The organism is Parabacteroides sp. AF14-59 (assembly GCF_003479515.1).
Lineage (GTDB): Bacteria > Bacteroidota > Bacteroidia > Bacteroidales > Tannerellaceae > Parabacteroides > Parabacteroides faecis.
Window position 1 is genome coordinate 57672 of the sequence record NZ_QUHH01000027.1, and the last position, 41681, is coordinate 99352.

31 protein-coding genes (1 of these 31 only partly in view) are annotated in these 41681 nt (G+C 42.9%); 18 read left to right on the forward strand and 13 right to left on the reverse strand.

Going from position 1 to position 41681, the window contains the following annotated elements; all coding sequences use genetic code 11:
- Positions 1–1674, reverse strand: the 5' portion of a protein-coding gene (locus tag DWW23_RS21910; RefSeq protein ID WP_122356194.1) for an ATP-binding protein. Its footprint begins 621 nt before the window's first position; only the first 1674 of its 2295 coding nucleotides appear in the window; its start codon is at positions 1672–1674; the stop codon falls past the left edge of the window.
- A 311-nt stretch (positions 1675–1985) separates the two neighbouring features.
- Between DWW23_RS21910 and pheT the strand changes: the two genes are divergently transcribed.
- The 3 genes from pheT (at position 1986) to DWW23_RS21925 (ending at position 6219) form a co-directional block, all read left to right on the forward strand.
- The gene (gene pheT / locus DWW23_RS21915; RefSeq protein ID WP_122356196.1) at positions 1986–4448 is read left to right on the forward strand and encodes a phenylalanine--tRNA ligase subunit beta; all 2463 of its coding nucleotides are present in this window, start codon (positions 1986–1988) and stop codon (positions 4446–4448) included.
- Positions 4449–4483: 35 nt separating this feature from the next.
- Complete coding sequence (locus DWW23_RS21920; protein ID WP_122356198.1) at positions 4484–5218, forward strand: YebC/PmpR family DNA-binding transcriptional regulator; 735 nt, start codon at positions 4484–4486, stop codon at positions 5216–5218.
- 260 nt (positions 5219–5478) lie between these two features.
- Positions 5479–6219, forward strand: a complete 741-nt coding sequence (locus DWW23_RS21925) for a hypothetical protein (protein ID WP_122356200.1) — start codon at positions 5479–5481, stop codon at positions 6217–6219.
- A gap of 19 nt (positions 6220–6238) precedes the next feature.
- Here DWW23_RS21925 and DWW23_RS21930 read toward each other — a convergent pair whose 3' ends face one another.
- The 3 genes from DWW23_RS21930 to DWW23_RS21940 form a co-directional block, all read right to left on the reverse strand.
- Entirely contained in the window at positions 6239–7285 is a 1047-nt protein-coding gene (locus DWW23_RS21930; RefSeq protein ID WP_122356256.1) for a 6-bladed beta-propeller, read from the reverse strand.
- 107 nt (positions 7286–7392) lie between these two features.
- Positions 7393–8157 (reverse strand): peroxide stress protein YaaA, encoded by a 765-nt coding sequence (gene yaaA, locus DWW23_RS21935; protein WP_122356202.1) that lies wholly within the window; start codon positions 8155–8157, stop codon positions 7393–7395.
- 16 nt (positions 8158–8173) lie between these two features.
- Positions 8174–9370, reverse strand: coding sequence for a peroxiredoxin (locus DWW23_RS21940; protein WP_122356204.1), 1197 nt, complete (start codon positions 9368–9370; stop codon positions 8174–8176).
- A gap of 1034 nt (positions 9371–10404) precedes the next feature.
- On the opposite strand from DWW23_RS21940, the gene DWW23_RS21945 reads away from it, so the two are divergent.
- The 3 genes from DWW23_RS21945 (at position 10405) to DWW23_RS21955 (ending at position 14232) form a co-directional block, all read left to right on the forward strand.
- The gene (locus DWW23_RS21945; RefSeq protein ID WP_147382640.1) at positions 10405–12456 is read left to right on the forward strand and encodes a hypothetical protein; all 2052 of its coding nucleotides are present in this window, start codon (positions 10405–10407) and stop codon (positions 12454–12456) included.
- Between the two features lie 181 nt (positions 12457–12637).
- Positions 12638–13702, forward strand: a complete 1065-nt coding sequence (locus tag DWW23_RS21950; protein ID WP_122356208.1) for a YhcG family protein — start codon at positions 12638–12640, stop codon at positions 13700–13702.
- A 14-nt stretch (positions 13703–13716) separates the two neighbouring features.
- The gene (locus DWW23_RS21955; RefSeq protein WP_122356210.1) at positions 13717–14232 is read left to right on the forward strand and encodes a phospholipase D-like domain-containing protein; all 516 of its coding nucleotides are present in this window, start codon (positions 13717–13719) and stop codon (positions 14230–14232) included.
- A gap of 54 nt (positions 14233–14286) precedes the next feature.
- Here the strand turns inward: DWW23_RS21955 and DWW23_RS21960 are convergent, their stop codons facing one another.
- Complete coding sequence (locus tag DWW23_RS21960; RefSeq protein ID WP_122356212.1) at positions 14287–14661, reverse strand: lipocalin family protein; 375 nt, start codon at positions 14659–14661, stop codon at positions 14287–14289.
- A gap of 150 nt (positions 14662–14811) precedes the next feature.
- On the opposite strand from DWW23_RS21960, the gene DWW23_RS21965 reads away from it, so the two are divergent.
- Positions 14812–15597 (forward strand): ADP-ribosylglycohydrolase family protein, encoded by a 786-nt coding sequence (locus DWW23_RS21965; RefSeq protein WP_122356214.1) that lies wholly within the window; start codon positions 14812–14814, stop codon positions 15595–15597.
- On the opposite strand, the gene DWW23_RS21970 is transcribed toward DWW23_RS21965, so the two are convergent.
- From DWW23_RS21970 to DWW23_RS21985, 4 genes are all read right to left on the reverse strand, one after another.
- Positions 15577–15969: a 4-fold beta flower protein gene (locus DWW23_RS21970; protein WP_122356216.1), complete on the reverse strand. Its 393-nt coding sequence runs from the start codon at positions 15967–15969 to the stop codon at positions 15577–15579. The two genes, DWW23_RS21965 and DWW23_RS21970, sit on opposite strands and share 21 nt — an antisense overlap.
- Positions 15970–16064: 95 nt before the next feature.
- Positions 16065–16847 carry a hypothetical protein gene (locus DWW23_RS21975; protein WP_122356218.1) on the reverse strand — a complete coding sequence of 261 codons (783 nt, stop codon included), beginning with the start codon at positions 16845–16847 and terminating at the stop codon, positions 16065–16067.
- Between the two features lie 208 nt (positions 16848–17055).
- Positions 17056–17646 carry a hypothetical protein gene (locus DWW23_RS21980; protein ID WP_122356220.1) on the reverse strand — a complete coding sequence of 197 codons (591 nt, stop codon included), beginning with the start codon at positions 17644–17646 and terminating at the stop codon, positions 17056–17058.
- A gap of 6 nt (positions 17647–17652) precedes the next feature.
- On the reverse strand, positions 17653–18159 hold the full coding sequence (locus DWW23_RS21985) for an RNA polymerase sigma factor (RefSeq protein ID WP_122356222.1): 507 nt from the start codon (positions 18157–18159) through the stop codon (positions 17653–17655).
- 103 nt (positions 18160–18262) lie between these two features.
- Here DWW23_RS21985 and DWW23_RS21990 point away from each other — a divergent pair, with 103 nt between their 5' ends.
- From DWW23_RS21990 to DWW23_RS22040, 11 genes are all read left to right on the forward strand, one after another.
- Positions 18263–18841, forward strand: a complete 579-nt coding sequence (locus DWW23_RS21990; protein ID WP_122356224.1) for a Crp/Fnr family transcriptional regulator — start codon at positions 18263–18265, stop codon at positions 18839–18841.
- A 69-nt stretch (positions 18842–18910) separates the two neighbouring features.
- Entirely contained in the window at positions 18911–21283 is a 2373-nt protein-coding gene (locus DWW23_RS21995; protein WP_122356226.1) for a TonB-dependent receptor domain-containing protein, read from the forward strand.
- 229 nt (positions 21284–21512) lie between these two features.
- Positions 21513–24101 carry an ATP-dependent chaperone ClpB gene (clpB, locus tag DWW23_RS22000; protein WP_122356228.1) on the forward strand — a complete coding sequence of 863 codons (2589 nt, stop codon included), beginning with the start codon at positions 21513–21515 and terminating at the stop codon, positions 24099–24101.
- Positions 24102–24540: 439 nt separating this feature from the next.
- The gene (locus tag DWW23_RS22005) at positions 24541–27546 is read left to right on the forward strand and encodes a TonB-dependent receptor (protein ID WP_158583230.1); all 3006 of its coding nucleotides are present in this window, start codon (positions 24541–24543) and stop codon (positions 27544–27546) included.
- Positions 27547–27560: 14 nt separating this feature from the next.
- Positions 27561–29249 (forward strand): SusD/RagB family nutrient-binding outer membrane lipoprotein, encoded by a 1689-nt coding sequence (locus DWW23_RS22010; protein WP_122356233.1) that lies wholly within the window; start codon positions 27561–27563, stop codon positions 29247–29249.
- A gap of 163 nt (positions 29250–29412) precedes the next feature.
- Positions 29413–32049, forward strand: coding sequence for a glycoside hydrolase family 2 TIM barrel-domain containing protein (locus tag DWW23_RS22015; protein ID WP_370449319.1), 2637 nt, complete (start codon positions 29413–29415; stop codon positions 32047–32049).
- Positions 32050–32137: 88 nt separating this feature from the next.
- Positions 32138–32479: a DUF6565 domain-containing protein gene (locus tag DWW23_RS22020; RefSeq protein ID WP_122356238.1), complete on the forward strand. Its 342-nt coding sequence runs from the start codon at positions 32138–32140 to the stop codon at positions 32477–32479.
- Positions 32480–32553: 74 nt separating this feature from the next.
- Entirely contained in the window at positions 32554–32880 is a 327-nt protein-coding gene (locus tag DWW23_RS22025) for a hypothetical protein (protein WP_122356240.1), read from the forward strand.
- 42 nt (positions 32881–32922) lie between these two features.
- Entirely contained in the window at positions 32923–33603 is a 681-nt protein-coding gene (locus DWW23_RS22030) for an OmpA family protein (RefSeq protein ID WP_122356242.1), read from the forward strand.
- A 221-nt stretch (positions 33604–33824) separates the two neighbouring features.
- A complete protein-coding gene (locus DWW23_RS22035; RefSeq protein WP_122356244.1) occupies positions 33825–34499 on the forward strand; it encodes a DUF4136 domain-containing protein in 675 nt (224 codons plus the stop codon).
- A gap of 30 nt (positions 34500–34529) precedes the next feature.
- Positions 34530–35159 (forward strand): outer membrane beta-barrel protein, encoded by a 630-nt coding sequence (locus DWW23_RS22040; protein WP_122356246.1) that lies wholly within the window; start codon positions 34530–34532, stop codon positions 35157–35159.
- A gap of 76 nt (positions 35160–35235) precedes the next feature.
- Here DWW23_RS22040 and DWW23_RS22045 read toward each other — a convergent pair whose 3' ends face one another.
- The 4 genes from DWW23_RS22045 to DWW23_RS22060 form a co-directional block, all read right to left on the reverse strand.
- The gene (locus DWW23_RS22045; protein ID WP_122356248.1) at positions 35236–37497 is read right to left on the reverse strand and encodes a Helicase associated domain protein; all 2262 of its coding nucleotides are present in this window, start codon (positions 37495–37497) and stop codon (positions 35236–35238) included.
- Positions 37498–37855: 358 nt separating this feature from the next.
- Positions 37856–38938, reverse strand: coding sequence for a Wzz/FepE/Etk N-terminal domain-containing protein (locus DWW23_RS22050; RefSeq protein WP_122356258.1), 1083 nt, complete (start codon positions 38936–38938; stop codon positions 37856–37858).
- A 15-nt stretch (positions 38939–38953) separates the two neighbouring features.
- Positions 38954–41350 (reverse strand): SLBB domain-containing protein, encoded by a 2397-nt coding sequence (locus tag DWW23_RS22055; protein WP_122356250.1) that lies wholly within the window; start codon positions 41348–41350, stop codon positions 38954–38956.
- A gap of 24 nt (positions 41351–41374) precedes the next feature.
- Positions 41375–41681: lipocalin-like domain-containing protein (locus DWW23_RS22060; RefSeq protein ID WP_233564419.1), on the reverse strand; the 307-nt coding region annotated here is incomplete at its 5' end.

Genomic DNA, 41681 nt, shown 5'->3' on the forward strand with positions numbered 1-41681 from the left:
GACGATCGCATTTAACGGCGTACGTATCTCATGGCTCATGTTTGCCAAAAAAACAGACTTCATTTGATCCGACTCTTCCGCTTTCCTGCGGGCATTGATCAGCTCATCCTCCGTGTCTTTTGTATGTTGTATATTCAGGCAAAGCCCGTTTACTTCGATCTCGGTTTCTCCGTTCGAGATATTTATGTTTTGTGCATAACGGAACTCCCACCAAAGATATCCCTTTTGGTTAAAGTTGTAGCGTCTTTTAGTGATTTGCCGGGAGACGAAGCCATGATCCAGTTTGTAACGGTTTAGTAGGAAGTCCGCTTGTTCGCTGGGATGGATCGCTTTCTGGAAACGGTCTGCACTGATCGGCTCTTCCGGTATATTCAGATAATGGTAGAATTCCTTGTCGAACAGGAAGGTACCGTTCTTGTAACGGAAAGTAAAAATGTTACCGCTTTCCAGGGCAAATGACAGGAACTCTTTTTCCTGTCTCAGGTTTTCCTGTATCTCTTTTTTCCGGATGTTCTCTCTTTTGTAAAGTATACGCTGATAAGTGATAATAATGATGAGGGAGATCCCGACCAGAATAAGCAAGAATATGAAATATATCTTATACTGTATATAAAAAGGCATGTTCACGAACAAAGAACCTGCAGGTAATTTGCTTCTGCTGATGCCCCATTGTTCCAATACCTTGTAATCGAATACGTACGCTTTACTCGTTTCTGTAATTTGTGAGAAATTACTTGTCGGGACGCCTTTCAGTATATCCGCAATACGGTTGGCAGCCAGGATCGTTAATCCCTCGAGAGGGGTGACGAAGCCGCCGACCACTCCGTTGTTACTTCCGATCATTTCATAAATAACGGAAAAGCCGGGAAATGAACTGAAACGGCCCAGGGAAAGAGTCAGATAATCCCTTTTTGTGGCGAGATAGGCTTTATTGTAGTAGTTCTCGCCCAGCCCTTTTATCAGTGATCGGGTCGATTTACCGTTGATTGTACTTACATACATAATATCCGGCTCTATTTTCTTTTCCCCGTTCAGGGAAATACCGTTCTTTCCGGAGATGCGTATCCTGTCAGGCGAGTAAAGGTCATTCATCTTACAGATATCTTTGATCTGCTCGTTCATATCTTCCAGGATCATTTGGTCGATGTACTCCCCATCGGTAACTCTGACTACGATACATTTTCCGATCAGCTGTTCGATCAGTTTTATATTCGTTTTATAATCCGGCTTATCGTGGAATCCGGTGATATTAGGGTATTTCTGAAGAAAGGATGTATTGGGATAATTGACTCCGGTGAAAACGACCGGGATTGTTGTAATACACGGATGATCGCAGGTCAGTAGAATGTTCAATGCCTGATCGTCGAACGTCAGGATAATATCCGGTTCCCAGGAACACAGTTCGTTCAGTTTCTCGAAAAGATTTATTTTTTGCTTTTTCTCCAGGTTCTGTTCACAGTCCAGGTAATAGGAATAAATTTCTGCCTGAATATCTTTTTCTTGTAACTGCTTTGCCAGGATTTTTTTCATTTCCTTATAAGCGGGGAAATTGGATTCGTAAGATTGAATGATCAATATATGTTTTTTCTTTGCTGCATGAGAACAGGAGCTGAAAAGCAGGAGATATAACAGCGGAAGGAAGATCGATTGTACCAATGAAGATTTGCCTGACATATAGTTATTATGATGAATGCTAGTGTTTTAAATCATTTACTTAGGTTTTCCAATCGTCTTGTTAGTACCCTCGCTAATCTCATCGGTTGAAAATACGCATCTAAGTTAGATTGATTTTTTTATTAGGCAAAGAAATTTGGAATGAATTGTCAGGAATAACCGTTGATTTATAAGTTTTTTAAAACAATGCAAGAATAAAGTCTGTGCACGTTTTGAATAATAGTTCTATTATTTGTACTTTTGCCAGTCAAATTGGCGTTAGCGGAAAAACCGCAGATGCAAAGTAGCGTGATTGAATAAATTTTAGAACAATGAATATATCTTACAACTGGCTGAAAGAGTATCTTGATTTCGACTTGCAGCCCGAAGAAGTATCAGCAGCACTAACCTCTATCGGTTTGGAAACCGGGGGAGTAGAAGAAGTTCAAACTATCAAAGGTGGCCTGGAAGGACTGGTTATCGGTGAAGTCCTGACCTGTGTGGAACACCCGAATTCAGATCACCTGCATATTACTACAGTAAATGTAGGCGGTGAAGAACCTTTGCAGATCGTTTGTGGCGCACCTAATGTCGCAGCAGGCCAGAAAGTGGTTGTCGCTGTGAACGGTACGAAACTCTATGACGGTGACGAAGTCTTTACGATCAAACGGTCGAAGATCCGCGGCGTCGAGTCTAACGGAATGATCTGTGCGGAAGACGAGATCGGTATCGGGACAGACCATGCCGGTATTATCGTATTGCCTGCTGATGCAGTTGTAGGAACTCCGGCCAAGGAGTATTACAATGTAAAGAGCGACTACGTGCTGGAAGTGGATATCACTCCGAACCGTGTGGACGGAACTTCTCATTTCGGTGTAGCCCGCGACTTGGCCGCTTACCTGAAACAGAACGGTAAGCCGACAGAACTGAAACGCCCGTCGGTAGACGCTTTCAAGATCGACGATGAAACTCCGGCTATCGAAGTGATCGTTGAAAATACGGAAGCCTGTCCGCGTTACTCCGGTGTGACGATCAAAGGCGTAACGGTAAAAGAAAGTCCGGAATGGTTGAAAAACCGTTTGACTATAATCGGTCTGCGTCCTATTAATAATGTAGTGGACGTGACTAACTTTGTATTGCATGAAATGGGGCAGCCTCTGCACTCGTTCGATGCTGGTAAAGTAAAAGGAAACAAAGTAATCGTGAAAACACAGCCGGAAGGAACGAAGTTCGTTACCCTGGACGGTGTTGAACGTACGTTGACCGATCATGATCTGATGATCTGTAACACGGAAGACGCGATGTGTATCGGTGGTGTGTTCGGTGGCCTGGATTCAGGTGTGACGGAACAGACTACGGATGTGTTCCTGGAATCGGCTTGTTTCCATCCGACATGGATCCGTAAGACGGCTCGTCGTTTCGGTTTGAATACCGATGCTTCTTTCCGTTTCGAACGTGGTCTGGATGCAAACAATACCATTTATGTATTGAAGCGTGCTGCTCTGTTGATCCAGGAAGTAGCCGGCGGTAAGATTACCGGTGCTATCCAGGATGTTTATCCGAGTCCGATGCTGCCTTATACGGTAGAACTGACTTATAACAAGATCAATGCCCTGATCGGTAAGGATATTCCGGTGGAAACGGTTAAAAGTATTCTGGAAAGCCTGGAAATGGAAATCGTTTCAGAGACTGAAGAAGGTCTGACTATCCATGTTCCGGTTTACCGTATCGACGTACAGCGTGATGTCGATGTGATAGAAGATATCCTTCGTATCTACGGATATAATAATATAGAGTTCAGTGAGAATGTAAAATCGAACTTGAGCTACAAGACTGCTACTGACCGTGGTTACCAGTTGCAGAACCTGATATCAGAACAGCTATGCGGTTCGGGTTTCAATGAAATCATGAACAATTCGCTGACTCGTTCCGCTTATTACGACGAACTGACTACTTATCCGGTTTCTCATTGCGTCATGCTGATGAACCCGTTAAGTGCAGACCTGAACGGTATGCGTCAGACGTTGTTGTTCGGCGGTCTGGAAAGCATCGAACACAATGCGAAACGTAAGAATGGCAATATCCGTTTCTTCGAATTCGGAAACTGCTACGATTATAATGTTGAAAAGAAACGCGAAGACGCAACTTTAGCTGAATTCTCGGAAGACTATCGTCTGGGATTATGGGTTTGCGGTAACCGTGTAGAGAACAGTTGGGCACATGCCGACGAGAAATCCAGCGTATACGAACTGAAGGCTTACGTTGAAAATATCCTGGCACGCCTGGGTGTCGACAGAAAGAAAGTGATCTTCGGAAACCTGAGCAACGATATCTATTCGTCAGGTATCAGCATCACGACCGGTTCAGGACGTGAGCTGGGTACTTTCGGTATTGTCAGCCGTAAGATATGCAAGTCTATGGATATCGACTTCGACGTATATTTTGCCGAATTATCCTGGACACTACTGATGAAAGAAACGAAGAAGAGCAAGGTTACTTTCTCTGAAATATCTAAGTTCCCGGCAGTAAAACGTGACCTGGCGTTGTTGCTTGACAAGTCGGTACAATTTGCCGAAATCGAGAAGATTGCCCGCGACAGCGAACGCAAGCTTCTGAAGGATATCTCCCTGTTCGACGTTTACGAAGGCAAGAACCTGCCGGCAGGAAAGAAATCGTATGCCGTAAGTTTCTACTTGCAGGATGAGACAAAGACATTGAACGACAAACAAATCGATGCGATCATGCAGAAGATCCGGAAGAATCTGGAAGACAAACTGGGCGCATCATTGAGATAATGATTCATTTATAACAATAAAAACATTCATATAATATGGGAAGAGCGTTTGAGTTCCGTAAAGCAAGAAAATTTAAACGTTGGGGTAATATGGCCCGCGTATTCACGAAACTGGGTAAGGAAATCACTATTGCGGCGAAAGCGGGCGGTCCTGATCCGGAAAACAATCCTCACTTGCGCGCTTTGATGCAGAACGCCAAGAAGGAGAACATGCCGAAGGACAATGTAGAACGTGCCATTAAGCGTGCTGTAGAAAAAGACTTCACTGGTTATAAGGAAATGAACTATGAAGGATACGGCCCGTATGGTATCGCTATCTTCGTGGAAACAGCGACAGACAATACAACCCGTACGGTTGCTAATGTGCGCAGCTACTTCAACAAACACGGTGGTTCGCTGGGTACAAGCGGTAGCCTTGAATTCCTGTTCGACCATAAGTGTGTATTCCATATTGCCAAGAAGGAAGGTATTTCGCTGGAAGACCTGGAACTCGAACTGATCGACTATGGTGTGGATGAAGTGGATGAGGACGAAGAAGAAGTAATTATCTACGGTGAATTTGCACAGAACTCGGCTATCCAGAAATATCTGGAAGAGAACGGTTTTGAGATCACAAGCAGCGAGTTTGTCCGTATCCCGAACGACTTGAAAGAAGTAACGCCCGAACAGCGTGAAGCTTTGGACAAGCTGATCGAGAAGTTGGAAGAAGACGACGACGTACAGAACGTTTTCCACAATATCAAGGAAGACGATAGCGAAGACGAAGAATAATTCTACCCCCGAAAGGTGAGTCGCCATCGTCTGTATCCGGAGATGCAGAGGGCGCATAACATATGCAGAGTTTCGCAGTATTATTTAATTATTAATTGAATAGTCTGCGAAACTCTGCTTTTTTTATGTATTATACCTCCCCGGATCGTTTTTACACATACTTTTTTTCATATCATTTACTTTTTTTGTACTTTCGCGCCGAACTTATATATATATTTTCATTAGACTCTGAACTAGTATTTTTATTAAACTCTATCAGTATGAAAAAGGTAATTTTTCTTTGGGCATTCGTATGCCTGAGCGTATTGTGTAACCAGGTTTCCGCTCAGAAGGAACTGGGAATTTTCAACTCTCTTTCAGTAGGTGTAAGTGCTGGTACGACAGGTATCGGCGTTGATGTGGCAACTCCTGTTACACCTCATTTTGCTATTCGCGGTGGTGTTTCTTTCATGCCGGGTATTCATATTAATACAGATGCGGATGTGAACCTGTCGGATCCGGAACTGGGTGAAAAAACATCTACCCTTGACCTGAGAGGTACTACGAAACGTGCTTCCGGCGAATTGCTGGTCAATTATTATCCGTTCCTGAGCTCTTCTTTCTTTGTGACTGCCGGTGCTTATTTCGGTGGTAAGGAGATGATTAAGATCGACGGGCACAGCGATGAACTGGCTGAATACATACAGAATGGCGGTGATGCAAATATCGTTATCGGCGACCAGACGATCGCAGTCGATAAGAACGGTAATGTGTCAGGCGGCCTTAAAGTATCGGGATTCCGTCCTTATATCGGTCTGGGATTCGGACGTGCAGTGCCTAAGAAACGTATCGGCGTGCAGTTTGAACTGGGTGTACAGTTCCATGGCTCACCTAAACTTTACACAAGTTCCGGTGATCTGGGCAGCGCATTGACCGATAGCGACGACAGCTTCTCAAAGATCATGGATAAGCTGACTGTTTATCCGGTCATGAAAGTCCGTTTCTGCGGCAGATTGTTCTAATTAAAAAGTAGTTATTCTTTTATGCTTTCATCCGGACAATGAACAGAACGGGGTTATCCTCTTCTGTACGGTCCGGAAAAGCATTTTTCACTTCTTCCCCCGAACGGCAGTAACAGAAAGAACTGTTGTAAACATCCAGTGCTTGCAAGTCGGGAACTCTTCCCGTATGATAGAAATTATCTTCAAAACCTCCTGTTACATTATAAGCATATTCTTCGCGGCGGTCATAACAGAACGTGTAATTCTGTTCCTCGTCGGCAGCATTCGAATAGGTGGAAACCAGGTAACGTCCGGCTATACACAGAGGCAGGATCGAGGAATATTCATCATGGATATTCAGTTGGTTCCGGCTGATCAGGTAAAGCGTGTCGGCGAGTAGTTCGTCCGGCTGCGTGGAGGGCGAATAGGCATACACATTTCCGTCGGCAACGGACAACTCCGTGGAGAAACAGGCACCGAGATAGAAACGTCCCAGGTCGGCAGCCGTCAGTTTACGGGCATCTTGCAGGTTGAGTGTCGTGTCGAATTTATAGAGCCATTGGTCCATGCACTGTTTATTGGCATCTTCTTTGGAAGGCGACAATGCCTGTGTCGTTATCCAGATATGGCGGTCGTAATACATCAGGCGGGTAGGGGCTTTCAGCGGGTTGATACCGGCAAGGCTTTTCCTTTCCAGTAACGCCCCGTCGTAATCATAATAATAGACGTTTTCCTTGTTATCCATAACAATCAGTTGTTTTTCGAGCGGGTCGATGACATAGTCGGCAACAGGAAAATGCTGGTTGCTGGTGATGCGGTTGATGAACTTGCCGGAGCAGTCGAAATGGTAAAGCTGGCCGTCGCTTACCAGGAACAGTTCATTCCTGTCGCGTTTGATCTGTGTGGCATATTTCAACCGGCAGTCCGATTTCGTTTCCAGGGGAACAGCTATCACCTCCTCGGCAATATCCGACAGGGAACCTTTGTCGGTACTCTTAACCAACATACCTTCGCTAATAATCCGGTAACCTTCATTTATATAGATTATACTAACGAGCAAAAGCAACAGTAAACAGGTCTTTTTCATTTCATAATTCATTTAAAAAAGGAACGTAAATATAACGTTTTTATCTTTCGATTATTGAGTGGAAGGTCGATTTCTTTTGTACTGGGGATAATAATATATAATCCCCTTTAGCTTTGCAGGAAAACCCAGTTGTCTCCATCTGACAAACTTTCATTGTAGGTAAAACCTTCCCAGGAGAAATCTTTGAGAGCTTCGGGGTCGGTGATCCGGTTTTTCAGAATGTACCGGGTCATTTGTCCGCGTGCCATTTTCGTATAGATCACGATGGTCTGTATTTTCCCGTTTTTCCATACCTTGAACTCCGGCGTGATGATGCGGACGGCTTTCTCCACCTCTTTCCAGTTGTATGCCCCCTGGATTTCCTGGCTGGCAAGGTTCATCAGGATGTTGCCGTTCTTTTTCACTTCATCGATTAGTAACTCGGTCTGACGCGGACGCCAGTAATTATACATATTCCCTTCACCCAGTTCCGGCAGTTTCACTTCATATTCCATCCGGTAAGGTTTGATCAGGTCGAGCGGGCGCAGTAGTCCGTAGCAGATAGATGCAATCCGCAGATGCTCGTCGGCATACAGGAAATCATCTTCCGAAAAGTCCTTCGGGTTGATATTTTTGAAGACAACTCCGGTATATGCCAGCAATGCTTGCAGGGGATGTACTTCTTCCGTATGGAACTCCTGAAACCGGTTGTAATTTTCCAGTGCCAGCTTAGGATTTAATTTCAATATCTTTTTCAGCTCATCCGACGAGAACTGTGCCATATTCAAGGCTATTTCTTTCGCTTCCTGTGCAAAACGGGGCATTGTCCCTGCAGGGGCCTTTATTTTAGAGGTGCCGGTCATCGTTTTTGCCGACGTGAGGATGATTAGCATATTTCTTTATCTGAATTTATTTTTTACTTAGTTTCTCATTTAATAGGTCACTTAGGGGCTGGTAGATCTCGTTGTAGCCTCTGTATAACGTTTTACCTTCCGGCGAAATAACCATCAGGATCGGAACTCCGTTGAAATAGTATTCTTCTTTAATAAACTTATTGTTTTCCTGTGAGGTATAAACGGTGTGCCACGGCTGGTCGAATAGAGGTCGTGTTTCAGGACTCTCCTTCAATATTTCCGGAAGATTATCGTCTTTGGTAAACCCGATCACTTCAAAACCTTTGTCGTGATATTCCTTATATAGCTCCAGCAGGTGAGGGTGTACCCATATCGTACCGGGGCAGAGTCCCCAATGATAGATAAGTAAATATTTACCTCGGTAGTCGGAAAGGGATACTTTATTTCCGTTATTATCCGTGACAGTAAAATCCGGGGGCATATTGCCAGGCTCGATGTTTTCTTTCACCTTTAGCATTCTGGCTAATATTTTTCCAGTTGTTGATGCAAGTATTTCAGGAGTAAAGCGTGAAAAGCGTTCTTTGAATTCCGGAAAGCTGACATCGGAAAGTCTATTCAGATATTCTAGAGCTGCATATTCGCTGTCATTAATCGTATTGCGAAATACTTTGGTAATTTCCTTCAACTCTTGTGAACGGCAATTTGTGTATGCTCTATTATAGTGCATAATAGAATCAGAATAAGCCTTATCTGTATTTTGCAAATTGATATAATAAATCATTTTGCGATATATCTTATTCCTTTCGATAGTCATGCTGTCTTCTAATTCGATGATGCGATTCAACCGGGGATCATTATAAAGACCTCCCTGCTTGTGTAAAGCCGGAAAGAATTCCGTATTACCTGTCAATTGTATTTGGTCGCCGGGACGGGCATAAAGTTGGCATCCTCTGTTACAAGACTCTAGCCGTTGGGTATACTTCGGGTGATGTTCAACGATGATATTTGATGTCTGGCTGATCATATCATTAAAAGAAAAAGAGCCGTCTTTCAAAATAATAAGCGTATCGCTCATAACCTCCTCCCAGTCGGGTATGGAATACTGGACGAAAAGAATTGTATCTCCGGCTAACAAACCTTCGACTTGTGCATCTATATGTAATCCTTTGTCATTCTTTGGTGAGCATGAAAATAACAATGTGAGGCTTAGTATAATGAAGCCCTCTAGTTTCATCTTATGAATATTCTTCATCTCGTATTTTATTATAGCTTTAACAAAGATAATGGTTTTACAGGAAGCACAAACTCCTTAGACTTGAATATTTAGTTTTAGATATTTGATAAACGACTATTGATCTCTGATGTTTTTTGTCTTTTTGCATGCACGAAATTAATTTTATGCTTGCGAAAAAGAAAACTTATCACTATATTTCGCATTAAATAACAAGGGCTTAAAACTTAAATCTATTGCTTATGTGTGTTAAATATGCGTTCAATAAGAACCCGCTGAACCGTGAGATAGGGGAAACAAGACTCCGAAAGACATCACCAACTCTAAACAAATCCGTGCCGAATCGATCCGTTTCAATAATGTTGTCTATTGTGCTTCACCCGAGCTGAAACATAAGCTGAAGGTTATACTGCTTGTTCGCGCTGTACTTCCCAAGCGAAAAGAGATGACGGAGAAGGAACCGTTGGAAAATATCTTTTCCAAATTGAAAGAAGAACGCTTGGTTTCTTCCACCTTTTGTATGTTGTTTTAACCATTGCAGCTATTATCAGGTATTGAAGGATTTGAAAAGCTGAACGAGCAGGGGAAAATAATCTGGCTGAGGAGGAGAAAAAAGAAGTGTTATATGCTAAGGGATAATTGGTTGACGGGAATAAGGAATGAAGAAAAGATAAAAGAATAGAGTTTCTGCGTACCGTTTTTGTTAAAGTAGCATTACAACTCAGAAGAAAAATAAACAGCTCACAGGGCGTTTCTGTGTTAAACATTTTATATATTTGTTCCGGCAAAGGATTTATTTCCTGGGCTGACATAAATTTTATAGAAGCGTTTAGCTTATTCCTTATCAAAGAAATCTGGACAATTTCTTATCAAAGTGGAGTAATTTGAAACGTTCATCCTTGTTGTATATGTATTTCATATATGATAAAGGTGTGAGCTGTTTTTTTATCTCTTTGGTAGGGCAGTCCAGAGCCTCTTTGATAGGATAAACTAACAGGCTCACACTTCTTTTCTATACTGACACTCCGGGCCTCGGTGTTACGAATACTAGTATTATGAAACACATGTTACACAAGTGGATTATTCCTATCGTTTTGTTTATCGGGCTTATTGTGGTATTTCTTTTGACGGCGTTATCTCAGAAGACGTTGAGGCTGGATTTGAAAAAGGGGATAGGGGATGTCCCGTTGAAGTCATCATTTGAAAGAGTGGGAGGAAAGCTCGTGAAAAGTATTGAATTTTATAATAATGAGGGTGTTAAGAGGATGACTATGAATCTTTGGTATGATGAAAAAGGAAGAGTTATAAAAACACAAAATCAAGGAGAGTGGGGGATGTTACTTGAAAATGCAATCGCTTATTATGAATTTAAGGATCAAACTTTAACGTTAACTACCTATGACATAGGTACTGAAGAATTGTTGAATAAAGTTGTTTGTGAATTGAATGCCCAAGGGACTATTGTAAAAGAAGAAGATTTGTTGGAGGATGGTAGTCTGCCATATATGGGTGGTACAATTTCTAATTATGAATATGATGAAACAGGACAGACACTTTCTTTAATGTATCGTTTTAGAGATGATAAAACATCACGAGTCTATACTCAAACTTATGACTGGGAAAATGGGAATGTGATGAATGGTTACCCTAATGGTCCAAATAGTAAGCAAGAATACTATACATATACGAACGTAGAAAACAAAATGAATATTGATTTAACTCATTTATTTGCTCAAGTTTATGGAGAGGATGTCTACCAATTTGCAGTTTTAGGATACATTGGCAAAAAGAATAGTAATTTGATAGGAAGTATGAGAGATTATTATACTTATGAATATACTTTAGATAGTGAAGGCTATGTATCTACAATGACGGAGTATTATAAAGGGGAGAAATCAGAAACGGTGATTCTTTCTTATGACGGAACTGTTAACCCTTCTCCCGACCCAACCCCAAACAACCCTACAACCGAAGATGAACTTGGTGGTGCTATCGATAACGCTCCGGAAGGTACCGAAGATAGTCCTACTGAAATCTTTATCCCCAGCGGCGGCATCACTTTACATAAACCGTTGGACGTTGATAAACATATTCGTCTAAAAGGTGGTTCCTTATTAAGAGGTAATGACAACCCGTATGCCATGCTCCGTATCCGTTCCGGTTATTCTTTGGAGTTGGATGATATTATAATCGATGGTAATAGAGTTTCCCAAAAAGATGGTTCATTGATCGTATATGGTAAACTGAAACTAAAAGACGGTGTTACAATAAAGAATTGTAAAAGAATTGAAGCCGATACCCCTTCCGGTGCTGTTTGTATTACTAAAGGTGGTGAACTGACAATGGATGGAGGAACAATTACCGGTAATATAGGTGCTTATGGAAGTGCAGTTTATAATGAAGGTATATTTACCATGACCGATGGTGAAATTTCATCCAATACCGGTCAGATTGGAGCTGTGGCGAATAATGGCGGTGGTCAGTTCATTATGACTGGCGGCAAAATATCTTCAAACAAAGTGACGGATGGCTGTGGGGGAGTCTTTGTCAGTGAGCATTGCTTTTTCTGTATGACTGGTGGTGAGATTTCCGGAAATGAAGATTGTGCCCTTTACACCTGGGCGAATTTACAAATCGGAGGACAGGCAAAAGTGGATGGATTGACTTTAATGAATGACGGAAATCGTCTGTTGGTCAATCCTTCTTTACGAAACAACTGGCAGATTAGTTATGTGGAAACACCTCCTGTCGGAACAATTGTTGCTGTCGGTTATAATGGCTATCAGTTGGCTGATAGTGATTTACAAAAAGTGATATATTATAATAATGTGTCTCAGTTAAAACTTGCCGGTAATAGTATAGTTACTTATCAAACAGAAACTAACGTAAATAAAATAAATACCGATAAATTCCGTCTCTCAGTTTTTGGTAACCAAGTAAAAGTGGAAGGGCTTCTTGCTTATACCCGTTTTATAATCTATGAAATTAGAGGAAGAGCAGTCGTTTCACATATTACTGATGGAAATGGTCAGTATTGCTTCTCGTTGGAGAATGGCATTTATCTGCTGACCTGTAAAGATCAGAAAAGGAAGTTTCTTGTTAAGTAAATCTTCTTTAGGGAATATTGATAATAAATTGTAAACTTGTTGTGTACTTGCCTACTATTTAGGTAAGTACACAACAAGTTTTTCTTAAATCTATGTTGAAAACAGATAAACTCTCTTCCCTACTGTAAATCAAGTAGCAAACTTTATTACCTTTGTGTAACCCCTTCTAATTTGAAGTAAAATGAAAAATATAGAAACGATTTTACCCGAAGAGAATAGTTTGTATACGGACGTTTGTAAGATAATTGACAACAGGCGTATCCGGGTGGCGACTTATCTGAATACGGAAATATGTTTGATAAACTGGCATGTTGGTAAACGGATTAAAGAGGATGTGCTTTATAATCAACGTGCAGATTATGGAAAACAAATTGTGAAGCAATTAGCTAAACGTCTGACAGAAAAATATGGTAACGGTTGGGGGGATCGTAAACTTTTACATTGTATACGCGCTGCGTATATTTTTTCAGAAGAAGAGATTGTATACGCAACGCGTATACAATTGACATGGACTCATTTGCGTTCATTAATGTTTATTGAAGATAAACTTGCCCGATCTTTTTATATGGAAATGTGTCATATTGAACATTGGGATACTCGAACATTGGATCAAAAGATAGATGGACAGTTGTATGAGCGAACTGCCATCAGCAGAAAACCTGAAAATGTGATAAAGAAAGAATTAGCATATGTAAAAGATACAAACCAACTTCTTCCAGATTTGGTGTTTCGTAGTAGTTATTTTCTTGATATGCTCGGTTTGTCTGATTGCTTTTCTGAGAAAGATTTGGAATCGGCTATTATTACACAAATGCAGCAGTTTATTAATGAGTTAGGTTCTGATTTCGCTTTTTTAAGTCGTCAAAAACGTATCACAGTGGATGCTGTAGATTATTATATCGATCTACTTTTTTTTCATCGTGGGCTTCGTAGATTAGTAGCCATTGACTTGAAACTTGGAAAATTTAAACCAGAGTATGAAGGACAAATGCTGCTCTATCTTCGTTATCTAAACAAAAATGAACGAAAAGAATATGAAGAATCTCCTATAGGTCTTATTCTATGTTCTGAAGGAAATACAGAGCATATTGAGTATTTGATGCTAGATGAAGAAAGTCCAATTAAAGTTGCACAATATTATACTCAACTGCCCGATAAGAATTTGTTGTCTGAAAAATTGCAACGTGCTATTGCTATAGCTAAAGCACATTATACCGAAAGAGAACTTGACAGAAAAGATAAATAATAAAGATATATTCTATGCTCCAATACATCAAAAACGAACAACATTACTCTTTCCTGATCGAAGCTATCCGGCAGGCGAAGCGGACGGTTTGGATCGGGACGGCTGATATAAAAGATCTTTACATCAAAGAAGGAAAAGATGCTGTCCCTTTACTGAAACTGTTGGAGCAAAAGGTCAGGGAAGGTGTCGAAGTACGTTTGATCCATGCAAAGGAGCCGGGGCAGAACTTCCGCGATGACTTCGATAAATATCCTTTGCTTTGGAGCCGTATGGAACGCGTACTTTGTCCTCGTGTTCATTTTAAGCTATTGATATTCGATTTGAAGCAGGTCTATATCGGATCGGCAAACTTAACGGGAGCCGCTTTAGGAATGAAAGGAAAAGATAACCGTAACTTCGAGGCGGGAGTTTTTACCTCGGTGGAAGAGCTGGTGACGGAAGCCGTCGAACAGTTCGATGAGCTTTGGATGGGGATTCCCTGTAAAAATTGCAAACGGAAGAAATATTGTTCGGACAGGATTATGACATGATTGAAGATGCCCATTGCCTATAAATCTATTCTGTCTATAGGCAATGGCTTTTCTTTATTTTTTTGAATATGTTCTGGTATAACTGTCTCTGGTGAGAGTCAGTGAGTTTTTGGTTATCTTGTCGATCTTTAATGTGTCGGCGAATGAGAGCGTTTGTCCGTTACCGATACTTTTCCCCTGAAGGACCAGGGCATCTGTATTATCCACTTTAATGGTTTCCCACTTCTCATAAACCAGTGTCGCCATATTGATGGAAGAAGCAAGTCCGTCGTCTTTCAGTTCGAAACCTTCCATCTGTTCGGGCATTCCGTTGATCGGGGCTACCCAGGAACCTTTTAATTGGTTTGTAAGAGTACTGTTTCCGCTGCAAGCAATAAATACCAGTGTGGTGATAGGCAATAAGAGACCACATAAAATAGTCTTTTTCATATTAAATGCTGTTTTGAATTTGAATAAGTGCACAAATATATCCGAAGGCTTTAAAAATTCGATGATTTGTATAGTTTTTTTAGTATAAGCGAGTCATGTTTGAATATATTTATTATTTTTATGCAACAGAAGAATATTAATTAACATACGATGATAGGTGCAATAGCAGGAGACATTATCGGCTCCGTTTATGAATTCGATAATATAAAGACAATGGATTTTCCGTTGTTTACAGATGAAAGTAATTATACGGACGATACGATCATGACGGTCGCTATAGCTGATTGGTTACTGAATAGGGGAAACCTTGTTGGAATCATGCAGGAGTACGGACGTAAATATCCGTGTCCGAAGGGTGGTTATGGTGCTCGTTTCAGCCGTTGGCTACAGGAGGAGAAACCGCAACCTTATGACAGTTGGGGGAATGGTTCGGCGATGCGGGTGAGTGCTGTCGGATGGGGATGCATTTCGTTGGTAGAGGCGTTGGTCGTTGCTAAAGGAACTGCTATGGTCTCTCATGACCATCCCGAAGGAATTAAAGGAGCGCAGGCCACTGCTACTGCTGTTTATATGGCACGGGATGGGAATAGTAAGCAGGAGATCAAGCGATCTATTGAATCTCTTTTTTCTTATGATCTGGACCGTACTTGTGACGAGATACGTCCGGACTATCGTTTTGATGTCAGTTGCCAGGGAACGGTTCCCGAAGCAATTATTGCCTTTCTGGAAAGTACGGACTTTGAGAACGCCATCCGCCTGGCCGTCTCATTAGGTGGCGACAGCGATACGCTGGCTTGCATCACCGGAGGAATTGCCGGGGCTTATTATGGTGTACCGGATGATATTCAGCAGGAAGTCATGAAACGAATACCACCAGAGTTTCAGGAAATAGTGAAGCGATTAAATGCTAGATCATTAAGTTATCGGAACAGTTGAAGAATTTTTCTTTAAAGTTATATATCCATTAGCATAATTTCCGATGGTTTTATAATTGCTGTCGAGTATATAACCATTAGAATAATAGCCTAGTGTCTTTTTGTTTTTGTCTAAAATGTAACCATTAGAGCAATAGGCTATTGTTTCTCCTGATTTATTGAGAATGAGACCATTATTGTAAGTATAAGGTGCATTATTCTTGAATATTGCCTTGATATCATTGAGGTCTGCAACCTTGTTTGCTTTACTGTCTGTAATGGTTGTTTCTTTCTTGAAAGAAGAGGCCGTCTGGTTACGCGTTGTATTGCAACATACAATAGTGATTGTACATAAAGGGAAAAGTAATAATAATAGTAAATCTTTTGTTCTCATGTGTTTATGCTTGTTGGTTATAAGTTTTTCTATGTGTGTAAAGATATGGAATAAGTGAAATAACCATATATCATTTGTATTAAATATCGATGAATTTATGGCATCTGGCTCCACACACTATTCTCCGCATCTTCAATTGAAAATACATCTTTTTCTTCGTCGTAAGATAAAGTGAATTTATAATATGTATCGGGGGTTGTATAACGGTATGTATCTGGGAACAGATCATTACTCAGATTGGAGCGGTTTATTGTTGGAAGTAATTTAACAATATGGATCTTATCATCCATGGTAATGTAAAGCTCGGCATCTCTTTCTCCACAATATGAAAATACGATCGCTTTATAATGTTGTGGATTTGTTTTATATCTGAATGGTTGGATAGGTACCCGGCTTTTCACCATAACAGTTGTAGACTCGGGAACATTCTTCAATTCAAAATCCAGTAAACAATTGTTATGTACCAAAATGTCAGAAAGATGTGTCGATGCTTTCCCTGAATATAGGCAAGACAAACAATCGGCTGCTAATAATTTATCTTCGGTTGTTTGGTCAAAAATCATTGTAGATGTAGTATCTGTGTAAGATATAAAATTAGCATAATAGTTTTGAGAAGCAAAGAGAATAATCGGACCTAACCCCGGACTGATCCAATCTATGCCATCCTCATTTTCGATTATGTTGGGACCCCAAATATAGCAGGGAGTATCTTTAGGAATGGCTTTGAGTGTATTTTTGTCTATTGCATAATCATATATCGACTCATAATTTATTATCAGTATCCAATTCTTTCGGGCAGACAGGTCGATATTTGAAATAGCTTCGAATACTTCAATGGGAATATCTTCCTTTTCTATCTCCTTATCTTTTTCGCTCAATAGATATTTATTGCACGAGATACATCCTGATATACAAAGAATAGTAAATAATAAGCTGAATATGTTGTTTCTTGTCATGCTGTTAATATGGTATATTAGACCCGATTTTACAAAGTGAAAACCTTGATGCACAAAGATATTCTTTTATTTCAGAAACGAACAGGATTATACATCGCTAATTCGAACACACAAATGGATTTGAGTTTGCCTATTCCTCTTCCATTTTCCGAATCTCTTCCATCTCCTTATTCAACCGTTTGAACTGTGCCGGTAAGACATATTTCAGATTTATGAATATGGAGGCAGCCATGACAGCCATGATAAGTAGTAACATGATAGCCCCTTCGGTAGTAGTAAACAAAGGCGCATTGATCATCAGGAAAATACCGGCTATTCCCACCGGGCTGCAATAGTAATTCCTTTTCGTCACATTCAGTTTATATAACTCCAGCTCCCGTATAGTCTTTTTATTTTCAAGATATGAATCTGTTATATCCAGCTTTCTCAGATTCAGATAATATTTTATCAGTCCCCATGAAGCAAAGCAGGCAAAAGCCAGAAACAACACTATTCCAATATAGAAATTAACCATGTTATGGATATGAATGTGTGAAAATAGCATAGCAAGTATAACTACCGGAAAAGGGATTCTGAACAACAAGAGTAACAGATTCTTTCTTTTCATACGGTTTGTTTCTGCCGAGATCTTTTTCATCAGGGCTGTTCTATTCAGATGTACATTCGCTGCAATTTGCTGGTTTTCCTGTTTCCAGCTGTTTTTTATATTATCGAGTTCCATAACGATTCATTTATTGGGGTTCATTTGTTTTCTTAATTGCTCTTTTATCCGGTTCAAACGTGTACTGACGTTCGTCCTGGACAGACCGAGGATTTGAGAGATTTCTTCGTATGATTTATCATCCAGATACAATAGGATAATAGCCTTGTTCTGTTCCGATAAACTTTCGATGCACTGATAGAGTTGGCCGATTTCAGAGGAGTTGTCGGTCGGGACTTCGAGGATATCACTGCCGTCCGCTACCTTCAACTCATCGAAAAACAATACTTTGTTATTGTCCCGCTTTCGTTTGACATTCAACGCCACGTTGAGCGAGACGCGATAGATCCAGGTCGATATTTTGGAGTCGCCTTTAAACTTCGGGTACGACTTCCACAATTCGAGGATGATGTCATTGATCAGGTCTTTCCTGTCGTGCGTGGTATAAGCATACACCCGGGCGATCTTGATCAGTATGCTTATGTTCGATTCCAGCGCAGAAAGGAAGTCTGCTTCACCTTTTATCATATTCATTTCTCTTTTAGTTTGTATTGGATTAGTACCCCGGCGCGTGAAAAAGTCACAGTGCACGATCTTTTTTATTGTATGGCGAATATAATACTATATCTTTGTATGTATGATTGATTTGAAAGAGTTTGTGTCCCGCCTGAATATTTCTGAAGAGCTATCCGGTGTATTTATGGAAATGGGGGAGATCGTGAACCTTAAACGTAAGGAGTACTTTGTCCGCCAGGGGGAACCATGCCGTTACCTGGGTGCCGTATTGGATGGGCAATTTCGTTTCAGTCATTGTGATGCAGAGGGCGAGGAACGGACGATCGGCTTTAATACCAACGGTTTTGCAACAGAATATCATGCCTTCCTGAACCATGTTCCGGCCAAATATTCTATACAGGCGATCTCAGAAGTTGTCGTTTACAGGATGACTTATCAGCAGGTTATCGACTTTTACGAATATAATATGGAAAGTCAGCGCTTCGGACGGCATATAGCCGAACAACTATTCTTTTGTCGCGACGAACTGGTCTTCTCCTTTCGTTGCGACACGCCGGAAGAGCGTTATAAGAAATTACTGAAAGTTGCGGATCATTCCATCAACAAGTTAACCCTGAAAGATGTAGCTTCACTGATCGGTGTAACTCCCGAAACCGTGAGTCGCATCCGAAGAAAATTATCGGATGAGGACGAGTCTTGACAATTGTCAAGAACTTTCAAACGGAGACCATCTACCTTTGTCGCGGATTAATTAATGCGATAAACAAAGATGAACTATTTAAGACACTTTCTGCTTGCAGGAGTTTTACTCCTGTTTTTACCCCTTGGCATTCAGGCACAACTTACTCAAACCGTCCGTGGACAAATTGTAGATATGGAAACCAAAGTTCCGTTGATCGGGGCTACCGTTATGTTAGCAGGTAGCAGTACAGGCGTTACAACCGATGCAGCAGGTAATTTCTCTCTCGGCAGTGTACCTGTCGGTCGAATCAATCTTCAACTCTCTTATCTGGGATATGAACCATTACAACTTTCTGAACTGCAACTGACCAGTGGAAAAGAACTGGTCCTTGCCATCGAAATGAAAGAAAGCCGGCAGGCACTGAACGAAGTGGTAGTCATTGCCCACCGGCGTAAAGACCTTCCCCAGAACGATATGGCTTCTGTCAGTGCACGTACCTTCTCGGTGGAAGAGGCAAGGCGTTATGCCGGAGCAGTGGATGATCCGGCGCGTATGGCAGCTAACTTTGCCGGAGTCACCACCGGATCAGCGGAAACAAATGTTATTATTATCCGTGGAAACGCTCCTTCCGGGGTTTTGTGGAGGATGGAAGGGGTGGATATTCCTGTCCCGAGTCATTTCAATGGCGGTGATGACGTACCGGGCGGAGGTCTGTTTACGATGTTCAGTAGTTCCATGCTTGCTAATTCGGATTTCTATACCGGAGCATTTCCTGCAGAATATGGGAATGCCGTTGCCGGAGTGTTCGATATGAAGTTCCGCAACGGGAATGACAGGAAGCACGAATTTACGGCACAGTTAGGTATACAAGGTGCGGAGTTTGCGGCTGAAGGTCCTTTCAAGAAAGACTATGACGGTTCTTATCTATTTAATGTACGTGTATCCACGTTGGGTATTATCAAGTCTTTCATATCGGAAATGTCCGGTAAACAATCGATCCATTATGAAGATGTAGCTTTCAAGATCAACTTGCCCACACGACGTATGGGTACATTTTCCCTATGGGGCATCGGAGGAAACTCGCAGTCGGAAAGAGAAGCGGAAGACGATCCGGCTGAATGGACGGATGTCTCCCTAAGTACGGATATGAAGATAGCCTACCGGGCCGGTGCAGCCGGTATTTCCCATAAGCAGTCGTTCAACTCTTCCCTGTATCTGTCTACCACGCTTGCGGCTACTTTGTCGGATACGGATTTCGAATTCGGTAGGCGCAGAGTAGAGCAACCGACTACTCCCATTCCCGATATCGATAATTTGAACCGGAGCTATAAACTATCGTTGTCCTCCCGGCTTAATCATCGTCATTCCTCCCGTTGGCACAGTCGTTACGGCATCCGTTGGGATCAATTATTCGATAAGATCGATTACCGGAAATCGGATGATGAAAGGATCATGCAAACCGTTGCTAATAAACACTGTAATACCCAGTTGTTGCAAGCCTATGCACAGACCAAATATGCTTTCAACCGCTCTTTCTCGCTGACCGGCGGTCTCAATACGACCTTATTTGCACTGAACGGAGATTTTGCTATTGAGCCGCGTCTTTCCGTTGAATGGACTCTCAACAACCATCATTCCCTTATGTTGGGTACAGGACTTCATTCGCAGATAGCGCCTCTCTATTTCTATTTTATGGAAGTTCCGGTGGCAGACGGAGGTATTACTACGCCCAATACAGACCTGAAGATGACACGTTCCTTACATAATGTATTGAGTTACAACTGGGCTATCTCTCCGCTTCTAAGGCTCAAAGTCGAACCTTATTTTCAATATTTGTATAATGTTCCGGTATTGCAGGGCGGAACATTTTCTACCATTAACCTCACTGTGCAGCCCCCTTTGTTCTATCAGCCTTTCGTAAACACGGGTAAAGGAATGAATGTCGGTATCGATTTTACTTTGGAGCGTTTCCTGCAATCGGGATACTATTATATGGTGACCTTCTCGCTTTTCGACTCCCGTTATAAAGATGATAAGGGCGACTGGCATAATACACTGTTCAATACGCGGTATGTAGCAAATATCCTGGGCGGAAAAGAATTTACTTTCCGTCGGAAGAACGGCTTAAGTAGAGTCTTGGGACTGAATGCCCGTATCGCCCTTTCGGGTTACCGTCCAACTTCTCCGGTCGATCTGAAAGCGACATTGGAGCAGCAAGATATTGTGTATGACGAGTCTACGCCGTTTATCCATCGTCGCAAAGGTATCAGCCCCGTATCGGATATCTCCCTGACTTACCGGGTGAATTATCGAAGATGCTCCGGAACCGTTGCTATCCAGGTGAAAAACCTAATAGGAAAACAATATATGGGGCAGTCATACAACCAGGCAACACAGCAGATAGAGGATTTTTATTTCAACAGTATGATTCCTTTTATCAGTTATAAGATGGAATTCTGAATGAGCTAATCCGGAGTAATCCTGCTTTTGCGCAAACCTTTTTTGCTTTCTTGTTGTTTTCTTACCGAAAGTACAAAATATGTCGTTAATCCCGACTGATCGGCATAACATCTTTCTCTTATAATTAAATAATACTGACAAAATGACTTATTTTCGTTATGGTATTTATTTTGTAGAGTTATCAGTGAAAGTTTAAAATAAAGAAGATAACAAGAAAGTAATATAAGGTATGAATTTAAACAATTTTACAATTAAATCACAAGAGGCTGTTCAGCAGGCGGTGCAGTTGGTTCAGAAGAATAACCAACAGGTGATCGAACCTGTTCATTTGCTGAAGGCTGTCATTATGACGGGTGAAAGCATCACGAACTTCCTCTTCCAGAAACTGGGTGTGAATATTCAGAATCTGAACATGGTGCTGGATCGTCAGATAGAATCCTATCCGAAAGTATCCGGTGGCGAACCTTACCTGTCGAGCGAATCGAATGCCGTTTTGCAGAAAGCAATCGATTATTCCGGTAAGATGGGTGACCAGTATGTTTCTCTGGAGCATATCATTCTCGCTTTGTTCACCGTAAAAAGTACGGCTTCGCAGATCTTGAAAGATGCCGGTGTTACGGAAAAAGAACTGGAGAAAGCGATCGAGGAATTGCGTAAGGGAAATAAAGTAACGAGCCAGTCGGCAGAAGACACATACGACTCTCTGAATAAATACGCCATCAACCTGAACGAACGTGCTCGTAGCGGCAAGCTCGACCCGGTGATCGGTCGTGATGACGAGATCCGTCGTGTGCTTCAGATCCTGAGCCGTCGTACAAAGAATAACCCGATCTTGATTGGTGAGCCGGGTGTCGGTAAAACAGCTATCGCTGAAGGCTTGGCACACCGTATCGTTCGTGGCGATGTTCCGGAGAATCTGAAATCAAAACAGATCTTCTCCCTGGATATGGGTGCATTGATTGCCGGTGCCAAATATAAAGGAGAATTTGAGGAACGGTTGAAATCCGTAGTCAACGAGGTGACCAAGTCGGAAGGCGAGATCATCCTTTTCATCGATGAGATCCATACATTGGTAGGAGCCGGTAAGAGCGATGGGGCTATGGATGCCGCTAATATCCTGAAACCGGCTTTGGCACGTGGTGAATTGCGTTCTATCGGTGCAACGACACTGGATGAATATCAGAAATATTTTGAAAAAGATAAAGCGCTAGAACGTCGTTTCCAGGTTGTGATGGTCGAAGAACCGGATGAACTGGATACTATTTCTATCCTGCGTGGTCTGAAAGAGAAGTACGAAAACCATCATAAGGTACGTATCAAAGACGATGCCATTATCGCTGCCGTCCAGCTTTCGACACGGTATATTACCGACCGTTTCCTGCCGGATAAGGCGATCGACCTGATGGATGAGGCTGCTGCCCGTCTGCGTTTGCAGGTGGATTCGGTACCCGAATCATTGGACGAAGTTTCCCGCCGTATTAAACAGTTGGAGATCGAACGCGAAGCCATCAAACGTGAAAACGATAAGACGAAACTGGAACAGTTGAACAAGGAAATCGCTAACCTCAAGGAAGAAGAAAAGAAACAGAAAGCCCAGTGGGAAAGCGAAAAGGAACAGATCAACAAGATCCAGCAGAATAAGATCGACATCGAGAACCTGAAGTTTGAAGCCGATAAGGCAGAACGTGAAGGCGATTACGGCAAAGTAGCTGAGATCCGTTACGGTAAACTGCAGGCGAAAGAAGAAGAGATCAAGGAAATACAGGCCAAGCTGCACACTATGCAGGGTGCTGCCGCCATGATTAAAGAAGAAGTCGACAGCGAAGACATTGCCGATGTGGTATCCCGTTGGACCGGTATTCCCGTCAACAAGATGATGCAGAGCGAACGCGACAAACTACTCCGCCTGGAAGACGAATTGCACACCCGTGTGATCGGTCAGGAAGAGGCTATTACAGCCATTGCGGATGCCGTGCGTCGTAGCCGTGCCGGATTGCAAGATCCGAAACGTCCGATCGGTTCGTTCATCTTCCTCGGTACGACTGGTGTGGGTAAGACCGAGCTTGCCAAAGCGTTGGCTGAATACCTGTTTGACGATGAGAACAGTATGACCCGTATCGATATGAGTGAGTATCAGGAGAAATTCAGTGCGACTCGTCTGATCGGTGCACCTCCGGGATATGTCGGTTACGATGAAGGTGGCCAGTTGACGGAAGCAATCCGCCGTAAACCTTATTCTGTCGTCCTGTTCGACGAGATCGAAAAGGCGCATCCGGACGTATTCAATATCCTGTTGCAGGTATTGGACGACGGTCGTTTGACGGACAACAAGGGACGTGTCGTGAACTTCAAGAACTCGATCATCATCATGACCAGCAATATGGGTTCATCCCTGATTCGTGAAAGCTTCGAGAAGATCACGCCCGACAACCGCGAAAAAGTGATCGATGAAACCCGTATACAGGTACTGGAATTACTGAAGAAATCCATTCGTCCGGAATTCCTGAACCGTATTGACGAGATCATCATGTTCACTCCGCTGAATGAGGAAGAGATCCGTAAGATCGTTACCTTGCAGTTGAACAGTGTGAAGAAGATGCTGGCTAACAATGGTGTTGCCTTGAACTTTACGGATGCTGCCGTCGATTTTATCTCGGATGCAGGTTACGATTCCCAGTTCGGTGCCCGTCCGGTGAAACGTGCTATCCAGAAGTATGTCCTTAACGAACTGTCGAAGGAGATACTGGGTATGAAGATCGATAAGAACCGTCCGATCATTATCGATCGGGAAGGGGATGGACTGATATTTAAAAATTAAAAAGGTCCTTATATTATATATGTAGAATCCTGGCTTGTAAAAGTCAGGATTTTTTTTGTTTAGCCACGAGGTATATAACTGGTAGCCGATAAACCCTGACAATGTGGATTTTTAGTTTTAGAGATAAAAATTATTTTAAATCTAATTTTCTTTAGTCTTCTTAGAACTATGGTGAGTTAATACTTGTTATATATATAGCAAGGGTATGCTTTTGACAATATGTCAGCACCTATATGTTAAAACGGATGTATGGAGTATATTTTGTTGGAAATTTGTTTGGTATTAATGTTATAATCTCTATATTTGCATTTAACAAGTGTAAAAAACAGCATAGTTCTAAGAAGACTAAGTCGTTTCCTTTATGCAAAAACACAATACTTAACGCAAAATGAGTATGAGAAATGTCGAATTTATTAACTTTCCTAAACAATCTGGCTTTATGAAGAAGGGCTTATTATTATTTGTACTGTTTTGTATAGGGACATGTACAAATGTGCTATGGGCACAGAAGAAAGTAAGTGGTGTTGTGATGGACCAAAGTGCCAATCTGCCGCTTATAGGGTGTAATGTCGTAGAAAAAGGAACCACAAATGGAACCGTTACCGATTTGGATGGTAACTATACATTGGAAGTTCCGGAGAATGCAATCTTACAATTCTCTTTTTTAGGTATGACAACGGTCGAAGAACCGGTTAACGATCGTACCGTAATTAATGTAGATATGTTTTCAGATACCCAGAAGATTGAAGAAGTCGTTGTCACAGCCATGGGTATCCAACGTAAGGCAAAGTCGTTGACCTATGCTACTCAACAGGTTGCAGGACAGGAATTGACCCGTGCAAAAGATGCCAACCTGATCAATGCTTTGCAAGGTAAAGCAGCCGGTATGCTTATTTCTCCGAATGCAACCGGTGCAGGAGGCTCGTCCAAGATTATTTTGCGTGGTAATAAATCAGCTTATGGGAATAACCAGCCGCTTATTGTTATCGATGGTGTTCCGATGAATAGTCCGGAAACAACTCAGTTGGCGGGTGAATATGAGGGACGCGACGGTGGTGACGCATTGGGTAACCTGAACCCGGATGACATTGCCAGTATGAATGTCCTGAAAGGTGCATCAGCAGCGGCTTTATATGGTAGTATGGCTGCGAATGGTGTGATCATGATCACTACAAAAAAGGGTCGTGAGGGTGCCGCAAGAGTAGATTTTTCTTCCAATATAACACTTGAAAGTCCTATGTCTCTTCCTAAATTACAAGGACGTTATGGGGCTGTCAAAGTAGGTGATCAGTTAAATAACATGAGTTGGGGCGACAAGGTGGCCGACAACGATAACCATGCGATGGATAATGTGAACGATTTTTACCGTACAGGTTCTACTTTTATTAATTCCGTAACGATCAATGGCGGTACTGAAAAAGTACAAAGCTTTATGTCGTACGCTAATACGACCGCTTTTGGTATTATGCCGACAAATGACTTTCAGCGTCATAACATGTCGACCCGCGAAACTTTCAACTTGTTTGGCGACCGACTGACCATCGATGCTTCCTTGTCGTATATCAGCCAGAAAGGAACCAACCGTCCTCACGGAGGTACTTATATCAACCCGTTGACAGGTCTGTATACATTCCCGGTAAACGGTGATTTCGGTTATTATAAGGATAACTTCGAAAAATTCAATGAAGATCGTAACCTGATGGCTCACAACTGGTATCTTCCGGATGACGATTTTTCAGCCAATCCTTATTGGATATTAAACCGGATTAAATCGACTGAGAGACGTGACCGTGTAATGGCTTCCGCCAGTGCAAAATTTAAGATCACCGACTGGTTGAATGTGCAGGGACGTTTAAGCGTGGATAATACTTTCGACCGTTTTGAACGTAAATGGCATGCAACAACAACTGCTACATGGGCTCCCGGCGGGAACGGACGTTATCGTCAGGAACGTTTCGATGCAAAGCAGTTCTATGGTGACTTGATGTTGAATTTTAACAAGACCTGGAATGAAAAATGGGAATTGAATGCCTCTTTAGGTACCAGCTTCCAGGACAATAAGGTACAAAATGTCATTCTGGATAGCGACAAGCTGGGATTGATGGAAGCAAACTTCTTCGTTCCTGAAAATATCAACGGCAATGGAAACCAACGTACTTCCAACCCTCGTAAACGTTTGAATTCCGTATTCGGAACAGTTCAGTTCGGTTATAACGGGATGATCTATCTGGATGTGACGGGACGTAACGACTGGTCGTCTGCTTTGGCTTTCACCGACAACTTCTCCTATTTCTATCCTTCCTTCGGTCTGACAGCTCTGTTGAATGAGATGATCCCGATGACAGATAAGATCAATTTATTGAAGATCAGAGGTTCTTACTCAATCGTGGGTAACGACGTTCCTGCTTATATCACTCATCCGATGGATGGTATCAACCTGGGAGGTCTGGAACCAAATACCAAGGAACCGTTTACCGAAATGAAACCTGAAAAGATGCATTCAATGGAATTTGGTCTGGATCTGACTATGCTGGATAACCGTTTGAATTTTGATATCACTTATTATAAGACAAACAACAAGAACCAGTATTTCTCTATTTCATCTCCGCTGGCTTCCGGTTACGATAGCTATTATATCAATGCCGGTAATATCCAGAACCAGGGTTTTGAGGCTTCCATCAATTATCGTTGGGATTTTGCAGAAGACTGGAGCTGGAAACCCGAATTCAACATTTCCTACAACCAGAATAAGATCAAGGAACTTACCGATCAATTGAAGAACGGTGTATCTTTAGGTTCGGGTGCAGGTCTTAACTTCAAGCTGGTTGAAGGCGGTTCATACGGCGATATTTACGGTAAAGTGGCAGAACGCGATGAGAACGGAGCTTTCATGTTGGATAAAGACGGTAAACTGGTCATCTCTACAGACGAACGTCATTTAGGCAATGTAAACCCGAACTGGCAGTTGGGATGGGGTAATACTTTTACCTATAAAGATTTCAGCTTATACTTCCTGATCGACGGAAAGATCGGTGGTAATGTAGCCAGCCAGACACAAAGTTATCTGGATGCTTACGGTGTAACGGAAGCAACAGCCGATGCCCGCGATGACGGTGGTGTAGACCTGGGTAACGGACAGAAAATGGATGCACAGACATTCTATACTTCAACAGCCGGTAAGGAAGGTGCAAAAGACCTCTATGTATATTCTGCAACGAACTTCCGTTTACGTGAACTTTCTTTAGGATATACATTCCGCAACCTGTTAGGAGCTTCCAAGAATCTGAATCTGTCTTTCGTTGCTCGTAACCTGTTCTTCATTTATAAAGATGCTCCGACCGATCCGGATATGTCTGTTTCAACGAATAACGGTTGGAAAGGCTTCGATTCGTTTGGTTTGCCTGCAACACGCAGCTATGGTATCAACTTGAAAGTAACATTCTAATAACGCGATCAATCATGAAAAAGAATATAATTAAACAAGTAAAAAATACATTACCATTGTGGGCTGTAGCTTTCATGGTAGGAGTGACGGCTTGTACGGATAATTTTGAAAGTATCAATACCAATCCGAACGGGATGGATGTTTCTCAGGTGAAAGTAACTTCCCGTTTCAACCAGCCGATAGTAGGTGTCTATAATAACTATCAGAACAAGAATTACGAGTTCCAGTTGCAACAGAATCTGAATGCGGATATGTTTTCCGGTTATATGGCGACCGGTACGGCATTCAACGGTAACTCTAACAATGCGATGTATGCAATGATGGACGGCTGGAATGGCGAGGCATTCCGTGACGGTATGTTATATGTAATGAAACCGATCAGTGAAATCCTGAAATCGACGGATGCGAAAGACTATACAGCGATTGCCAAGATCATCCGTGTACAGGGTATGCATCGTGTTGCTGATATTTACGGGGCTATTCCTTATTCAAAAGCTATGCAGGGAGGTTCGTCCGTTCCCTACGATGATTTGGAAACTCTATATACCACTTTCCTTTCCGAGCTGGAAGAAGCTGTGAACGACCTGACCTCTTTGGTGGATGCAGGTGAAGCAGAAGCAAACCGTTTGAATAGTTTCGATATTGTCTGCGGTTCGGACTTTAAGCAATGGATCCGTTTTGCCAATACATTGCGTTTGCGTTTGGCCGTGCGTCTGTCTGTTGTAAAACCGGAATTGGCCAAGTCTACTGCTGAAGCTGCCGTGAACCATAAATATGGTGTCCTGGTTGCCGGTAACCCGAATGTACAGGTCATCGATGCTTCTTTACAGAATCCGTTGAATGAAATTGTAGTCAACTACAATGATATGCGTGCCAGCGCTTCTATGGTCTGTATGTTGAAAGGGTACGACGATCCCCGCTTGCCGGTTTATGTAACTCCGGTCGGTTGGTTTAAAATCGACGGTAAACAACAGGATATTGTCGATAAGAATGGTAATGCATTGAATAAGATCGGTCAATATATAGGTATCCGCCAGGGAACTATTGTCGATAAGAATGTGTATCAGGTATATTCTTCTGTCAATCTTTCAACAGAAACCAAGATGGCAGATTATACAGGAAACAAAACTCAGATATCGAACCATTTACCCTGGATGAAAGTTGCCGAGGCTTACTTCCTGCGTGCAGAAGGTGCACTCCGCGGTTGGAATATGGGTGGTTCTGCCAAAGACCTGTACGAGCAAGGTATCAAAGTCTCTTTCGACGAATATGCTATCCCGGCATCTGAATATGAAAAATATATTGCAAACGAAACCGGTGTCTGTGCAGATTTCGAAGATCCTCATAATGCAGCCAATAGCATAAAAGGTATTGATAAATGTACGGTTAAATGGAATGACGGTGCAACGAATGAAGAAAAACTTCATAAGATCATTAACCAGAAATGGATCGCGATGTATCCGGAAGGACAGGAAGCCTGGTCGGAATTCCGCCGTACAGGTTATCCGAATATCTTCCCTGTGGCTAATAACCTGAGTGCCGATACATGGAAGATTCCTGATGGTGAATTTATCAAACGTTTACCATATCCGAAGAACGATAAAGATTCGAATGCGGAAGAGGTGGAAAAAGCAGTCAGTTTGCTGAATGGCCCGGATAGCCCGGCAACACGTATATGGTGGGATACCGGAAGAAACTTCTAACCGGACAGTAACGGACTATATTAATAATGTATAAAGAGAAAGGCTTCTTCCGCTTCCGGAGGAAGCCTTTTGTTTTTTTATTGTATATTACGGCTATTAAATAGAATACATTATGAATCATAAATCTCTATCTTTCATATTCTTGTTGTTTTTGGTTAACAACATGTTATCCATCTTCGCACAGGAAAATACACTGACGATCCCTGAACCCGGGGAGAAGACATTGCTTACTTCCGGCTGGATGGCACGGAGAGCCAGTGAGATAAAGACAGACGGAAACCTGTTAAGCTCTACACCTCTGGAAACAACAGGCTGGATGCCTGCCCGTGTGCCCGGGACAGTACTGACCACTTTATTGGAAAACGGCCTGTATCCTGCACCGGAGTTTGGAATGAACAATAACCTGATCCCCGATATTTATGAAGCCGGCAATGACTTTTACACCTATTGGTTTGTTTGCCGGTTTGAAACGCCGGAGGTACCGGATGACCGGATTGTCTGGCTGAACTTCCGGGGAATAAACTATAAAGCCGAACTGTTCATGAACGGCAAACGGCTTAATAATACCACCCATGAAGGAATGTTCCTGCGGAAATCTTTTAATATAACGGAACTTCTTCGGAAAGAAGATGCAAATGTGCTGGCTGTCCTGGTGTATCCTCCTGACTATCCGGGAAATCCGAACGGCGGACAAGGCGGTGACGGACAGATCGCCCGTAATAATACCATGCAATATACGCCCGGATGGGACTGGGTTCAGCCGATCAGGGATCGTAATACCGGTATCTGGGATGAGGTATCGGTAACTACCTCCGGTGCAGTGACTGTCCGGTCGCCTTATGTTGTGACGAAAGTACCGGGTGTCCGTTCTCCGGAAAAGAAAATGCAGGAGGATGCTTTTGTAAAGACTTCGGTTGAGGTGGAGAATATAACCGATACTCCGCGTAAAGGTGTATTGGTCTGTGAGACAAACGGAATCCGTTTAACGCAACCACTAACCTTATCTCCGAACGAAAAGAGGGAAGTCCGTTTCGATCCGTTGAAAATAAAAAATCCGCGTTTGTGGTGGCCCAACGGAGTAGGGGAACAGCCTTTATACGATATGCATATCTATTTTGAGGCAGATAACCGGATCAGCGACAGCAAGCAATTCAAATACGGTATCCGTGAGATCACGACAGATAAATGTCCCGACAACGGGGGACGCCGTTTCTTTGTGAACGGGCAGAAGATCTATATGACTGGCGGTAACTATATCTCTTCCGACTGGTTACTGCGTCTTTCCCCTGAACGTTACCGCGATGAAGTCCGTTTCCATGCCGAAATGAATTTGCGTATGATCCGCGTATGGGGAGGCGCTTTGCTCGAACGTCCGGAGTTTTATAATGCCTGTGATGAATACGGAATACTCGTTTTCCAGGATTTATGGGGCAGCGGCGATTGTAACGGTGCCTGGGAAGACCCGATGAAGATGGACTCTCGTGAACGGCGATGGGAATACCCCGACAACCACGATCTTTTTATCGCTTCGGTAAAAGACCAGGTAAAGATGATACGTAACCACCCGAGCCTGTGCCTGTGGTGCGGGGCCAACGAATGGCCGTTGGCAAAAAACATCGACAAGCAACTGAAAGAAAAAATCTTCCCGGAGCTTGATCCCGAACGCCTGTTCGTCAGTTATTCTACCGACTCCCTCTTTACCCGCAACCTGCTGGGCGATAACGGCGACGGCCCTTACGGTATTCAGGAGCCGGAATGGTTCTTTACTTTCCGTTCACATCCGTTTAATCCGGAGGCAGGCTCCGTCGGTTCGCCGGAGGTGGAAAGTATGCGGGAAATGATGACGGAGAAAGACCTGGAAGGATTTCCGAGAAAAGGTTTTACCCGTAATGCGACCTGGCGATATCATCGGGATCTGGGATATCAGGATCATTTGGAACGTTATGGCGAGGTAAAGGATATCGAAACCTATTGTAAATATGCTCAGGTTGTGAATTACGATCAATACCGTAGTTTTATGGAAGGCTGGGGTTCCCACCTTTGGGACTGGTACACAGGCATACTGATCTGGAAAACACAAAACCCGTGGACTTCCCTGCGCGGACAGATGTACGATTGGTTCCTCGATGTAAATGCTTCCCTGTACGGTACACGTAAAGGATGCGAACCCCTGCATCCGTTTTACAACCCCGTCACCCGGCAGGTAGAGCTATTGAACACATCCTTGTCCGATTACCCGGATCTGATTGTAAATGCACGTATCTACGACACCGGCGGTAAGATCCGTTGGGAAAAAGAAATAAAGTCGGATGCCAAAGCCAATACCGTAGCACCCTTGTTTGATGTTCCCGTCCCGGAAGAAATACAAGGAGTCTACTTCCTCCGCCTGTCTGTGCAACCGGCTGATCCTGCCCGGCCTTCCAACGTAGCTGTCGCATTACCGGATGCCCCGAATATCTATTGGCTGACCACGCTTCCGAAAGATTATTCCGGCTTATCCCGTTTACCTGAAGCAAAGCCGGAGGTGAAAGTATCTCTTCAACGGGAAGGAACAACCTATTCCGGTATGGTATCGCTCCATTCGAAAATGAATATTTCTTTTTTCAACCGCATCAAGGTGTTGGATAAGGAAACCGGCAAGCGTATCCTTCCCGTACATTATTCGGATAATTATATCACGCTTATGCCGGGTGACCATTGTACTTTGACGATCAGTTTTACCTCTTCTTTACCCGCAGACCGGATACAGATAGTGGCTGATAGTTGGACGGCAGACCGGATCGTAGCTACAGCCGATTAATACCTGTCCGGCAGTTTCATTCTGCCGGACAGTGCAGATCCTCTTTTTTTGTTTACTTTTGTTGCAATTAATCTAAAAAGGAAAAGATATGAAAAGGTTTTTAATGATGATGTTTGCAGTGATGGCTCTTTTTGTCATGAGTAGTTGTGGAGAATCGAAAGATTCGTATATAAAAGACTTCACAAAGTTTGTAGAAAAAGTACAGGCTGGTGCCGATAAGTATTCGAAAGAAGACTGGAAAGAGGTGGAAAAGAAATACATCGAATTTGCCGAAACGAAATATGACAAGTATAGTTCCGAACTTTCTACAGACGAGATGATCGGTCTTACCAAATTGAAAGCCACTTATCTGACAATCCAGACCAAGCACGGCATTATCGACAACATACTGAAAGATGGAAATAATGCTTTGGACTTATTGATCAAATAGCCTGCAATTATTTTAAAATATCAATTAAAGCAATATCTTTGCATGAGTATGTAACCAATTAAACTGAAAAAGTTATGAGCGACAAAGACGATTTAATTTACGACGAAGACGAATCTGTAAAATTCATTCAGAACTATCTTCCCCAGGAATTGAAAGGCAAATTCAGTAATGACGATATTAACTACATTGTAGACCTGATCTACGATTTCTATGAATCACGCGGTTATCTGAACGACGATGCAGACGATGATGCCGATGTCGAAATAGATGAAGATGAATTGATTGAATATGTAGTGAAGAATGCGCAGAAGGATGGTGTCGGTAAATTCGATCCCGAAGCAATCGGTTTTATTGTGCAGGGAGAACTTGAATATTGCGATTCTATCAACATGTTCGATTGATAAACTGTTATATTCATATAAAGTTTATAAAAGAGCAAAAAGATGAAACATTTTAAGTTATTATCCATACTGTTATGTATGGCGGTGGTATTTACGAGTTGTGGAACATGGAATAACACAGCAAAAGGAACTGCAATCGGTGTAGGTGGTGGTGCCGCTGCAGGTGCCGGTATCGGTGCTTTGGCAGGTAATACGGCTTTAGGTGCTGTTATCGGTGCTGCTGTAGGAGGAACTGCCGGTGCATTGATCGGAAAGAAGATGGACAAACAGAAAAAAGAGCTGGAAGCTACTTTACCGCCCGAAACCACTGTTGAAACGATCAATAATGGTGAGGCTCTGAAAGTCACTTTCGATTCAGGTATTTTGTTTGCTACCAACTCCAGTACGTTGAGTGACGCTTCACGCAGTGCATTGCGTAAACTGGCTGTCAGCCTGAATGAAAACCCGGATACCGATATCAAGATCGTTGGTTATACCGACAATACCGGTAAGGTCGATTACAACCAGACATTGTCTGAAAAACGTGCTAAAAGCGTTTACGACTATATGATGGTCGACCAGGGCGTAAGCGGACGTCGTATGGAATACGAAGGCAAAGGTGTTCATGATCCTGTTGCCAGCAACGACACGCCGGAAGGACGTGCATTGAACCGCCGTGTAGAGATCCTGATCCTTGCCAACGAAAAGATGATACAGGATGCACAGCAGGGAACATTGAGATAAGTATTTATTTCTTAATAATACAAAGGCCTGAAATAGCGTAAGTTATTTCAGGCCTTTGGCGTTTTAACTATCGTTTACGAGCGTTCATAAGTCTTACAACAAGTTAATTAACACGGCCAAAATAACATCAAAGAGAACCTTTTTTTATTATTTGCTGTTTCATGTGTAACTTATATATAAGCACAAATAATAGTATAAACTGTTTTAAACGTTAAAATGAGATGAAAAAGATTATTCCTTTTTTCTTGTTGATCCTTTTACTGGCGTCTTGTCAGAAAGATCCGGATATGTCAAAGCTGGATAATGATTTCGTGGTGTACACAAACCATGATAGCAAAACGGATTTCAAATCGTTCACCACATTCTATGTACCTGATAGCGTGTTGGTAATCGGTAGTAGTGAAAAACCTCAGTACTGGACAGCAACAGAAGCTGATAATATTATTTCTACAGTGATCGGCAATATGGAAAGTCGTGGTTATACACGCACAATGGATAAAGAAGATGCAGATCTCGGTTTGCAGGTTTCTTTTGTAGAAAATGTAAATTATTTTACAAATTGGTATAATGATTATAACAACAACTACTGGTGGTGGGGTTACCCAGGATATTGGGCACCTAATTACTGGAGACCGGGATGGGGACCGACATGGGGCTACGACTGGCACGATTGGTATTATCCGTACCCTGTTGTTTACAGCTATAGCGTAGGTTCACTGCTTGCTGAAATGGTAGATTTGAAATCTCCGACTCCTAAAACAGCAGATACTAAATTACCGGTTGTCTGGACTGCTTATATGGCAGGTTTATTGTCCGGTTCGGATAAGATCGATACTCAGTTATCAATCCGTGCGATTGATCAGGCATTTGTTCAATCACCATATATCAGGAAATAATTAAACGCGAATCAGTAAAATTTGAGTCTTATGAAAAAGATAAATAAATCAATAAAATTAGTCGCTTTACTTATCGCCTGTTTAGCGATTCCTTCACTGGCTGGCGCCCAGGTTGTAAACAACATGTATTTTAATATTGACTGGGATCTTAACACTCCGTTCGGAAACAACTTTGCCGATAAGACAAGCGGTTGGGGTGCTCATGGTGAAGCCGGTTATTATGTAGTTCCTAATTTCGCAGTAGGTGCGTTCATTTCTTATCATACGAACAATAAATATATTGATCGTCAGACACTCGACATCAGCGGAACATCAGCAATCACTTCCGACCAGCAGCATTCTTTGTTCCAGTTGCCTTTCGGTGCGGCATTCCGTTACAGCTTTACCCGCGAAGGTCAGTTCGAACCTTATGTATCAGCTAAGTTAGGTGCCGAGTACAGCGAAATGTCGACTTATATGAATGTAATGAAAGTATACGACCGCCAGTGGGGATTCTATGTAGCTCCTGAAGTCGGTATGAATATCTTCTTTACTCCGGAAAAGAAATTCGGTTTACATGTAGCCGCTTATTACAACTATGCAACAAACAAAAGCAAAGTCCTGACTTATACCATGGACGGTATAAATAACTGGGGCGTACGCTTCGGTGTTGCATTCTAAAATAGAAGTTTGTTCTTTTAAGTGTTTTATGTAGTTTATTAGAAAGCGGGGAGCTGCAGCGGCGGCTTCCCGTTTTTTATTTCAGTGTCCAGGGGAATGCGATCTTGTCCAGGAGATCTTTGCGGGTAGGGGATAACTCGCCTTTTTTCAAGGCTCTCCGTTGTACGAAGCACCAGCTGCCCAGTTTGTTTTCACGGGCGGTCGGCCAACGGTTGTTTTCAAGGAAGAATTGTTGTAGTTTTCCATAGTTCTCCATCCAGACGTCGTCGATGGTCCAGATGAAACCTTCGGCATCCATCAGGGCGATACGTTCAGCTGAAAGCAGACCTTGCTTCCGGTTTTTTCGTTGGGTGTTACACCAGGCACCGGCTTTCCCTTCGTTGCTTTTCGGCCAGCGTTTATGCTTTTTATAATAGGTAAGTACCTGCTGCCAGTTCTCCATCCATAACGAATCCAGGTCCTGTTCCCACCAGAAGCCTATCGAATCGAGCAAGCGGATCCTTTCATTCGGCAACAGACCTTTTTTACGTGCCTGCCGTTGGGTGTTGCACCAGGTATTCAGTTTGTGTTCACCCCGCTTGGGACAACGGTGCTCTTTTGCCATAAAGACTTTCAGCTCCTCGAAACAACTCATCCATCGGCTGTCCTGTACCTCCCATTCAAAACCGATCTGTTCCAGGTGCGAAATATAATCTTTCGATAACGTCCCTTTCTTATACGCGATCCGTTGGGTGTTACACCAATTGCCCAGTTTCCCTTCGGCTGCCTGCGGCCACCGGCCTTCCCGTTCTTTGAATTCGACCAACCGTTCGTACATGACGGGCCAGGCATCCAGTTCGGCCAGCATATCATCCACCTGGGCGCGGATATCCGACAGGAATCCGGTCACCTGAAACTCGGTATATCCTTTGAATGTCTTCGGTGCTCGGATAGCCGGCCGGTAAGCCAGGTCTCTCGTCATCACTTCATACACGGAACGTCCGGAAAGGTTGTTGACAAAGTCGAGCACGACCGGGTGATGGTTGGAACCGGCTTTCAGGCAGCGTCCCAACTGTTGCAGGGCAACTACGTACGATTCGGTACGGCGCAGGAACATGGCGGCATCCACCCCTTCCACATGCAGTCCTTCGATCAGCATATTGATGGAGAAAAGGACATGCAGTTTACCTGTGTCCTGCCGGAAATTCCGGAGTATTTTTTCGTTGGCCCGATTGCTCTGTCCGTTATGGATCTCGAATGTTTCCGTTTCGAGTCCTGCCTGGTTTAGCCAGCGGGATACTTCGGGGATCATATTTTTCAAATCCTCTTTATCCTTGCAGAAGACAAGCATCTTTTTGACCTCTTTCGGTAGATACCGCCTGATCAGTTCCGAAGCACTCCATGAACCGCGGAAGTCCAGGCGGGCGAAATCTATCTTTTCCTGGATACGTTGCTTTCTTTCGGAGGTGCAGTCGCTCCGGTTCAGTAGTTGCTGCACCTTATCCAACTGATTGTTCAGGTCGAACACACTTTGTACGAGAACAGGGACAGGCAGGATTTTGTAATACCAGGCCATCGAGAGGGATAACTCATGGAACAGGTTGCCTTTAAAATAGACCTCTACGGTATCGAGCATCTCTTCAGGCCGTATCGGGGTGGCCGACATACCCAATACGCGGGCTTCGGGATTGGCATCAATCACATCCTGTACGGCTTTTCCCCATACCTCCGCACCGAAATGATGGAACTCGTCGATAATGATATGGTCTGCTCTGAGTTGTTCGCTGTCGGCCTTGTTTAGGACCAGTGCCTGGAAAGTGCGGTAGGTCACATGTGGCATGGTTCCTCCGACCGCTTTTTCGATCTCGGCAATGATCGTCACGTTAGGGGCAATGACGAGGATTGTATCTTCCAGGTGATTGATGATATAACGTGCGATCAGGTAGGATTTACCTGTCCCGGTAGCCTGCACGACAGCTCCGATACGGTTCTTTTGAAAGCCTTCTTCAATAGCTCGGTAAGCGGCTTCATTATGGGAAAAGAGTTCGATGTGTTTTCCGCTTTCCAGGCTTTTCAGATAGCTTTCGTCGGATACTGTCAAACCATGCAGTTCGAAAGAAAGAGCCTCCGGCAAGTATCCGCCATGTGCCAGGATGCGGAATTGGTTGCAGCTGCACATTTCCCCGACCTGTTGCATTTCAGCGTACAGACCGTCCACATCCGCCAGACAAAGAGGTTCTTTATTCCATATCTCTTTCACAATGAAAGTTACAGAATCTTCCCTGAAGCCAACCAGCAGACAGCCGGATTCTTCAGTTACAAAGTAATTATAAGAATGGTAAAGATCGCGAAGGGACATAAAAATGTGAAACATTTTTAGTTGACAGTTGACAAGTGACAGATGACAGTTGGGCTTCGCAGTCGAACATAGAAATAATTGAACCTATCTGAGCATAAGTCTCAGTCATCAATAAGACAAACTTAGTTACAGGTTCATTTGCCGTCTGCTTCAGCTGACGGATTGGTAAATGATCTATCTCATTGGACTTTAGTCCCATTTTAACAGTCTTGCTATTTAAGAGAAATGCGGCTAAAGCCAAAAAAGGGATACAATCTGTAGACCGTTGGTTAAAACCAACGGCAAATGAACCTGTAATAGTCATGTCACTTTGATTATAGGATAGTTCAAATCTGATAAAACTGTCAACTGTCACTTGTCAACTGTCAACTTTAAAGAGGTCTTTGATGAATAAATATCCTATTGCTCCGAAGATGGCTAAGAATACAAAGCCGATCAATATCAGCGGTTTCTTTGGTGATGCCGCTTTCAATGGGACAGTGGCAGGCTGTATGACGGTATAAACCGGTGTTTGCTCCTGTACCCGAAGTTTATCCTGTTCCAGCTTCTGGGCTAATGTGTTGTAGACATTGAAGGTTAGTGTCATCTCATTCTTTAGCCGTTCCTGTTCTGTCCGGTAGCTGGCGGAGATGATGTTCTTATTGGCATCTTCAAAGGCTGCATACGCACGTTGTGCTTTGTAATAAGATTCGCGTGCTTCACTGAATACTTTTTCAGTAAACTCCAGGTCCTGTTTGGCTTTCTGGGTACGATAGCTGGTGATATAACTCTGAAGGTTATTCAAAACGACCTGGGTGATGTTAGCAGATATCAATGGGTCCTGCATCTGAACGGATACGGTAATAACTGATGTCTTTTTGTCGACAGATACCGATATGCGTTTCTGCAGGGCACTAATGACATCCGATTGCTTACGGGTCAGATGAAAAGAAGATAGCTCATTGCTACTTTTTTCTTCTTCTTTTGAGAACATATCTTTTACAACCCCCAATAATTTAAATGGAGCCTGTAAAATATAACTCCACCATGTACCTTTCTGGTGTTCATCCATATATTCATATAAGGAAGCAGACAGTGTCCCTTTTTCATTTGTAACCTGTACCGGAAACAACTCTAACAAAAAAGGAATACTGCTAACCACATCCGGATACAGATCCGGAGATATAGCATCTGTTCCGGATGAAGTATTCAGGTTTATACCTGCCATCGCTGCCAAACCTCCCAGGTTTCCCATTTTCTTAGACGGGTCCGAAGTTTCAGGGGCCAGTTTTACAGTCGTACTATATTCTTTCGGGATACTGAAAGCTATCACCAAACCAACAACAATTGCTACTCCGCAACATTTAAAAATGAATTTGCGTTCCCCCCACAGCCGTTTGGCAAGTTCAATCAAGTCTATCTCCTGAGTATTATCCGCATCAGGAGTATTCATTTGAATCATATCCATGTTGCTATATTATTTCATTGAATTAATAATAGAAGTTACCATAGCAGCCATCGAAGTCGTTGAACTGGCAATACTCAAGACTTCCGCCAGGCTGGTCTTCCGATCGCGCTGTGTCTTGGTTGGAACTACAATTTCACAACCGGGTTCTACCTTCGGATAACGTTTGAAGAAGATAAAAGTCTTTTTCGTTGTTGCTACCTTTCCGTTCATATAGATCACGATCGGATATTTACGGGCGATATCATTATAACCTCCTGCCTGAGAAAGACATTTACCCACTGACATACCATTAGTATAAGTGACACTGTTCGGGTAAGTAACTGCTCCATTGATCTTCACAGTGCTTTGCAATTGTGGAATATAGAGCTTATCTCCATCACGAAGTACTACATCATGTGCACTTCCCGGATGAGCCAATGCCTTTTCCAGATCGATGCCGACTGAATAATCTTTGATATTTGCCAGCGATAATCCAACCGAGTCGCGGCTTTGTTTATTAGAACTCAATTCCATCAAAGTTTCGAGGCGGCGCATTTCATCTTCCGTCAGTTGACGCTTCAGGCTCGCTCCTTTTACGTAAGCATCCGGGGTTATTCCTCCGGCTTTATTAATAATATCACTCAATCGCGAATTCTTTTCTGCCAATACATAATCACCGGCAAAAGTGATTTCTCCATCTACCTTTACTACCTGCTGTTCCTGATAACCCGGAGAGAAACGAACATATACTTCATCAAACGGTTCCAGTGTAAAGACTGTTTCGGAAGTTGTTCCGTCTACAGGAATTAACCCCAGGTTATCGTTTAGTGTGAAATTGAATACTTTGGCAGTGATATTACTATTCTGATCCGTTTTTGTGTCTTTGATGCGGCGAGCCACTTCCACATTCACTGTAGCTGCCGATTCTTTCAAACCGCCAGCCATAATAATAGCATCTTCTATCGTCAGACTGTTGCGATAGGGGAGTACCGTGTCTGTAGAATTGACCGCTCCGCTTACTTTGATCGTATAAGGTTCACGAAGATCGAACAAAGACGGGATGTTGAGTTGGTCTTCCGGTTTCAGTTCTATGTCCGGAGATGTACCGTTGAGTATTCCGCGGATATCCACAGCAATAACAGTTGTCGTAAAATCAGGATTCAGACGGGTGATCTGGGCACGACCTGCAAATTCGTCTCCTTTCAGTCCGGCAGCTTGTTTGATCAGTTCTTTTACGGTGTGTACTGTTGAACTTAGCTCGTATTCACCCGGACGCCAGACTGCTCCCGCAATAGTAAGACGATTCTCATAGAAAGGAATAACGGAGTCCACCATCAGAGAGTCCGCATCCATCATGGTAAAGGTCGGATATTTATCTTCCGTAACAGTGGCGATCTGATACCGGCTGCCTGCTTTACGTTTTACACGGACATCTTTCGTATAGGCATCTCCGGTAAAGCCTCCTGCCATATTCAGTACTTGCTGTAAGGTTTCTCCCTTTTTTGTTTCAAAAATGCGGTTACGTTTTACTTTTCCTTGTACTACCGCTAGCTGATCGTATGGAGGGATAATAATCATATCATTTTCTTCCAGGCGTATATTAGTTTTATATTTTCCGTTTAACAAGTAATCGTACACATCGAGTTGTGCTACTTCTTTACTGTTACGATATACTTTAATATTACGAAGAGAACCGATTTCATTTACCCCACCTGCTGCATACAATGCATTGAAAAGGGTGGCAAAAGAAGGCAAGGTATATGTCCCCGGAGCAACGACTTCCCCGACAATATTAACTTTGATACTACGTATCTGACTTAAGCTGACGGATACGAACGTATTACCGCCGTCTGTATTACCGGATAAAGTAGCCATGATACGTCCCAGTTCCTGACGGATACGGCTTTCCGCAGCTTCAATGGTCAGTCCGCTAACGGATACCGGTCCCAGGTTAGGGATCAGGATTGTCCCTTCCGGAGAAACTTTCAGTTTCAGGTTCAGTTCGGAATCGCCCCAGACATTGATCAGTAATTCATCTCCTGCTGATAAAACATAGTTTTTGGGGGTGGGTATATTCAAATCAGGTTCAAAAGACAGGTTTTTATTTGAAAAGATTTCCCGTCCGAAAACAGTTTGTTTCAAATCGTTTTCCGGGAGATTCATTTGGCGTTGTTCTTCCGGTGAGATGCTGTCTTGACCGGGTTTTGTCGTGACTGCTCGGTCGGAAATTACAGCTTCTGAAGCCTTTGAGCCTACCTGTTCTGCCCCTGATTGTCCCATTCTTTTAGCTATTTCCTGCCGGATCTGATCTTCTGTCATACCAGCGGCTTTCGCTTTGTCAATCACGTCCTGGGATACCTGTGCCGCCAATGGTATAGTCAGCCACAGTAATCCCCCTAATAATACATTTCTGATTACGGTATTCATATTGTTATTTGTTTTTTGTTATTCTCAAAATTTCCGAAACTCTAACCGGGCGTAATCCGATTGTAATACCAAATGTTTCGACGTTAATTCTTTTACACCGAAACGTTGCTTCGTATCATTCATGCCGAAAGGCAATAAATCTTCAATTTTACTGACCGGCATTTCGACAAATAGCGAATCTCCGGTATATTCCATATTTCCTGTCTGGCTCGTAACACCGACTTGCATCAGGTTGATCGTATGCAATGCCACACTATAATAAGCCCGCTCCGGTGTTTCTTCTTCTCCGGAAGCATATTCTATTTTCATGATCTGCCAACGACCATCCAAA

Coding starts and splice junctions, on each gene's coding strand:
- DWW23_RS21955 (WP_122356210.1), top strand. CDS start 13,717: ATGCTCCAATACATCAAAAACGAACAACATTACTCTTTCCTGATCGAA.
- pheT (WP_122356196.1), top strand. CDS start 1,986: ATGAATATATCTTACAACTGGCTGAAAGAGTATCTTGATTTCGACTTG.
- DWW23_RS21980 (WP_122356220.1), bottom strand. CDS start 17,646: ATGGAACTCGATAATATAAAAAACAGCTGGAAACAGGAAAACCAGCAA.
- DWW23_RS21925 (WP_122356200.1), top strand. CDS start 5,479: ATGAAAAAGGTAATTTTTCTTTGGGCATTCGTATGCCTGAGCGTATTG.
- DWW23_RS22035 (WP_122356244.1), top strand. CDS start 33,825: ATGAAAAAGATTATTCCTTTTTTCTTGTTGATCCTTTTACTGGCGTCT.
- DWW23_RS22015 (WP_370449319.1), top strand. CDS start 29,413: ATGTTATCCATCTTCGCACAGGAAAATACACTGACGATCCCTGAACCC.
- DWW23_RS22050 (WP_122356258.1), bottom strand. CDS start 38,938: ATGATTCAAATGAATACTCCTGATGCGGATAATACTCAGGAGATAGAC.
- DWW23_RS21950 (WP_122356208.1), top strand. CDS start 12,638: ATGAAAAATATAGAAACGATTTTACCCGAAGAGAATAGTTTGTATACG.
- yaaA (WP_122356202.1), bottom strand. CDS start 8,157: ATGCTAATCATCCTCACGTCGGCAAAAACGATGACCGGCACCTCTAAA.
- DWW23_RS22040 (WP_122356246.1), top strand. CDS start 34,530: ATGAAAAAGATAAATAAATCAATAAAATTAGTCGCTTTACTTATCGCC.
- DWW23_RS21965 (WP_122356214.1), top strand. CDS start 14,812: ATGATAGGTGCAATAGCAGGAGACATTATCGGCTCCGTTTATGAATTC.
- DWW23_RS21985 (WP_122356222.1), bottom strand. CDS start 18,159: ATGAATATGATAAAAGGTGAAGCAGACTTCCTTTCTGCGCTGGAATCG.
- DWW23_RS22025 (WP_122356240.1), top strand. CDS start 32,554: ATGAGCGACAAAGACGATTTAATTTACGACGAAGACGAATCTGTAAAA.
- clpB (WP_122356228.1), top strand. CDS start 21,513: ATGAATTTAAACAATTTTACAATTAAATCACAAGAGGCTGTTCAGCAG.
- DWW23_RS21995 (WP_122356226.1), top strand. CDS start 18,911: ATGAACTATTTAAGACACTTTCTGCTTGCAGGAGTTTTACTCCTGTTT.
- DWW23_RS22030 (WP_122356242.1), top strand. CDS start 32,923: ATGAAACATTTTAAGTTATTATCCATACTGTTATGTATGGCGGTGGTA.
- DWW23_RS21960 (WP_122356212.1), bottom strand. CDS start 14,661: ATGAAAAAGACTATTTTATGTGGTCTCTTATTGCCTATCACCACACTG.
- DWW23_RS21930 (WP_122356256.1), bottom strand. CDS start 7,285: ATGAAAAAGACCTGTTTACTGTTGCTTTTGCTCGTTAGTATAATCTAT.
- DWW23_RS22020 (WP_122356238.1), top strand. CDS start 32,138: ATGAAAAGGTTTTTAATGATGATGTTTGCAGTGATGGCTCTTTTTGTC.
- DWW23_RS21990 (WP_122356224.1), top strand. CDS start 18,263: ATGATTGATTTGAAAGAGTTTGTGTCCCGCCTGAATATTTCTGAAGAG.
- DWW23_RS22055 (WP_122356250.1), bottom strand. CDS start 41,350: ATGAATACCGTAATCAGAAATGTATTATTAGGGGGATTACTGTGGCTG.
- DWW23_RS22010 (WP_122356233.1), top strand. CDS start 27,561: ATGAAAAAGAATATAATTAAACAAGTAAAAAATACATTACCATTGTGG.
- DWW23_RS21940 (WP_122356204.1), bottom strand. CDS start 9,370: ATGAAGAATATTCATAAGATGAAACTAGAGGGCTTCATTATACTAAGC.
- DWW23_RS21945 (WP_147382640.1), top strand. CDS start 10,405: ATGAAACACATGTTACACAAGTGGATTATTCCTATCGTTTTGTTTATC.
- DWW23_RS22005 (WP_158583230.1), top strand. CDS start 24,541: ATGAAGAAGGGCTTATTATTATTTGTACTGTTTTGTATAGGGACATGT.
- DWW23_RS21920 (WP_122356198.1), top strand. CDS start 4,484: ATGGGAAGAGCGTTTGAGTTCCGTAAAGCAAGAAAATTTAAACGTTGG.
- DWW23_RS22045 (WP_122356248.1), bottom strand. CDS start 37,497: ATGTCCCTTCGCGATCTTTACCATTCTTATAATTACTTTGTAACTGAA.
- DWW23_RS21970 (WP_122356216.1), bottom strand. CDS start 15,969: ATGAGAACAAAAGATTTACTATTATTATTACTTTTCCCTTTATGTACA.